This is a genomic window from Streptomyces sp. NPDC094034 (assembly GCF_040303865.1).
Taxonomy (GTDB): Bacteria; Actinomycetota; Actinomycetes; order Streptomycetales; family Streptomycetaceae; genus Streptomyces.
In genome coordinates, this window is record NZ_JBEOUD010000016.1 from 1 (window position 1) to 57671 (window position 57671).

34 protein-coding genes and 1 pseudogene (1 of these 35 running past the window's edge) are annotated in these 57671 nt (G+C 73.0%); 16 read left to right on the forward strand and 19 right to left on the reverse strand.

From position 1 onward, the window contains the following. The 3 genes and pseudogenes from ABTZ59_RS16570 to ABTZ59_RS16580 form a co-directional block, all read right to left on the reverse strand. Positions 1 to 4372: pseudogene (locus ABTZ59_RS16570) on the reverse strand (type I polyketide synthase); the annotation flags it as partial. A 71-nt stretch (positions 4373 to 4443) separates the two neighbouring features. Then, positions 4444 to 17460 carry a type I polyketide synthase gene (locus ABTZ59_RS16575; RefSeq protein WP_351397134.1) on the reverse strand — a complete coding sequence of 4339 codons (13017 nt, stop codon included), beginning with the start codon at positions 17458 to 17460 and terminating at the stop codon, positions 4444 to 4446. Between the two features lie 1842 nt (positions 17461 to 19302). Continuing rightward, entirely contained in the window at positions 19303 to 19503 is a 201-nt protein-coding gene (locus ABTZ59_RS16580) for a hypothetical protein (RefSeq protein ID WP_351397137.1), read from the reverse strand. Positions 19504 to 19646: 143 nt separating this feature from the next. Between ABTZ59_RS16580 and ABTZ59_RS16585 the strand changes: the two genes are divergently transcribed. Beyond that, a complete protein-coding gene (locus ABTZ59_RS16585; protein ID WP_351397140.1) occupies positions 19647 to 20216 on the forward strand; it encodes a GNAT family N-acetyltransferase in 570 nt (189 codons plus the stop codon). Between the two features lie 112 nt (positions 20217 to 20328). Here the strand turns inward: ABTZ59_RS16585 and ABTZ59_RS16590 are convergent, their stop codons facing one another. From ABTZ59_RS16590 to ABTZ59_RS16645, 12 genes are all read right to left on the reverse strand, one after another. Further along, entirely contained in the window at positions 20329 to 23997 is a 3669-nt protein-coding gene (locus tag ABTZ59_RS16590) for a CHAT domain-containing protein (protein WP_351397143.1), read from the reverse strand. Positions 23998 to 24448: 451 nt separating this feature from the next. Continuing rightward, on the reverse strand, positions 24449 to 26278 hold the full coding sequence (locus ABTZ59_RS16595; RefSeq protein ID WP_351397146.1) for an ABC transporter ATP-binding protein: 1830 nt from the start codon (positions 26276 to 26278) through the stop codon (positions 24449 to 24451). Next, positions 26275 to 28017: an ABC transporter ATP-binding protein/permease gene (locus ABTZ59_RS16600; protein WP_351397149.1), complete on the reverse strand. Its 1743-nt coding sequence runs from the start codon at positions 28015 to 28017 to the stop codon at positions 26275 to 26277. Before ABTZ59_RS16600 ends, ABTZ59_RS16595 begins: the two co-directional genes overlap by 4 nt. Next, a complete protein-coding gene (locus tag ABTZ59_RS16605) occupies positions 28014 to 29534 on the reverse strand; it encodes a nitroreductase (RefSeq protein WP_351397152.1) in 1521 nt (506 codons plus the stop codon). The genes ABTZ59_RS16600 and ABTZ59_RS16605 overlap by 4 nt, the downstream gene beginning before the upstream one ends. 12 nt (positions 29535 to 29546) lie before the next feature. After that, the gene (locus tag ABTZ59_RS16610) at positions 29547 to 30938 is read right to left on the reverse strand and encodes a YcaO-like family protein (protein ID WP_503002969.1); all 1392 of its coding nucleotides are present in this window, start codon (positions 30936 to 30938) and stop codon (positions 29547 to 29549) included. Beyond that, the gene (locus ABTZ59_RS16615) at positions 30929 to 32602 is read right to left on the reverse strand and encodes a CocE/NonD family hydrolase (RefSeq protein ID WP_351397157.1); all 1674 of its coding nucleotides are present in this window, start codon (positions 32600 to 32602) and stop codon (positions 30929 to 30931) included. The genes ABTZ59_RS16610 and ABTZ59_RS16615 overlap by 10 nt, the downstream gene beginning before the upstream one ends. After that, the gene (locus ABTZ59_RS16620) at positions 32599 to 33474 is read right to left on the reverse strand and encodes a hypothetical protein (RefSeq protein ID WP_351397160.1); all 876 of its coding nucleotides are present in this window, start codon (positions 33472 to 33474) and stop codon (positions 32599 to 32601) included. Before ABTZ59_RS16620 ends, ABTZ59_RS16615 begins: the two co-directional genes overlap by 4 nt. Before the next feature lie 117 nt (positions 33475 to 33591). Beyond that, a complete protein-coding gene (gene amiA / locus ABTZ59_RS16625) occupies positions 33592 to 33726 on the reverse strand; it encodes a streptamidine family RiPP (RefSeq protein WP_249949641.1) in 135 nt (44 codons plus the stop codon). A gap of 64 nt (positions 33727 to 33790) precedes the next feature. Then, positions 33791 to 34627: an ABC transporter ATP-binding protein gene (locus tag ABTZ59_RS16630; protein WP_351397165.1), complete on the reverse strand. Its 837-nt coding sequence runs from the start codon at positions 34625 to 34627 to the stop codon at positions 33791 to 33793. Positions 34628 to 34695: 68 nt separating this feature from the next. Beyond that, on the reverse strand, positions 34696 to 35751 hold the full coding sequence (locus ABTZ59_RS16635) for a FecCD family ABC transporter permease (protein ID WP_351397168.1): 1056 nt from the start codon (positions 35749 to 35751) through the stop codon (positions 34696 to 34698). Continuing rightward, positions 35748 to 36824, reverse strand: a complete 1077-nt coding sequence (locus tag ABTZ59_RS16640) for a FecCD family ABC transporter permease (protein ID WP_351397171.1) — start codon at positions 36822 to 36824, stop codon at positions 35748 to 35750. The genes ABTZ59_RS16635 and ABTZ59_RS16640 overlap by 4 nt, the downstream gene beginning before the upstream one ends. Beyond that, positions 36821 to 37807, reverse strand: coding sequence for an ABC transporter substrate-binding protein (locus tag ABTZ59_RS16645; protein ID WP_351397174.1), 987 nt, complete (start codon positions 37805 to 37807; stop codon positions 36821 to 36823). The genes ABTZ59_RS16640 and ABTZ59_RS16645 overlap by 4 nt, the downstream gene beginning before the upstream one ends. A 185-nt stretch (positions 37808 to 37992) precedes the next feature. Between ABTZ59_RS16645 and ABTZ59_RS16650 the strand changes: the two genes are divergently transcribed. Next, a complete protein-coding gene (locus ABTZ59_RS16650) occupies positions 37993 to 39246 on the forward strand; it encodes a hypothetical protein (protein WP_351397178.1) in 1254 nt (417 codons plus the stop codon). 94 nt (positions 39247 to 39340) lie between these two features. Here the strand turns inward: ABTZ59_RS16650 and ABTZ59_RS16655 are convergent, their stop codons facing one another. Both ABTZ59_RS16655 and ABTZ59_RS16660 read right to left on the reverse strand, forming a co-directional pair. Continuing rightward, a complete protein-coding gene (locus tag ABTZ59_RS16655; protein ID WP_351397181.1) occupies positions 39341 to 39940 on the reverse strand; it encodes a TetR/AcrR family transcriptional regulator in 600 nt (199 codons plus the stop codon). Next, positions 39927 to 40763, reverse strand: a complete 837-nt coding sequence (locus tag ABTZ59_RS16660; protein WP_351397184.1) for an alpha/beta fold hydrolase — start codon at positions 40761 to 40763, stop codon at positions 39927 to 39929. The genes ABTZ59_RS16655 and ABTZ59_RS16660 overlap by 14 nt, the downstream gene beginning before the upstream one ends. A 388-nt stretch (positions 40764 to 41151) precedes the next feature. Between ABTZ59_RS16660 and ABTZ59_RS16665 the strand changes: the two genes are divergently transcribed. The 13 genes from ABTZ59_RS16665 to ABTZ59_RS16725 all read left to right on the forward strand — a co-directional run bounded on the left by ABTZ59_RS16665 (position 41152) and on the right by ABTZ59_RS16725 (position 53963). Then, positions 41152 to 42099 carry a phosphate/phosphite/phosphonate ABC transporter substrate-binding protein gene (locus ABTZ59_RS16665; RefSeq protein ID WP_351397187.1) on the forward strand — a complete coding sequence of 316 codons (948 nt, stop codon included), beginning with the start codon at positions 41152 to 41154 and terminating at the stop codon, positions 42097 to 42099. Then, positions 42096 to 42962, forward strand: a complete 867-nt coding sequence (gene phnC, locus ABTZ59_RS16670; RefSeq protein WP_351397190.1) for a phosphonate ABC transporter ATP-binding protein — start codon at positions 42096 to 42098, stop codon at positions 42960 to 42962. The genes ABTZ59_RS16665 and phnC overlap by 4 nt, the downstream gene beginning before the upstream one ends. Next, the gene (phnE, locus tag ABTZ59_RS16675; protein WP_351397192.1) at positions 42959 to 44788 is read left to right on the forward strand and encodes a phosphonate ABC transporter, permease protein PhnE; all 1830 of its coding nucleotides are present in this window, start codon (positions 42959 to 42961) and stop codon (positions 44786 to 44788) included. The genes phnC and phnE overlap by 4 nt, the downstream gene beginning before the upstream one ends. A gap of 230 nt (positions 44789 to 45018) precedes the next feature. After that, entirely contained in the window at positions 45019 to 45744 is a 726-nt protein-coding gene (locus ABTZ59_RS16680; protein ID WP_351397195.1) for a GntR family transcriptional regulator, read from the forward strand. Positions 45745 to 45908: 164 nt separating this feature from the next. After that, entirely contained in the window at positions 45909 to 46349 is a 441-nt protein-coding gene (gene phnG, locus ABTZ59_RS16685; RefSeq protein ID WP_351397197.1) for a phosphonate C-P lyase system protein PhnG, read from the forward strand. Continuing rightward, the gene (phnH, locus tag ABTZ59_RS16690; protein ID WP_351397200.1) at positions 46346 to 46984 is read left to right on the forward strand and encodes a phosphonate C-P lyase system protein PhnH; all 639 of its coding nucleotides are present in this window, start codon (positions 46346 to 46348) and stop codon (positions 46982 to 46984) included. Before phnG ends, phnH begins: the two co-directional genes overlap by 4 nt. A 1-nt stretch (position 46985) precedes the next feature. After that, entirely contained in the window at positions 46986 to 48074 is a 1089-nt protein-coding gene (locus ABTZ59_RS16695) for a carbon-phosphorus lyase complex subunit PhnI (protein ID WP_351397203.1), read from the forward strand. Further along, positions 48071 to 49237, forward strand: coding sequence for a carbon-phosphorus lyase complex subunit PhnI (locus tag ABTZ59_RS16700; protein WP_351397206.1), 1167 nt, complete (start codon positions 48071 to 48073; stop codon positions 49235 to 49237). The genes ABTZ59_RS16695 and ABTZ59_RS16700 overlap by 4 nt, the downstream gene beginning before the upstream one ends. Next, a complete protein-coding gene (locus ABTZ59_RS16705; protein WP_351397209.1) occupies positions 49234 to 50232 on the forward strand; it encodes an alpha-D-ribose 1-methylphosphonate 5-phosphate C-P-lyase PhnJ in 999 nt (332 codons plus the stop codon). Before ABTZ59_RS16700 ends, ABTZ59_RS16705 begins: the two co-directional genes overlap by 4 nt. Then, on the forward strand, positions 50229 to 51092 hold the full coding sequence (locus ABTZ59_RS16710) for an ATP-binding cassette domain-containing protein (RefSeq protein ID WP_351397212.1): 864 nt from the start codon (positions 50229 to 50231) through the stop codon (positions 51090 to 51092). Before ABTZ59_RS16705 ends, ABTZ59_RS16710 begins: the two co-directional genes overlap by 4 nt. A gap of 5 nt (positions 51093 to 51097) precedes the next feature. Beyond that, positions 51098 to 51898 carry an ATP-binding cassette domain-containing protein gene (locus ABTZ59_RS16715; RefSeq protein ID WP_351397215.1) on the forward strand — a complete coding sequence of 267 codons (801 nt, stop codon included), beginning with the start codon at positions 51098 to 51100 and terminating at the stop codon, positions 51896 to 51898. Then, on the forward strand, positions 51895 to 53115 hold the full coding sequence (locus ABTZ59_RS16720; protein ID WP_351397219.1) for an alpha-D-ribose 1-methylphosphonate 5-triphosphate diphosphatase: 1221 nt from the start codon (positions 51895 to 51897) through the stop codon (positions 53113 to 53115). The genes ABTZ59_RS16715 and ABTZ59_RS16720 overlap by 4 nt, the downstream gene beginning before the upstream one ends. A gap of 2 nt (positions 53116 to 53117) precedes the next feature. Then, a complete protein-coding gene (locus ABTZ59_RS16725; protein WP_351397222.1) occupies positions 53118 to 53963 on the forward strand; it encodes an inositol monophosphatase family protein in 846 nt (281 codons plus the stop codon). 84 nt (positions 53964 to 54047) lie between these two features. Here the strand turns inward: ABTZ59_RS16725 and ABTZ59_RS16730 are convergent, their stop codons facing one another. After that, complete coding sequence (locus ABTZ59_RS16730) at positions 54048 to 54845, reverse strand: MIP/aquaporin family protein (RefSeq protein WP_351397225.1); 798 nt, start codon at positions 54843 to 54845, stop codon at positions 54048 to 54050. Positions 54846 to 55009: 164 nt separating this feature from the next. Then, on the reverse strand, positions 55010 to 57046 hold the full coding sequence (locus tag ABTZ59_RS16735) for a SpoIIE family protein phosphatase (RefSeq protein WP_351397228.1): 2037 nt from the start codon (positions 57044 to 57046) through the stop codon (positions 55010 to 55012). 311 nt (positions 57047 to 57357) lie between these two features. Here ABTZ59_RS16735 and ABTZ59_RS16740 point away from each other — a divergent pair, with 311 nt between their 5' ends. Further along, on the forward strand, positions 57358 to 57671 hold the 5' end (the start) of the coding sequence (locus ABTZ59_RS16740) for an SDR family NAD(P)-dependent oxidoreductase (protein ID WP_351397231.1). Its footprint extends 481 nt past the window's final position; 314 of the gene's 795 nt are visible here — the first part of the coding sequence; the start codon lies at positions 57358 to 57360; its stop codon lies off the right edge, out of view.

Sequence of the window (57671 nt, forward strand, 5' to 3'; positions counted from 1 at the left end):
CCGCCGCAGCCTCAAACCGGACCAACTCCGTCAGCTGCCGCTCCTGCTCCACCACACCCAAACCCGCAAGCCGCCCCGCAAGAGCCGACACACCCCGCTCCACCGCAGCAACCTCGAACACCGCACGCACCTGCGGCAGCTCACCCAACAACGCACTCGGCCGCCGCGACATGAACGTACCCGCGAACCGCTCCCAGTCGACATCAGCGACAACAACACTCCCATCACCACACTCCAGAGCCATACCGAGACCGGCGAGAGCCGCCTCGGGGGCCATCGTGGCCAGGCCCCTGCGCTGGAGATTCGCGTCCTGCCCGGCGTCCGCGACCATGCCGCCGCCGCCCCACGGGCCCCATGCGACGGCCGTGGCGGGCAGCCCCGCCGCCTTACGGTGGTCGGCGAGGGCGTCCAGGTAAGCGTTGGCGGCCGCGTACGCGCTCTGCCCACCGCTGCCCCACACACCGGCGATCGACGAGAACAGCACGAACGCGTCCAACGGCGTATCACCCAGCAGCTCGTGCAGGTGCCTCGCGCTGACGGCCTTGGCCGCCAGTACGTCGGCGAACTCGGCGAGGTCGGTCGGATCGAGGTCGGCGAGGGGTGTAGAGCGCTCGATGCCCGCCGCGTGCACGACCGCGGTGAGCGAGGGGACGTCGGCCAGCAGCGCGGCGACGGACTCCCGATCGGCCATGTCACAGGCGGCGAAGGTGACGCGCGCGCCCAGCGCGACGAGTTCGGCCTCCAGTTCCTCGGCGCCCTCGGCGGACCGGCCGCGACGGCTCACCAGCACGATGTGTTCGGCCCCGCGCGCGGCCAGCCAACGCGCCACGTGCGCACCGAGGGCGCCTGTACCACCGGTGACCAGGACCGTCCCGCGCGGCGACCAGCCCTCGCCTGAAACCTCGCCCAGCGGCGCGGGCACCAGCCTCCGGCCAAGAACCTCCCCACCACGCAAGGCGACCTGGTCCTCACCGTTCGTCCCGGCGAGGACGGAGGCGAAAAGGTCACCGGTTCCGTCGTCCAGCACCTCGGGCAGATCGACCAGGCCGCCCCAGCGGCCAGGGTGCTCCAGCGCGGCCACCCGGCCCAGACCCCACACCATCGACTGCTCGAACCCACCGACGACGTCACCCGCGCCAACCGACACCGCACCCGACGTCAGACACCACAACGACAACGACGCATCCGCGTCACCCAACGCCCGCAACAGACCGATCGTGGCCGCCACACCCACAGGCACAACCAACCCACCCGCGTCCGCGAGCCCCAACAACGACACCACACCACTCAAGGCAGGCAACCCGCCCAGCAGCTCCACCCAGTCGACCGTCTGCGGATCGACGTAAAGGACACGCGCATCCGCACCGTTACGGTTCAGCGCGTCACCCACCCACTCGGCACGCTCCTCACCAGCCGGCGCGACCACCAGCCAGACACCCTCCAACCGCCGACCCCCGGCCGCCACCGGCCGCCACTCCACCCGATACCGCCAGTCATCGGCGACAGACCGATCCCGCTGCTTCCTGCGCCACGCGGACAACCGGGGCAGTACGGCACTCAGCGGATCGTCGGGCGACACATCGAGCGTGCGGGCGAGATCAGCGGGATCGCCCTCCTCCACGGCCTCCCAGAACCGTGCCTCCACGGGCGACATCCGCTCAACGCCCTCATCGACCGACGGAGCGTCCAGCCAGTAGCGCTCCCGCTGGAACGCATACGTCGGCAGATCCACCCGCCGCGCACCACGACCAGCGAACAACACCTCCCAATCCACCCCGACACCACGCACATGCAACTGCCCCACGGCCGTCGTGACAGCCACGGCCTCCGACCGATCACCACGCAACATCGGCACAAACATCGCGTCGGGGGCGGACTCCTGACCCAACGCGGACAACGTCCCGCCCGGCCCGACCTCCACAAACGTCGCCACACCCTCGGACACGAGCGTGCCGACGGCGTCGGCGAACCGCACCGACTCCCGCACGTGCCGCACCCAATACCCCGGCGACGCAAGCTCCTCAGCGGTCGCCCGCGTACCGGTCAGCGTCGACACGATCGGAATGGACGGTGCCTCGAACGACACGCTTTCCAGCACCGCGCGGAACTCATCGAGCATCGGATCCATCAACGGCGAATGGAACGCGTGACTCACCCGCAGACGAGACACCTTCCGCCCCGCCTCACGCCACAGCTCCGCCACCATCTCCACGTCGGCGGCGACACCCGAAACCACCACCGAGTTGGGCCCGTTCACCGCAGCGACGCCCACAGTGTCGGGCAGATCCGCCACGACCTCCGCCTCGGACGCCTGCACCGCCACCATCGCACCGCCCCCGGGCAGCGCCTGCATCAACGCACCCCGAGCCGACACCACACGAGCGGCATCGGCCAACGACCACACACCCGCCACATGCGCCGCCGCCAGCTCACCAATCGAATGACCCGCCACCACATCCGGCCGGACACCCCACGACTCCAACAACCGGAACAACGCCACCTCAACCGCGAACAGCGCCGGCTGCGTCACCCCCGTCTCACTCAGCGCCTCGGCTTCCTCACCGAACAGCACCTCACGCACCACCGGATCGAACGCGCCCAGCACCCCGTCCAGCGCCTCAGCGAACACCGGGAACCGCTCAGCCAGTTCACGCCCCATACCCAGCCGCTGCGAACCCTGACCCGAGAACAGGAAACCCACCCGGTGCGGCCCCGCCTCCCCCACCACAACACCCGGACCACCACGCCCCTCGGCGAGAGAGGCCAGGGCCGACCGGAACTCGGCGGGCTCCGCGGCCACCACCACCGCACGGTGCTCGAACAGGGATCGTGTCGTGGCCAGCGAGAATCCGAAATTCACCGGGTCGAAGTCGGCGGAACCCTCCACGGCGGACAGGAGGCGTTCGGCCTGTGCGCGCAGCGCGTCGGAGGTCCGGGCGGACAGCAGCCATGGCGCGACAGAGCCGGCCGGCGGGCCGGCCTCCACCGTGGGCTCCGGATCGACGCCGGGCGCCTCCTCCAGGATGATGTGGGCGTTCGTGCCGCTGACGCCGAAGGAGGACACACCCGCGCGGCGCGGTTCGCCGGTCTCCGGCCACGGCTGCCCCTCGGTCAGCAGCGCCACGGTGCCCGACGACCAATCGACATGGCTGCTCGGCTCGTCGACATGCAGGGTCTTGGGCAGCACACCGTGCCGCATCGCCATGACCATCTTGATGATGCCGCCGACCCCGGCCGCCGCCTGGGCGTGGCCGATGTTCGACTTCAGCGACCCCAGCCACAGCGGCCGGTCTCCGGTCCGCTCCGCGCCGTAGGTCGCGATGAGCGCCTGTGCCTCGATCGGATCGCCGAGGGTGGTTCCGGTGCCGTGTGCCTCGACCGCGTCCACCTGGGACGGAGTGAGCCGCGCGCTCGCCAGCGCCTGGGTGATCACCGTCTGCTGGGAGGGTCCGTTCGGCGCGGTCAGGCCGTTGGAGGCGCCGTCCTGGTTCACCGCCGAACCGCGGATCACGGCCAGCACGGGGTGGCCGTTGCGGCGGGCGTCGGAGAGCCGCTCGACCAGCAGCATCCCGACCCCTTCGCCCCAGCCGGTGCCGTCGGCGCTGTCGGAGAACGCCTTGCAGCGGCCGTCCAGGGAGAGGGCGCGCTGTCTGCTGTACTCGACGAACGTGCGCGGCGTGGACATGAAAGTGGCGCCGCCCGCGAGTGCCAGTGAGCATTCCTCGCGGCGCAGCGCCACCATCGCCAGGTGCAGCGCCACTAAGGAGGACGAGCACGCCGTGTCGACCGTCACGGCGGGCCCGACGAGGCCGAGCGTGTAGGCGATCCGGCCGGACGCGATGCTGCCCGCGCTGCCGTTGGCGAGGAAGCCCTCGAACCCATCGGGCGCCTGCGGCATCCGTGCGGCGTAGTCGTTGTACATCACGCCCGCGAACACGCCGGTCTTGGTGTCCTTGGCCCGCAGCGGGTCGATGCCCGCGTGCTCGAACGCCTCCCACGATGTCTCAAGGAGCAGCCGCTGCTGCGGGTCCATCGCCAGTGCCTCGCGCGGGCTGACCCCGAAGAACGCCGGGTCGAAGCCCGCGGCGCCCTGGAGGAAACCGCCGTGTCGGGTGATCGACGTGCCCGCGTGCTCCGGATCGGGGTCGTAGAGCGCGTCGATGTCCCAGCCGCGGTCGGCGGGGAACTCCACCACGGCGTCACCGCCGTCGACCAGCAGCCGCCACAGGTCTTCCGGCGACTCGACACCACCGGGGTAGCGGCAGCTCATCCCGATGATCGCGATGGGCTCGTTCTCCCGCTCCTCGACCTCGTGCAGGCGTCGGCGTGTGGTGCGCAGGTCGGTGGTGGCCCGCTTGAGGTAGTCGCGGAGCCTGTCCTCGTTTTCCATCTGGCGTGTGCTCCTTACGGCGGTGCGGACGGGATCGACGCGGTCCGACCTGGTCACGAGGTCTCAAGTTCGTTGTCGAGGTAGCCGAAGAGTTCGTCGTCGGTGGCGGAGGCGAGGTCGGATTCGACGTCCTCGACCGGGTCACCGGCCCGCGCGTCGCCCCATCGGGCGAGCAGGGCGCGCAGCCGCAGGTCGACCTTTGTGGCGGTGCCGTCGTTGGTGAGGGTGAGGAGCGCGCTCTCCAGCCGGTCGAGCTGGTCGAGTACGCCGGTCTCCGGCTCGGGCTCGGTGCGCGGGAGCAGCGTGAGTACGTGCCGGCTGATCGCGGCGGCCGACGGGTGGTCGAACACAAGCGTCGAGGGCAACCGCAGCCCGGTGGCCGCGGTGATCCGGTTGCGCAGTTCCACCGAGGTCAGCGAGTCGAACCCGAGGTCCCGCAGGGCTCGACCGGGGTCGACCTGGGTGTCGGCCGAGTGCCCGAGTACCCCCGCGACCTGGGCGCAGACCAGGTCCAGCACTGTCTGTTCGCGATCCGCGGCGGACTGGCCGGCGATGGTGTCGGCGAACGTCGCGGTGGCTGCGGGGGTGGTCGCCGCCGTGACGCGGCGGGCGGGGGCGCGGACCAGGCCCCGCAGCATCGGCGGCAGTGTGCCGTCCGCCGCCTGCGCGCGCAGCGCGGCGGTGTCCAGCAGGACCGGCACAAGTGCGGCGCGGTCGTCCTCCACCGCGGCGTCGAACAGCGCGAGCGCGTCCTCGGTGGGCAGTTCGAGGATGCCGGAGCGGCCGAGCCGGGCCCGGTCGCCGGCGTCGAGCCCCGCTGTCATGCCGCTCGCGGCGGCCCATATGCCCCACGCCAGGGAGACGCCGGGCAGGCCGAGTGTGTGGCGGCGGCGCACGAGCGCGTCGAGCGCGGTGTTCGCCGCCGCGTAGCTCGCCTGGCCCGCGGTGCCGAGGGTTCCGGCCGCCGAGGAGAACACGACGAACGCGGACAGGTCGGCGTCCCTGGTCAGTTCGTCCAGGTGCAGCAGGCCGTCGACCTTCGGGCCGAATACGTGGTCGATCCGCTCGGGTGTCAGTGACTCAAGCACACCGTCGTCGACCACGCCCGCCGCGTGCACGACCGCGCCGAGCGGCTGGTCCAGCGAGGCCAGCAGCGCCGCCACCGAGTCGCGGTCGGCCATGTCGCAGGCCGCCACGGACACTTCGGCGCCCAGCGCCACCAGTTCGTCGTGCAGGCCCTCCGCGCCCTCGGTCGCCAGTCCCTTGCGCCCCGCCAGCACGAGGTTGCGGTAACCCAGGTCGGCGACCAGATGCCGGGCCACCAGCGCGCCGAGTGTGCCGAGGCCACCGGTCACCAGGACCGGGCGGTCCGGGTCGACCGGCGCGGGCACGGTCAGCACGGCCTTGCCGCTGTAAGGGGTCTTGCTGAGGTGGCGGAGCGCTTCGGGCGCGCGGCGGACGTCCCAGGCGCGCACCGGCAGCGGGCTCAGCGCGCCCGCCTCGAACAGCGCCAGTACCTCGGCCAGCGTCTCCCGCAGACGGTCGGGGCCCGGCCGCGTCGGGTCGAAGGTGGCGTACTCGACGCCGGGCGGCAGTTCGTCGGGTTCGCGGACGTCGGCCGTGCCCAGCTCGATGAACCGCCCGCCGTCGGGCAGCAGTTCAAGGGAGGCGTCGACGGTCTCCCGCGCAAGCGAGTTCAGCACGACGTTCACGCCGCGACCGCCGGTCTCGGTGGCGAACTTCGCCGCGAAGTCGGCGTCGTACGGGGACGCGAGGTGCGAGTCGGGCACGCCCGCCGCTCGTACGGTGTCCCACTCGACGGGGTCCGCGGTCGCGAACACCTCCGCGCCCCAGTGCCGGGCGAGTTGTACGGCCGCCATGCCGACGCCGCCCGCCGCGGCGTGGATCAGCACGGAGTCGCCCCGGCGCAGGCCCGCCAGGTCGTGCAGGACGTGGTAGGCCGTGAGGAACACCAGCGGCACCGACGCGGCGCGTGCGAAGGACCATCCGGCGGGCATCGGGGCGACCAGCCGGTGGTCGGTGACCGCGAGCGGCCCGAAGCCGTTGGTGACGAGGCCCAGTACGCGGTCGCCCGCCGCCAGGCCGGTCACCTCCGCGCCGACCTCGGTGACCACGCCCGCGACGTCACCGGCCGAGTCGGCCGCGCCGGCGTGGACACCGCGGGTGATCAGCGGATCCCGGTGGTTCAGGCCCGCCGCCCGGACGGCGATACGTACCTCGCCGGGGGCGAGGGGCGCGATGGCGTCGGGGTGCGGGACGAGGGCGAGGTCGTCCGGCGAACCGCCCGGCGCGCTGTCGAGCCGCCAGGGGCCGTCGGCGGGCGGGGTGAGCCGGCCGTCGGCGGTGGCACGGACGAGCCGGGGCGCCGTCACCTGGCCGGCCCGTACGGCCGACTGGGGCTCGCCCGAGGCCAGCGCGGCGGGCACGGCGCGTGCGGATTGCTCGGTGCCGTCGAGGTCGACCAGCGCGAACCGCCCGGGGTTCTCGGCGAACGCCGATCGCACCAGACCCCAGACGGCGGCCTGCGCCGGGTCGGGCGAGTCGGTGTCGACCGCGCCACGGGTCACGAACACCAGGCGGGCGTTGGCGGTCCGCTCGTCGGCGAGCCAGTCCTGGGCGAGGGCCAGTGCCCAGGACGCGGCCTCCCGCACCGCCTTCCCGTCCACCGCGCGTTCTTCGGATGCTTCACACGGCCGGGGGCAGGGGGCGAGCAGGTCGCTCACGCCGTCGAGGGCGCCGAAGTCGGACACGGTCGGCGCGTCGACACCGAGGTCGTTCGCGCCGAGCACGGCGAGTCCGGCCGGCCTGTCCCCGGTTCCGTCGACGGGTGTCCACTCCAGCGCGAGCAGGGCGTCGGCGGTCCGGGAGGCGGTCCGCCGTAGCTCCACCGGTCGCATCACCAGCGACTCGACGGTCGCCACGGGCCTGCCCGCGGGGTCCGTGATGGCCAGCGACATCTCGTCCTGTTCCGTGGGTGACCAGCGCACCCGCAGCGCCGAGGCGCCGACGGCGTGCAGCCGCACCCCCGTGAAGCTGAACGGCAGCCGGGGGCCGCCGCCGATCTCGTCCAGCGCGTGCAGCACGGGAGCGTGCAGCGCGGCGTCGAGCAGGGCGGGGTGCACGCTGAAGCCCTCGCCGCCGGTCCCGTCCGGCAGGGCGACCTCGACGTACACGTCGTCGCCGAGGCGCCAGGCCGCGCGCAGCGCGCGGAACACGGGCCCGTAGTCGTAGCCGAGTTCGGTGAAGCGCTCGTAGACGTGGTCGACGTCCATCGGCGTCGAGCCCTCCGGCGGCCAGGCCGCCGGCTCGGCCGCGGGCGCGTCGCCCGCCGTGAGCGTGCCGGTCGCGTGCTCGGTCCATGGCGCGTCCCGGTCGGCGTCCTCGTCACGCGAGTGCACCCGGATGCCCCGCCTGCCGTCGGTCTCGGTGCCGACCGCGACCCGCAGGGCGACGCCGCCGCGCTCGGGCAGGACCAGCGGGGCGTGCAGGGTCAGTTCCTCGACCGTGTCGAGCCCGCAGTGGCCCGCGGCGTGCAGGGCCAGGTCGAGGAAGCCCGTGCCGGGGAACAGCACCCGGTCGCCGACACCGTGGTCGGCGAGCCAGGGCTGGGTCCGGGTGGACAGTCTGCCGGTGAAGACGACGCCGTCGGAGTCGGGCAGCGCGACCGCGGCGCGCAGCAGCGGGTGGTCGCCCGCGGCGACACCGAGGGCGGTTGTGGCGCCGTCGCCCGCGGGCGCGACGGCCGCGGTCAGCCAGTACCGGTCGTGCTGGAAGGCGTAGGTGGGCAGGTCGACGTGGTTGCCACGGCCGCCGACTGCGGCGGCCAGGTCGCGCAGCGCGCCCCGGACGTGGAGTTGTGCGGCGGCGAGGGTCAGCGCGTCCGTTTCGGCCCGGTCGGTGCGTAGTGTCGGTAGGAACACGGCGTCGGGGGCGCTGTCCTGGCCCATCGCGGTGAGCACGCTGCCGGGCCCGACCTCCACCATGGTCGTCACGCCCTGCGCGACGAGTGCCGTGACACTGTCGGCGAACCGGACGGGTTGGCGTACGTGCCGCACCCAGTAGTCCGGCGAGGCCAGTTCGTCGGCGTCGACGGGCGCGCCGGTCAGTGTGGACACGATCGGCAGCGTGGGCGGGTTGGCGGTCGCGGCCGCCACGACGCGGCGGAAGTCCGCCAGCATCGGTTCCATCAGCGGCGAGTGGAAGGCGTGGCTGACCCGCAGCCTGGTCACCTTGCGCCCTTGTGCCTTGAGGCGGTCGGCGAGGTCGACCACTTCGAGTTCGCTGCCGGACAGGACGAGCGAGTCCGGGCCGTTGATGGCGGCGATGCCGACGTACTCGGAGCACTCCGGCGCGATCTCGTCCTCGGTGGCCTGTACGGCGACCATGACGCCACCGGCGGGCAGTTCCTGCATGAGCGCGCCGCGCGCGGCGACTATCCGGCAGGCGTCGGCGAGCGAGAACACGCCCGCCACATGCGCGGCGGCCAGTTCGCCGATCGAGTGGCCCGCGAGCGCGTCGGGCCGCAGCCCCCAGGACTCCCAGAGCCGGTACAGCGCGATCTCGACGGCGAACAGCGCGGGCTGGGTGTACTCGGTACGGTCCAGTACGGCCTGGTCGTCGCCGAAGACCACCTCGCGCAGCGGCACGGCGAGCAGCGGGTCGAGGTGGGCGAACACCTCGTCGAGCGCGTCGGCGAACACGGTGTGCGTCTCGTACAGGCCCCGGCCCATGCCGATGCGCTGGGAGCCCTGGCCGGAGAACAGTACGGCGAGCCTGCCGGCGTCCGGGACGCCCCGCACCACGGCCGGGTCGTCGGCGCCCTCGGCCAACGCGTCGAGTCCGGCGCGCAGTTCGGCCGTGCCGGCGCCGAGCACGACCGTACGGTGGTCGAGCGCGGCCCGCCCGGCGGCGAGCGTCGTGGCGATGTCCAGCGGCGACAGCTCGGGCCGCTCGTCCACGGTGGAGGACAGGCGGGTGGCCTGCTCGCGCAGCGCCGCGGTGTCGCGGGCGGACAGTGCCCAGGCCAGCATGCGGCCGTCGGGCTCCGCCACCGGGGGCGGGGTGGTGGGCTCGGCCTGTTCGAGGATGACGTGCCCGTTGGTGCCGCTGACGCCGAACGAGGAGACGGCGGCCCGCCTCGGCCTGCCGGTCTCCGGCCACGGCCGGTGGTCGGCCAGCAGTTCCACGGCGCCGGTCGTCCAGTCCACGTGCCGGGAGGGGCGGTCGAGGTGCAGGGTGCGCGGCAGTACGCCGTGCCGCATCGCCAGCACCATCTTGATGACGCCGGCGATGCCCGACGCGGCCTGGGTGTGGCCGATGTTCGACTTCAGCGCCCCCAGCAGCAGTGGCCGGTCGGCGGGGCGGCCTTGGCCGTAGGTGGCCAGCAGCGCCTGTGCCTCGATGGGGTCGCCGAGCCGGGTGCCCGTGCCGTGGCCCTCGACGGCGTCCACGTCCGAGGCGGACAGGCCCGCGTCCGCGAGGGCCGCGCGGATGACCCGCTGCTGTGCGGGCCCGTTCGGTGCCGTCAAACCGTTCGACGCGCCGTCCTGGTTGACCGCGGAACCCCGGACGACGGCGAGCACCTCATGGCCGTTGGCCCGTGCGTCGGAGAGCCGTTCCAGCAGGACCAGGCCCGTGCCCTCGCCCCAGCCGACGCCGTCGGCGGCGTCGGCGAAGGGCTTGCACCGGCCGTCGGGGGCCAGGCCGCCCTGGAGGCTGAACTCCGCGAAGGGCGTCGGCGTCACCATGATCGCCGTGCCGCCCGCCAGGGCCATCGAGCACTCCCCCTGCCGTAGCGCCCGCACCGCGAGGTTCAGCGCGACCAGCGAGGACGAGCACGCGGTGTCCACGGTGACGGCGGGTCCGCGCAGGCCGAGCGAGTAGGCGACCCGGCCCGACACGACGCTCAGCGCGTCACCGGTCGTCCGGTAGCCGTCCATCTCGGGCGTCGCCTGCTCCAGGGTGCCCGCGTAGCCCTGCGGCGAGGCGCCGATGAACACGCCGGTGAGACTGTCGCGCGCCGAGGACGGGGCGATGCCCGCGCGCTCGAAGGCCTCCCAGGCCAGTTCGAGCACCTGCCGCTGCTGGGGGTCCATCGCCAGTGCCTCGCGCGGCGAGATGCCGAAGAAGCCCGCGTCGAACCCGCCCGCGTCGTCGACGAAGGCGCCCTCCAGGGTACGGCTGTGGCCCTGGGCCTCCGCGTCGGCCGCGTACAGCCGGTCGGTGTCCCAGCCGCGGTCGTCCGGGAACGGTCCGATGGCGTCGTGCCCGGCCAGGATGAGCGACCACAGGTCCTCGGGGCCGCGTACGCCGCCGGGCAGGCGGCAGCTCATCGCCACCACCGCGATCGGCTCGTCGGTGTCACGGGTCGCGGTCCGGCCGGGCGCGGCGTTCTGCCGTTCGCCGAGCACCACGGAGTGCAGGTGGCGGGCCAGTGCCTCGGGCGTCGGGTGGTCGAACATGACGGTCGTGGGCAGCCGCACGCCGGTGGCGGTGTTGAGCCGCTTGCGTACCTCGATGGTGGTGAGGGAGTCGAAGCCCAGTTCGCGGAACGCGCGGTTCGGTGTGACGGCGTCGGGGCCGTCGTGGCCGAGTACCGCCCCCGCGTGGCCGCGGACCAGGTCGAGCAGCAGCCGGTGCTGGTCGGCCTCGGTGAGCCCGGCCAGCCGGTCGGCCAGCGCCCCGCCGGAGGCCGGCGCTTCTTCCTCGTCCTGCGCGGCCAGCGCGGCGACCTCGGGGATCTCGGTGATCAGCGGGCGCGAGCGGGCCGCCGTGAAACCGGGGGCGAAGCGGGCCCAGTCGATGTCGGCGACCGTCAGGGTCGTCTCGCCCGTCGCGAGGGCGGTGGCGAGCGCGCCGATGGCGAGTTCCGGTCGCATGGGGCGCATGCCTCTGCGGCGCAGTTGGTCGTCCAGGTCGCCCGCGCCCATCCCCTCGCCCGCCCACATGCCCCAGGAGACCGAGGTGACGGGGAGGCCGGCGGCGTGGCGGCGCTGTGCGAGGGCGTCGAGGTAGGCGTTGGCCGCGCCGTACGCCCCCAGCTCGCCGCTGCCCCATATCGCGGACCCGGAGGAGAACAGCACGAACGCGTCCAACTCGCGCCCGGCGCACAGCTCGTCGAGGTGGGCCGCGCCCACGGCCTTCGCGGCCAGGGCGTATGCGAGGTCCGAGGTGTCTGTCTCGGCCAGCGGGCGGGAGGGGACGGTGCCCGCCGCGTGGAAGACCGAGCGGACCGGTGTGCCGTCGGCGTCGAGCCGGGCGAACAGCTCGGCCAGCGCGTCCCGGTCGGCGGCGTCGCAGGCGGCGATGGTGATCCGGACGCCGAGCGCGGTCAGTTCGGCCTCCAGCTCGCGCGCACCGGGCGCGTCCGCGCCGCTGCGGCTGGTCAGCACGATGTGCTCGGCGCCGTTGTCCGCCAGCCAGCGGGCGACATGGCCACCGATGGCGCCGGTGCCTCCGGTGATCAGTACGGTGCCGTCGGCGCGCCAGGCGGATGCCTCCGCCGGTGCGGGCGCCGGGGTCATGCGTCGCACCGACACGCCGGAGGCCCGGATCGCCAGTTGGTCCTCGTCGCTCTGCCCGGCCAGGACGGCGGCGAGCCGCGTCGCGGTCCTGGCGTCGGGGGTCGCGGGGAGGTCGACGATGCCGCCCCAGCGGTCCGGGTGCTCCAGGCCGACGGCCAGCCCGAGGCCCCACATCTGGCTCTGCGCCGGGTTGGTGAGCGGGTCGGACCGGCCGACGGACACCGCGCCCGTCGTGGCCAGCCACAGCGGCGCGCCGATGCCGGCGTCGCCGAGCGCCCGTACCAGCTCCGGTGTGCGGGACAGTCCACTCGGGACGAGCGGCGACGCGGGGTCGGGCCGCTCGTCCAGTGCCAGCAGGGACAGCACGCCGCTGGGATCGACGCCCGCGGCGCGCAGCGACTGCGCCGAGCCGTCGATCTCCAGGACGTCGGCGCCGTGGGCGCGCAGCGCGTCGACGGCTGCCGCGCGCCAGGGGTGTCGCGCCTCGGAGGGCGTTGCGACCACGAACCAGGTGCCGGTCAGGGTGGGCGCGTCGGCGGCGCCGAGCGGGCGCCAAGTGACCCGGTAGCGCCATGAGTCGACGGCGGACCGCTCCAGTCTGCGGCGTCGCCAGTCGGCCAGGCTGGGCAGGACTTCGGTCAGCGGCGCGTCGGCGGGCACGTCCAGTGTCGCGGCGAGTTCGCCGCGCTCCACCGCGGTCCAGAACTCCTCCAGCGCGGGGTCGCCGCCCGCCGTCGGGCGGGCCGTCCCGGCGAGCCAGTAGCGGGTGCGCTGGAACGGATAGGTCGGCAGATCCACATGCCGCCCTGCGGGTACCGCCGCGCGCCAGTCGAAGGGCAGGCCCTCCACGTATGCCTCGGCGGCGGAGAGCAGGAAGCGGTCGAGGTCGCCGTCGTTGCGGCGCAGTGTGCCGATGACGACGGCCTCGCCACCGGTCGCGTCGAGCGTCTCGCGCACCCCGTAGGTGAGCACGGGGTGCGGGCTGCACTCGACGAACACACCGGCGCCCCAGTCGAGCAGGCCGCGGGTCGCGTCCTCGAACAGCACGGTGTCGCGCAGGTTCCGGTACCAGTAGTCGGCGTCCGCGTCCGTGCCGGTCAGCCACTGCCCGGTGACGGTGGACAGCATGGGCACCCGTGCGGGCATCGGCTCGATCCCGGCCCACACGGTCGCCAGCGCTTCCCTGATGGGCTCGACGTGCGGGGAGTGTGACGCGTAGTCGATGGGGACCCGGCGGGCCCGGGCGTCCTCGTCGCAGGACTCGATCAGTTCGTCCAGCGTGTCGATGTCGCCCGCCACGACCACCGAGCGGGGGCCGTTGACCGCGGCGATCGTGATCCGTCCGTTCCACCGTGCGATCCGCTGCTGTACGTCGTCGAGTGTCTCCGCCAGCGACACCAGTCCGCTGCGGCCCGCCAGCGCGCGCAGTGCCTTGCTCCGCAGCGCGACGATCTTGGCGGCGTCGGCCAGTGACAGCGCGCCCGCGACATGGGCGGCGGCGATCTCGCCCTGGCTGTGTCCCACCACCGCGTCCGGCTCGACGCCGTAGGAGCGCCACAGCGCGGCGAGCGAGACCATGACGGCGAACAGCGCGGGCTGCACGACGTCGTCCCGGTCCAGCTCGGCGCCGTCGGCCAGGACGTCCCACAGCGACCAGTCCACGTGCGGGGCGAGCGCGTCGGCGCACGCGTCGAGCGCGTCGCGGAACACCGGCGACGACTCGGCCAGCGCGGCGCCCATGCCCAGCCACTGCGAACCCTGCCCGGGGAAGACGAACGCCACCTTGCCCAAGGGGCGCGCGACACCGACCGCCGTGCGGGCGGACTCCGCGCCTCGGGCCACCTCCGTCAGTGTGTCGGCGCCGCCCGCCACCATCACGGCCCGGTGGTCGAACACCGAGCGGGACAGCAGGGCGTGCGCCACGTCGGCCGGCGCCTGCCCGCCGGCCAGGACGGTGGCGAGTTGGGCGGCGTGGGCGCGCAGAGCGTCCTGCGAGCGCGCGGAGAACACCAGCGGGACCGGCCGCGACGTCGACGGCGGGTCGGCCGGAAACTCGTCGGGGGCCTGCTCCAGCACGGCGTGGGCGTTGGTGCCACTGATACCGAACGAGGACACACCGGCCCGCCAGGGCCGCGCGACCTCCGGCCACGGCGTGGCCTCGGTGACCAGGGACACCGCGCCCGACGACCAGTCCACGTGCGGGGTGGGCTCGGTGATGTGCAGGCTCCTGGGCAGCTCGCCGTGGCGCAGCGCGAGCACCATCTTGATCAGGCCCGCGAGGCCGGACGCCGCCTGTGTGTGGCCGATGTTCGACTTCACCGAGCCGAGCAGGAGCGGCCGGTCGGCCGGGTGCTCCCGGCCGTACGTGGCGAGCAGCGCGTCAGCCTCGATCGGGTCGCCGAGCCGGGTGCCGGTGCCGTGCGCCTCGACGGCGTCGACCTCACTTGCCGGCACGCCCGCGTCGGCGAGCGCCTGCCGGATCACCTTGCGCTGCGCGGGGCCGCTGGGGGCGGTGAGGCCGTTGGACGCGCCGTCCTGGTTGATCGCGGTGCCCCTGATCAGCGCGAGCACGGGGTGCCCGTTGCGTCGCGCGTCGGACAGCCGTTCCAGCAGCACCATCGTGGCGCCTTCGGCGAGGCCGAACCCGTCCGCGCTCGCCGAGAACGCCTTGCACCGGCCGTCGGGGGCCAGCGCGCGCTGCCTGCTGAACTCCACGAACAGGCCCTGCGACGGCATCACGGTGACGCCGCCCGCCAGCGCGAGGGGGCACTCGCCGCGCCGCAGCGACTGCACGGCCAGATGCAGGGCGACCAGCGACGACGAGCACGCCGTGTCGACGGAGACGGCGGGCCCACCGAGCCCGAACGAGTAGGAGAGCCTGCCGGACGCGACGCTGCCGGTGTTGCCGGTGAGCAGATAGCCCTCCAGGTCCGCGGGCGCCTCGTCCAGCCTCGGCCCGTAATCCATGGTCATCGCGCCCACGAACACGCCGGCCCGGCTGCCTCTGAGCTCCGTCGGGTCGATGCCCGCCCGCTCCATCGCCTCCCAGGCGATCTCCATCAGCAGGCGCTGCTGCGGGTCCATCGCCAGCGCCTCGCGCGGCGAGATACCGAAGAACTCCGGGTCGAACTGGGTGACGTCGTGCAGGAATCCGGCCTCGCGCTGGTAGTAGCCGCCGGCCCGCTCGGCGTCTTCGTCATAGCGTCCGTCCAGGTCCCAGCCCCGGTCGGTGGGGAAGGCGGTGACACCGTCGCCGCCCGCGGACAGCAGCTCCCACAGCTCTTCGGGGCTGCGCACGCCGCCGGGCAGACGGCAGCTCATCGCCACCACCGCGATCGGCTCGTCGTCCCCGCCCGCCGCGGCGGGAGCGATCGGCTCGTCGATCTCGACCGGCCCGCCGAGCAGAACCCGGTTGATGAGGACGGCGAGGCCCCGGCATGTCGGGTTGTCGAACACCGCCGACACGGGCAGCTTCAGGCCGGTGGCCGCGTTCACCAGGTTGCGCAGCGCCACCGCGCCCGCCGAGTCGACGCCCAGCTCCAGCAGCGGCGCGTCGTCGTGGGCGGAGGACTCGACGTCCCCGCCGACGACGGCGGCGACCTGCGCGCGGACCAGGTCGAGCAGGAGGTCGACCCGGTCGGGGGCGTCCGCGAGCCGGTCGGCGAGCGACGGGGCGAGGACGGCCGCGGGAGCCGCGTACAGCGGATAGGCGGGCAGCGGCACCACGCGCGCGTCCCGGCCCGCGAACACCGCCCGCCAGTCGGGAAGCACTCCGTGCGCGTGCGCTTCGGCCAGCGCGGCGACCACCTGGTCGACACCGCCCCGTCCCCTGCGCAGTGTGCCGACGACCGCGGCCTCCACGCCTGCGTCCTCGGCGGTCTCCTGCACCGCTCTGGTGAGGACGGGGTGCGGGCTCGACTCCAGCAGCAGACGGTGCCCCGCGGCCAGCGCGGCGCGCGTGGCGCTCTCGAAGTCGGCGGTGCCGCGCATGTTGCGGCACCAGTGGTCCGCGGTGAGCGTGAGCGGATCGACCCTCGTGCCCGTGGTGGCCGTGTAGATCGGCACGTCCGTCGGGCGGGGTGTGATCGGGGCGAGGTCGGCGCGCACGATGTCGAGCACCGAGTCGACTTGGCGGCCGTGCGCCGCGAGGCGGATCGCGATACTCCTGGCCCTGACGCCGTCGGCGGCCAACTCGGCGAGCAGTTCCTCGGCCTCGGCCTCGGTCCCGGAGACCAGGACCGAGCCAGGGGCGTGCACGGCGGCGAGGTCGAGCTCGTCGTAGCGGGTCAGCCGCTCGCGCACCTCGTCGGCGGACGCCAGCACGGAGAGCATCACACCGCGTTCGAGCAGATGGACCTGCGCCTGGCTGAACAGGGCGACGGCCCGGGCGCCGTCCTCGATGGACAGCGCGCCCGCGACCGTCGCGGCCGGTATCTCGCCCATGCTGGAGCCGATCACGGCGGCGGGACGCACGCCCCAGGACCGCCACAGCGCGGACAGGGACACCATCATCGCCCAGAGCGCGGGCTGCCCCACGTCCGGCCGGTCCAGCGACGGCGTGCCGGCCGTGCCGCGCAGCACGTCCATCACGGGCCAGTCGACGAATGGTGTGAGGGCTTCCGCGCAGGCGCCCAGCTGCTCGGCGAAGACCGGCGACTCCGTCAGCAGTTCGTCGGCCATGCCCAGCCACTGCGGCCCGTGCCCGGGGAAGACAAGTACGGCGCTCTGCGGGGCGCTCTGCCCGGTCATGAGCCCCGGCACCGGTCGGCCCTCACTGACGGCGAGCAGTTCGTCGGCGAGCCGCGCGCGGTCCCCGCCGACGAACACGGCGCGCCGGCCGAGGGCGGGTCGGCCCGTGGCGCCGGGTAACCGGGATAAGGCGAGGGACAAGGCGACATCGGCGAGCGGGAGGGTCGGCTCGGCTTCGAGCAGCGTGTGCAGGTCGGCGGCCCGTGCCCGTAGCGCGTCCTCGCTGTGCGCGGACAGGGTGATCGGGACGGCGGGACCGTCCGGCGCGGCGCGGCCGGGCTCGGGACGGCCGGGCTCGGGACGGCCCGAGAGCAGCGCGGCCTCGACCAGAGCGGGAACGCCCTCGGGCCACTCGTCGTCGGCGCCGAGCCGGTAGGCGAAGGTCGCGGTCCGCGCGCTGTCCCCGCGCGCGAGGACGGCGAAGGCCCCGTCGGCACCGACCAGTGCGAGGTCGCACTCACCTGACCGCACGGCGGCGACGGCATCGGCGAGGGGGGCGTGCCCGGTCAGGCACGGGCCGGCGAGGCCGAGCACACGCGCCATCTCGCTCGCGTCGTCCCCGCCCGTGCCGTCGACGGCCAGGTAGACGCCGACGCCTGCCGGGTCGTCCGCTCCGATGCCCGCGTCTTCGCAGGCCAGCCACGCGGACTCCAGTTCGACCGCATGGTCCGCGGGCAGCGGGGCACCGGTCAGCTCGGCCAGTACGCCGGGGTCGCGCTCCGTCCGTACGGGCGCCGCGGGCGCGGCCCCGATGACGGCGACAGCGCCGGTGTCCACTCGTTCTGATTCGCACATGGCAGCCTCTGCTCTCGTCAGTCGTCCACCAGAATCGAAACGCTTTTCTTGGCGACGCCGCCGCCATAACGGCCGCAATTCAAGCCAGCACCTTGCGAATTGTCAACCAATGCATGGCCGGCTGCGTTGGCGGGTCGCGCACAAGCAGGAACGCCCCTCGGGGACACACAGGCGCAGCTCGGGACTCATTGACCCTCGGAATTTACCGGGCAAACTTCGGAAATTAACCCGGCCATCGGCACCTCCAGGGATGACCGAGGCGGGCCTTGCCCACGTGTCGACCTTCGTATATATCCGAGCCGGAATCCGATTGTATACGGCGGCGAAATCGGCTCGCCGACCCGATGTTCACAGGCCACACGGAACGTCCGAAATGCGGTCAGGCCAGTCGGCCAATGGCTTCGACTTAGTGAAATCCTTACGAACCCCGGGAGACCACGCGCCCACACCGAGAGCGCCAATGAACGCGCCCCGGGGCGCGAGAGCGGGCCGGCTGGACAGCGGTGTGCGCACGGCGACGACAAAACCCGGCCGGAACTCGATGCCTGGTCGGCCGAAAGCGAGCCTGACCACGAGCTGAATGGCGGAAACCCCGACAGCGATGGCCTGAATGAATCCGCGCATCCTGAAGTAGCGGCGCTCGGCCGCTGGTCAGAGTTGAGCCACACGCTTGGGCGAGTCGGCCTCAGCACCCGGCCGGACGACTGTCACGCCGCTCGTCACCCCACAGGCCCGGTGGTGGGGCATGGCGGCGAGGTGACCGGTGAGATCACGCCCGCGGGGCCGCTGAATAGCGCACGCAGGACGTGGAATCGCATTTCCAAAACACTCTGTTCATCCCGACGAAACGCAGGCCGGGGCCGAGATTCCCGAGCGGAGTACCGAAGGGAGGTCGGCGCACAGTGGGCTTAATCACAGCCCGGCCACGTATCCATGTGGCGACTCCGAAGCGGAACGCCTCGAATACCGGAACCCGCGCCACGAGCCGCTGGGCGTCCGGCCCCGAACGGAGGGCCGAGAGAAAGGAACCGCGGGAAGCCGGATTGAATACGCGGGTGGATTCACGCAAAGCCACAATGAATGCAATACTGCCGCGCCGCCGCGCTCCCGCGCCTGATCCAGGCTATCGGAATGGGCGTTGCCCGCACCAGGCTCTTCGCTTGTGGTTATGGGAAGCGAGATAACGCGTCACCGCCGGCGCAAGGAACCCGCCACGTGGAGCCACGAATGCGCCGACGCATATGCCAACGCGAATCATCGAACCCCCGCCACCTGGCATTGCCGCGCGCCGTCCGCGTCCGTGACACCTGACATCGTCGTGTTCGACGCACCGCACGCCGTGTCCGATTTATAGGCATCCACGAGCGCGCCGTGCCCGTTTGGCCACCCTCGCGCTCCGTTTGCTGCCCGCTTTGGGTCCGTTCCCGCTCGCCTCGGTTCATCTCACACATCGGGCACCCCCATACGGGCCCACGCCCCAACAGCCGCGACACCCGCGCAGGCGTCGTGGTCCCGTGGCAGGCCCGTGGGCGCGCCTGGTCCGGCGGCGGTACGGAATCCGGAAGGTTACGCGCCCCTACGCGCTCGTTACGTCGTTGTCACCCACGCCGAGGCGACGCGCGCCGTCGAGGGGGTGTCGATGGTGATACGCCCCGCTGTCGGCGCCCGCCGGGGGCCGCGAGGCGGTCTTTCCCGCGCAGTTACTCGACGCTCGCACCGGGATGCCTGGCGGTGAGCCGGCGGAGTTTACCCACGAGTTGCTCAAGCAGCAGGGAAGCGTCACATCGCTCTCCCTCGGCCCCGATGTCGCACGCCGAGCGCATGTCACCTTCGCATGCGGCGAGTTGGCCGGGACGGCTCGCGGAGGCAGAGCAGTGCTGTTGCGAGCGTGCCGGTCACGCGTGAGGCTTCCGCGGCGAGATCGCCCCGGCCTCGGGCGATCAGCGCGGAGTACTGGTCGACGGCATCGCGCGCGGCCTCGGCCGCCTCGCCGTGCATGCCGTACAGCGTCCGGAAGTTGGCCAAACGCTGGGCGCTCTGTGCGAGCGTCGCCGATGGAGCGCGGGTGCCCGGCGACCGAGCGAGCGCGGCATGCGTGGCCTCCTGCGTCTGCAGGGTCCGTTCGTACGCAAGCGGCCGCCATCTCGAAACCTGTGAGGATCACGACCGTGACCTACACCATCCGTGCATACACCCGCGCCGACGAGGGCTCCTGGCTCCGCTGCCGGGTGCTCTCCTTCCTGAACACCGCCTACTACGACGACGTCGATCGCACCAAGCCCGCCATCCCGGTTCCCGGCCTCGAACTGGTGGCAGTCGATCGGATGGACACCGTCGTGGGGATCATGGACACCATGGTCGTGGACACGCTGGCGACCATCGACACCGTCGCCGTCCACCCCGATCACCAGCATCGCGGACTCGGCCGTGCCCTCCTCCGTGAGACGCGTTCCCGGATCCGCGACATGGGGGTAACCACGCTCGACGCCTGGACCCGGGACGACCCGGCCACCCTGCGCTGGTACCGGGCGATGGGTTTCGAGGAAAGCGATCACTACCTCCATGTCTTCGCCCATGCCTACACCGCCACGGATGAGCCTGACCGCGCCGTCCTCGAACCGCGGCCCGGTCTGCGTCTCATGGCCGCGTTCATGCACGCGGAGCTCGCGGACGAGGCGCAATTGCGACGCGAGTTCAGCCGGGTGCACATCTGCCGCCGCTTCGCCATGACTCCCTGAAGGGTGGGACAGCGGCGGCCGGCCGTAGGGGAGCACCTCGCGCGCCCCCACGCGATCCCCGGTCCCACAGCCCCCTCACGGCGACGACTCGCTCCGCGCCGGTCAGCGGATCTCACCCCGCCGCCGACGCTGCCGCCGGGTTGCCCTGGTGGGTGAAGGCGGCCCAGTGGTGCGGGTGGTGAAGGTCGGGGCGGGTGGCCTGGCGGCGGAGCGGGCCGTCGAGGGCGGCTGGGAACTCACGGCGCGGGTTGAGCATCCACAACTGGGCGGCACGCAGGGCATCGGGCGGGGCCAGCCCGCGGGCGGTGAGGTGATGATGGAAGACCGCCATCATCACGGAGGTCGGCCCGTCACGCACCGCCCAGCGCGACCCCACGACATCGGCGGCACCGCCGGCGACCAGCGCGGTGGCGAGGGTCAGCGCCTCATCGTGAAGGCGCGTGCTCAGGTCGGTCTCGCAGGCGCTGAGCACGACCAACGGGCCCGCCGTGCCCGGTCGGATCCCGGCGGCGCCGTCCAGGATTCCGGCCACGGTGAGCCGCCCGACGCGCCGGGCGGCGCCGGGCGGGCACGCCAGCCTGAGCGCGGATTCGGTGGGGCGTGACGCGGCCACGGCGTGGCAGGACAAATGGACCACGGACGCCGGCGACCCACCGCCGGGCAGGACCGCGAGCAGTTCCTCCGGCGTGCCCGCGGCGTCCCGTACCTCACCGGTGCCGAGGAATTCGCCGTAACGGAGCGCCTCGGGGTAGCAGGCCGCACGCAGGGCGGTTGTCTCCACCTCGGCCCACGGCAGGGTCAGTTCCGGGTCGGATACGAGGACCTGCCGTCCTGTGGCGGGAGGCATCCGGCGCCGGGCGGCCGCGGCCAGGAACTGGGCGCCGGACGGGGCGTAGCTGAGTACGGCCTCCTGGCAGGCGTAGCGATGGCCGTGCTCGCCGATACCCCGGATGCGCGCCGCGTGCCACGGTACGACGCCGAGCGAGCCGCAGGGCACCAGCACGATCCGCGGTGGCACGGCCAGTGGCCACTGGGCCGCCCGCACCGGGCGTACGGCGGCGAGCACCGGTTCCATCACCGCCCGCCAGGCCCACTCGCACAGCGTGCTCAGCGCGTCCTGCCAGCGCCCCTCGCAAGCGGCGCGCCACGACGCGTCCGCGTCCGGGTCGGCGAGCGCCCGGGAGCGTTCCGCCGCGGTGTCGAGGTACCGCTCCAACGGTGGGCTGCCCGGGGCCATCAGCTCGGGCAGGGGAAGCGTGGTCGGACCGGCCCCCGGCCGCAGGATCAGGGCGCGTCCGGGGAACGAACCGTCGGGCAGGGGCATGCCGGGTACCAGATAGACCAACGCGTCGGTGCCTGTGGCAGCGAGGCCGGCGGTCAACTCGGACACCTCCGCCGCGCCCACCAACTGCCGGATGCCCGGGCTTTCCTGAGCGTCGGCGCGGGCGCCCAGCGCGGTCAGCGCCTTGCGCCGCAGACCGCTGGGTATCGGCGGATCGGACGAATCAGCGGCCGGGGGCGATGCGTCCTCGGCCGGCGGGGGCGGCGGTATGTCGTCGGTCCTGGGCGAAAGCAGGTCCTTCGGAACGTGAGCGCGCCACTGGCGGGCCAGTTCGGGGTGGCCGGCGGCGTCGAGGAGTTCGGGGATGCCTCGGGAGGCGGCAGCGGCCTGAAGCACCAGGGCTCGCCCCTTCTCCAGATCGGCCACCGCGTCGGCCGGCCGCTGGATACGGAAGGCGACGAACGCCAGCCGGCGCGACAGTACGGCACCTCTGATGCTCGCCGACAGCCCGTGGTCGGCGCCGGACTGGAGCAGGACGTCGGCGGCCAGTTCGCCCAGCGCCTCGCGGGTCACCTCCACGAACGCCCGTCGGTCCGCGTCGACCTGCGGACCGCCCCGCGCCGCGCGCATGATGTGGGCCTCTGCCAGCTTCGTCAGCACGTCCACGCGGTGCGCTCTGCCACGCCCCCCGGCGAGCAGCGCGCGGGCCCGGGTCAGCTCGGTGATGGCCTCGTCCAGCAGCGCCGGGGGTTCCTCGCCGCTCACCACGGCGTAGAGTTGCCGCAGCCCGAGCGTGGCGCGCCGGTCGTACTCCTGATCGTGGTACATCTCCGGTTCATCAAGATCCCGGCGGAACTCGGCGATCGCGCGATTCAGCAGATCTGACCCGGCGCTTTCCGGCTCAGGGGTGTACTCCCCCGTCCTGGCCGCCGCGAGCCCCGGTCCGGTGGATTGCCGTGCGTGCGCGCTCAGTTGGTCGAGTCGGCTCAACCGTTCCGCCAACTCCTCGCGCCAACTGCTCTCCGGCGGTAGGGCGGCGTACCGGCCGCGCAGCTCTTCGCTCAGGCGTGGCAGCGCCTCGTGGTCTTCGGTCCGCTCCGCGCGGTCCAGCTCGCGATCGGCGGCGGAGAGCGCGAGCCTCAGGACGAACGGCGCGTCGGGTGGCACCGAGCCATCGCGTTCCAGGGCCGCGCGCAGGTGCCGCAGGGTGGCCAGGGAGACATCCGCGTCGTGGAAGCTGCCTCCGAACGTGGCGGCCGTTTCCAGGACCTCGCTCAGATCCGCTTGCAGGGCCAGGGCCCACCAGGAACCCGCGGGGGTCGCGTCGACCGCCTCCCTCAGCAGGGCGGCGGCGTCCTCCAGATAGCCCAGATCACCGGTCCAGTGGGCCAACAGCCGGTCGAAGCCGGCCGCCAAGCGCCGCTCGCGAATGCCGATATGGGCGACGAGGTCCCGCCCTTGGCTGTTGAGATGCGGGAGCAGACCCGGCTCCACGGTGAGGCCGACCGGCCAGTCCTCGAAGCGGTCGTCGCCGTCGCCGTCCCGTTCCGGCGTGGGCCGCTCCACAGTGGTGAAGTCGACCGGTCCTGGCGTCAGGGACTGCAACGCGACCAGGAGGTAGGCGTGGAGCCTGGCGACCCGGCCGCGCTCGGGTGCCTCCGGCCGCAACGCGCGGAGGGCGCTCAGTGCCAGGTCAGCGGCGCGGCGGACCCCATGGGCGCCGCCGCCCTTGCCGGCAGCCGCCTGACGCAGCAGGAGTTCGGCTTCCGGGTCCAGGCCCAGTTCGTCGGGCGAGTCGCCGTCGTGCCCGGACTCCAACGTGACAACCAGCCAGACGAGTACGCGGGTGAACCGCGGCGCGCTGCGTGCGCCGGCCAGGGCCACCAGGCCGCGAACGGCATCGAGCAGAGCGTTCTCGGGGGCTTGGACGCCGGGGGACGCATCGGGTTCATCCGGTTCATCGTGCTTCTGAGCGTGGTCGGGCAAGGCCGTACCCGTCGTCGAAGCCCAAGGGACGAGCATCTGCTCGATGTCCCGTTTTATGTCGGCGGTCCGCTGGTGGAGTTCCTGGTCGAGCGGGGCCTCGGCGAGGCGGTCGACCACCTCCTTGGCCTCGGTGAGTTCCCGACGCAACGTCTCCGTCACCACCCCTTCATCGGCCACCGCGAGCAGCGCGTCCAGAAGAGCCGTACGGGTGCCGTCGGAGCGGGGCAGGGTCCAGGGCGCGAGCAGGAAGACCAGCATCATGCGTGCCTCCACCACGAGCAGATCGGTGAGCGGCCCGTTACGGTCCGCCCACCGCAGGCGCCGTAGCGCCTCTGCCCGTTGCTCGGAATCGAACGACGGGCTCTGGCGCCTGTTCAGACACCACCCGCCGAGCAGGATGCCCACGTGCACGAAGACGAGGGAGACATTCTCTCCGCTCTGCGCCAACTCGACCTCGAAGGCGGTCAGTCGGTCGATCGCCGATCTCAACTCCTTGTCAGCGGGGCTCGACACCCCCGAGTCACCCAGGTCCTGTCCGGTCGATCTTCGCGGATAAGCCCGCGGCGTCTGGTGCCGTGCATCGCGAGGCGGAGGATCGCCCATGTACTGGACGTACTTGGGCGACTCCGACAACGCGGCGAGGTGCGGTGCCAGGCGTCGCGGGCCCGCGAAGATCGACCGGACAGGACCTAGCAGTCGTCGCGCCTGGAGAACGGCGTCGGTCGCCTGCTTCCACAGCTCCGCCACCCTGCCATCGGTGGCGCCCCGTCCAGCCTCGCCGACCATCGACTCCCCCGTCGTCGTGCCCGCCTCGTCCCCGTATCGCCGAGGATTTCGGTGGTTGCGGCCATGCGAATCAAGCAGTATACGCGCGCAGTCGCCCCCTCTCCGAATGATCCGGAGATCCCCGGCCGCCGGTGGAGGCCGGCCTCCGTGCCCGTGACGCCGCCAACCCCACCGACATCTACGGCGCGGGCTTCGAGGTGACCACCGACCCGTGAGCCGGATCGCGGGTGAACAGGCGCGCGAACGCGCCGCCTGACAGCGTCAGTTCGTCCCATGTTCCCTCCTCCACGATCCGTCCTTCCTCAAGTACCGCGATACGGTCGGCCCTGCGGACGGTGGCCGGGCGGTGCGCGATCACGAGGGTCGTGCGGTCGGCGGAGACCCGGGCGAGGGCCCCGGCGAGTTCCGCGTCTCCCCGGTGGTCGAGATGTGCCGTGGTCTCGTCGAGGACCAGCACCCGGGGGTCGCTCAACAGCGCTCTGGCCAGGGCCACCCGGGCCCGTTGTCCGCCTGACAGGGTGGCCCCCCGTTCGCCGACCACCGTGCCGAGCCCGTTGGGGAGGGCGTCGACAATGGAATCGACGCCGCAGACACGGATCACGGTGCGCAGTTGCTCCGGGGTCGCGTCGGGGGCTCCAAGACGCAGATTCTCGGCGAGCGTGCCGTGGAAGAGCGGGGCCTCCTGTCCGACGACGGCGATCGCGGCACGCAGTTCCCGTTCGGACAGATCCCTGAGGTCGGCGGGTTTCGCATCGGCTTCCGGCACCAGCTCGACACACCCCTTCTCGGGGTCCCAGTAGCGAGCCAGCAGGTGTGCGCAGGTCGTCTTGCCCGCGCCCGACGCTCCGACGAGGGCCACGGTCTGCCCCGTCCGGACCGTCAGGTCCAGGCCGTCCAGAACGGGTTCGGTGCCGTACCCGAACCGGACGCCGCGCAGCCGTATCCCGAGCGGGCCGGCCGGCAGCGGGCGGGCGGTCGCCGGTTCCGGCGCGCCTGCCGGTGCCTGGAGCACCGCACGGACCCGAACGGCCGCGGCACGCAGACTACCCGCCTGGCCCAGTGACGCCGCGGAGTCGGCGACCGGTGCCAGGGCCCCCAGGGCCAGCGCCATCGCGGCCGGGGCCCAGGCCCCGCCGAGCCGGCCCGCGGCGACCACGTGCGCCGTCGCGGCGACCACCCCGATCAGCGCGCCGACGACCAGCAGATCGCGGATCGCCCCCGCGCCGGCTTCCCAGGACTGCTCGGCACGCTGTTCCCGGGCCAGCCGACGACCGTAGGACCGCAGCCGGGCCCGCCTGCGGTCCAGGGCTCCGGCCATCAGCAGTTCGCGCAGGCCGTCGACGGTCTCGACGGTCTCCGCGGAGAGTTCGGCCAGCGCTGCTCGGGTGCGGGCCCCTCGCGCGGCACGGCCGCGTCCGTCCAGCACGGGCGCCCAGACAAGCAGCAGCGCGACGGGCAGTATGGCGGCGAGCAGCCAGGGTTCGAGAGTGCCGAGCACCACCGCCGCCGAACCGAACACCAGGCCGGAGGCGAGGAGTTGGGCGATGGCGTGGGCGTAGAAGAACTCCAGCGCCTCCACGTCCCCGAGCGCGGTCGCGGCGAGGTCGCCGCTGCGGCGCCCCGCGATCCGGGCGGGCGCGCTGCGGGCCAGCCCGTCGAAGATCCGTACCCGCAGTTCGGCGAGGACCCGGTAGGCGAGGTCGTGCGAGAGGTCCATCTCCCGCCAGGTGGACACTCCTCTGACCAGGACGAGCACGATAAGTGCGGTGACCGTGGCGGCGGACGGCGGGCGGTGCTCGATCACCGCCGTGCCCACGGCGTACGCGCCGAGGGTGACCAGGGCGGCCAGCGCCGCCTGGTCGATCAGGGCGGCCAGGCAGGTACGCACCGCCATGGCGCGGTGCGCGCCGAGAACGGGCAGCAGGGAGCGCAGGGCACCCGACCGCTCTTCCCCGTGCCCGGCCGGGACTTCGCGGGGTTCGTCCGGTCGCTGGTGAGTTGGCTTCATGCGGCCTGTTCCTCCGAAGCTGTGCTGTTGCCCGCGGCGACGAGCGCGGCGTACACGCCACCGCCCGCCAGCAGGCTCTGGTGATCGCCGGCCTCTTCGACGCGGCCGGCGTCGAGGACGACGATGTGGTCGGCGTGGCGTACGGCGTCGAGCCGGTGGGCGACGACCAGGCAGGTGCGACCTCGGCTCGCCGCCGGCAGTTCCCGCACGATCCGGGCCTCGCCGCGTTCGTCCACCGCGCTGGTCGCCTCGTCCAGGACCAGGACCGGTGCGTCGGCGAGCAACGCCCGGGCGAGCGCGAGCCGTTGGCGCTGTCCGCCGGAGAGCGTGGCACCGCGCTCGCCCACGAGAGTGGCGTAGCCGTCCGGCAGGCGGGCGATCTCGTCGTGGATGCCCGCCGTGCGTGCCGCTTCGCGCAGTTCGGCGCCCGTCGCCGAGGGCCGGGCCAGGCGCAGGTTGTCCGCGATCGTGCCGTGGAACAGGTACGTCTCCTGTGACACCACCGCGACGCCCCGGCGCAGTGAGTCGAGCGCGTACGCGGTGGTGTCCGTCCCGCCGACGGTGATCCGGCCGCTGTCGGGGTCGCGGTGACGCAGCAGCAGGCTCAGAAGAGTCGATTTTCCGGCTCCGGAGGGCCCCACGATGGCCGTGGTGCGTCCGGCGGCGGCGGTGAAGGTGACCGCGCTCAGGGCGGGCAGATCCGCGCCGGGGTGGGTGAAGCTCACATCCTGGAAGCTTATTTCGGGGGCCTTGTCCCACTCCGCGGCAGTCGTGCCGCGGTCGGCCACCGCGCCCTCGGCGGTGCGCAGCGCGGCGATGCCGTCGGCCGCCGAGACCCCGAGATAGCCCGCGTGCCATTCGCGGGAGAGATCACGGACCGGGCGGAAGCACTCCGATGCCAGCATCAGCAGGAGGTACGTTCCGACGTCGCTGGTGCGCCCGGTGGTCGCGGAGGCGCACGCGACCAGGACCGCCGCCGCGGTTCCGCCCTGGACCGCCAGATCGGTGAGACCGGTGTCGACCAGCGAGACGCGCAGCTTGGCCACGGTGGCGCGGTGCAGCGCCGCCGAACGCCGCTCCAGCCGTTCCCGGGTGCGGCCGACTGCTCCGGTGGCCCGCAGCGTCGCCATGCCCTGCGACGCTTCCAGGTAATCGGCCGCCAGTGCCTCGTAGGTGTCCCAGTGTTCCTTGCCACGACGCGCCAGGAGCCGGTCCCACCCGCGCGGCCCGAACAGCGCGAGCAGCAGGGCGGGCCCGAGGGCCAGCACGGCGCCCGGCTCCACCCGGGCGACGACGGCGAGCAACAGGAGTGGCACGGTGCAGGTGATGACCAACTGCGGGAGATAGCGCGACACATAGGCGTCCACGCCCTCGACGCCGTCGACGACGGTCGCACGGACCGCTCCCGCCCGGGCGCCGGTGAACGCGGTCGGCCCCAGCTGCCCGAGGCGTTTCAGCAGGTCGTCGCGGAGCCGGACGCGGACGTTCGCTCCCGCCTCCACCGCTGTCAGCCGTTGTGTCCTGCCCAGCGCGGCGCGCGCCAGGACGACGGCGAACACCGCGCCGAGCAGCGAGGGGAGTCCGCTCAGATCGCCCCGGGCGATCCGGGAGAGCACGACGGCGAGCAGTACGGCCTGTGCGAGGTGGGTGAGCGTGACCAGGGCGAGCAGGGCGGTCGCGCCCGCCAGTGGCCGGGCCGCGCCACGCGCGGCCCGCAGGAGTTCCGGGTGCAGCATCATGGGCGTTCTTCCTCGCGGGGCGAAGTGGTCGGGGCGGGCGGGCCGCCGAGGGCGAGACCGTGCACGATCCAGTCGCGTTCGGGGGCCTCGCCGAGCGCGGCGCCGAGGTCGGCCTGTTGCCAGGAGCCGATGGGCCGTGACGGGAGTCCCTCCGCCGCGGCGTGGGCGTGAGCCATTCCGGCGGCGTATCCGGCGGCGAGGTGGTCGAGTCCGACCCTGGCGGCGGGGGCGTCGGAGGGGCAGCCGTGGGCCAGCAGTACGGCGCCCGCCTCGGCGATCCAGCCCTGCCCGGCAGCCCAGTGGGCGAGGGTGGGCCGTGTCTCTCCGGTCGCCAGAACACGCAGGGCCGAAGCGGCACGCACGGTCGGTCCGGGGCGCAGGGCCGAAGCGGCACGCACGGCCGGTCCGGGGCGCACGGCCGGTCCGGTATGGGCGCCGGGCAGCGTCCGCGAGAGGGGCGGGGCGGCGAGGGTGAGCAGCCCGGGCGTGGGGCCACCGACGGCCGCACTCCAGGACAGTCCACCCGGCCACGCGTCGACGGCCGTGGTGAGGATCCGGGCCAGCAGGTCCTCGGAAGGCGGCTGTGTGAGATCCGCCGGGTCGGCGCTCCGGCGCTCCGACAGCACGCTGTCCGTGACGGGCGCGGGGCGCCGGGCGGTATGCCAGCAGGCCCCGGTCCGCTCACCGGCGCCGAGGATCTCCAGCAGACAGCGGGTTTCGGCGAGTGCGACGGGCGGCGTGAGGTCCGCGCCGGGCAGGGGGACGGGAGCGTCCGCGAGCGGGAGCCGGGCCCAGACGGACAGCGGGTCGTCGTGGTGGCCGGCCTCTCGGAGGGTGAAGCGGACGGCGGCGAGTGGCTGTTCCGGTTCGGCGCCGGGCCAGAGGGTCTTCCACTCGCCCGGGCGCGGAAGTCCGGCGGCCGCGCAGAGGGTGGCACCGTCCGCGTCCAGGCAGACCGTCGGAGCGGTCCCTTCCGCTGCCAGGACCAGTGCGGCGGCGGCATGGCCGGCGTCCAGAAGGAGCAGGGGCCACGCCCGGTGGCCGTAGTGGGTGACGGTGTTCCCGGCGGTGACCGTCAGTACGGCGATCGCTCCCGGCGGCGCGTCGGCCGGGGCCGGGCCGCGGCGGTGGACCCGGTGGGTGTGCGGCGCGTAGACATACCGTCCGGGCGGCAGCGAGCAGCCCGCACCGAGCAGCAGATGGACCCGGACCGGGTGCAGGGCGCCCGCCGAGGGTACGGGTCGACGCCGGCCCGCCCGGCCGTCCGGCACCGCGAGCGACAGCCGCAACAGGCGGTCCAGGTCCACCCGTTCGCCGCCCTGGGCCATCTGTCCGGGGCCGCCGCGTCCCCCGGGGCCGCCCGGCTCGCCCGGCCGCCCGAGGGGGAACGACTCACCGGCCCAGGGGAAGGGGCGGTGCGGCGCGCGGGCCGCCCGGGCGGGCACGTGGGCGGATCTGGCGTGGGCGAGGGCATGCCTCAGTGCCTGGTCGGCGGCGGATACGGGAGTGCGGGTCATGAACGGGTGCCTTCACATGTGTGGTGGCGGAGCAAGCGTGAAGTCCGCGGGCACGGCCGGTGGCCTGGCCCGCCACCCTCGGCCGAGCGCGGCCTCGGCGAAGCGGGGGGAGCCGAAGTAGCCGAAGGCGGCCGGGGCGTTGGGGATCAGACCGGAAACCAGGACGCGGGCCACGCGCAGCGAGGTCTCGGCGACGTCCTCGGTGGTCAGGTCGAAGGTGATCACACGGTGTCCCCCGGCGGCGAGGGCGGCGTCCAGCGCCTCCCGGCTGCCGCGGGCGACCTCGGTGACGGAGACGGTGCCGAGGGCGGGTTCGGTGAAGCGGCGCGCCAGAGGGGCCATCCGGTCGTCCAGCCAGACCTGCACATGGGCGCCGAGGTCGCGTACGGCGGCGAACTGCGGCCCGCAGTCGTCGAGATAGCGCCGGTCGGCCCGGTGGTCGAGGTAGAGTCCGCGGGCGAGCATGCTGGCCTCCACGGCCTGGAACACCCAGCCGTCGGCGTCCACCGCGCCCTGGGTGAACACCCAGGTGTGCACGGCCTCCAGGACCGCCTTGCGGGCCGCTTCCGCCGGGTCGTAGCGGCAGGCGAATCCGGCCGCGTGGATGCCCCGCCGGGGATCACGCACCAGGGCCGCCACGCAGGGGGCGAACTCGGAGGGCATCTCCACGATGTGGACCTCCAGGTCCGCGCCCGCCAGATCCTCGGTGAGGCCGGGCACGGTCGCCGGGTCGATGCCACGGGTGGGGCCGTCGAGGTGCCACCACAGCTCCAGGGCGTCACGCTCCACGACTTCGAGGAGCCCGCGCTCGACGGCGTCGTCGAACCCCTGCCCGGTGGCTATCCCCGCGTAGTTGAGGTGATGGGTGCGCGGGAGCGAACGCAGCTCGCCCTGACGCCAGTTGAGGTGGGTCAGCGCCACGGGCGCCCAGCACTCCCGCCCGTCCTCCATGCCCGGCGTCCACAGCGCGGGGGTTTCCGGCCGGAGCGCGGCGTACGGGAATCCCCGGCGTTCGTACTGCCAGGAGGCGTACGAGGGCAGTTGTCCCGGCCCGTACAGTCGGGCCCCCTCGGCCGCCAGTTGGCCGGCGGTGGCCCGCCGGGGAGCGTTCGGGTGGCCCGGCGGCGGGAGGCGGTTGCCGCAGTAGCGCTCCACGGCCTCGGCGATGGCGGCGATCCGCGCGCCGTCGGGGTCGCCGAACGTGGTGCCGAGCGAGACCCGGTCGGCCGGCCAGGCGCCGAGACGGCGGGCGTCCGCGACATTGGCGGTCATGGCGATGTAACGGGGCGGTGCGCCGTCCGGGTGCTCGACGGGTGCCACATCACGGATCAGCCCGCAGACGGGATCGACAAGGGCCTCGATCGGCAGAACGGTGTTCAACGGCGGGACGCTGCTCAACGGCATATCTCCGGTACGGGCTCGACGTAGTGACGTCGGGCGGTGACAGGCAGGACGAGGGCGCCGCCCCCGGTCAGTACGGTCCTGCGGGACGGTGCGAGCCGGGTTGCCGTCACCGGGTTCTCGCCGGTGTGCGGGTTGCGCGCGTGGGCGGGGAAGTGGTGTCCGGCGATCTCGACCCGGAGTCTGGTTCCGGCGTCGAGCCGGCGGCCCAGGGTGCCGAGCGGCACGGTGATGTCCGCGGTTTCGTCCGGCGGGTCGGTGCGCCGGACGATGCCGAAGGCGAGTGGTTCCGCGCGGCCGGACGGGTCGAGAGCGGTGACCCGGACCGCCCAGTCGGCGCACGGCCCGTCGGTGACGGCTCTGACTCTTGCCTCCGCGTGCCCGGCCAGATCGAGCGGGCGCGGCAGCGGGGGCGAGAGCAGCACACAGCGGTCGGCGCGGTCGCCGTCCACCGGGATCATGAGATCGTCGGAGCGCACGGGCCGGGCCGGGTCGGCCGTGAAATCCGCGCCGTGCAGCAGCCGCAGGCCCGTGGGCGTACCGAAGGCCCAGACCGTGGGCCGGGTGGATTCCGCGTCCCCGATCCCACCCGGCGCCGTCCCTCCGCCCGGTGCGTGCTGTGCCGTCCGCGGCGGAGGTGTCGTGCGGTCCGTCCCCGGCCGCCCGGCGCCCGTGAGCACCTGCCGCCCGAGCGCGTCCGCCGTTTCGGGAGACCGCCCGTCGTCCGATCCCGGTGCGCGGTACCACCGGCCGCTGTCACCCAGGGCGATGACGCCGTGCCGGGTGTGCTCAAGCCGGCCCGCGAGGGCCGCCTTCGCCCACCGTACGTACAGCGCACCGAGGTTGATCCGGCCGGGCGCGGCCGGTGCCGCCCCGGCGGTGAGACGGTGGCCCCACGGTCCGAGCAGCAGTCGGGACGGGCCGCCCCAGCCCCGCCACAGCGCCAGGGTGTCCTCGGCGAACGGGTCGCGGATGCCGCCGACCGCGAGAAGAGGCAGCCGGGCGGCCGCCCCGTCCAGGACGAGCCTTCCGCGTCGGCGATCGTCCCATATCCGGGTCCATGAGGGGAGTTCACGCTCCAGCCGGTCGCCCAATCCGGCGACCGGGAGGTGTTCCAGCAGCCGGGGATCCCTGGCCAGGGCTGTCTCCAGCGCTTCGGGGTCGGAGTCGGGCCGGTCGCCGTGCGCCGCCCACCATCCGGCCCGGGCCCGCAGCCGCTCGGGTCCGGTGGCCTCGCGAGCCGTCTCGGCGAGGCCGAGGGCGGGCACGGCGGCGATCACGGCGTCCGGCGTACCGTCACCGTCCCCGTCATGGGCCAGGGCGGTGACGAGCGCGCAGTAGGCGGCGTACGACGCGCCCGCGGCGACCACCCGGCCGTCGCTCCATGTGTGGCCGCGTACCCAGGACAGGGTCGCCGCGCCGTCCTCCTCCTCATGGTTGTGGTACGGATGCCACTCCCCTTCCGAGCCGTGCCGGCCCCGTACGTCCTGGGCGACGGCGGCGAAGCCGCGCGCCGCCCAGCCGTGCAGCTCGGCGCGGTGGGCGGTACGGCCGTAGGGGGTCCTGATCACCACGGCGGGATGGGGCCCGGATGATCGCGGCAGGCACAGGTCGGTGGCCAGCCGGACGCCGTCAGGAGCGATGACGTGGTGCGTCCGGGCGGTCATGGCCGACTGCCCGCCGGCTTGGCGGAGGCAGGCAACGGGGCGACCGCGGGCACGGGCAGGACGGGATGGTCGGTGACCGTCAGATCCCTCAGGTCCACCCGTCGCAGTCTGCGGCGAGCGGGCGGTGCGGCGGCCCGATACCGCTCTCCGGCCGCCCAGGCGACGAGGTCGGCGGTGAGCAGTGAGGCGATGAGCGCGGCGGATGCCTCGGTGGGGTGCGGGCCGGTGTCGGGGGTGCGATGGCCGGCCCAGTAGGCGGCGAGTTCGCGGTGGGCGGGGGTCGCGGCGAGCCTGCGCAGACGTATGTGGGCGGAGGTGATGTCCCCGGGGGCCGAGGCGATCGGTTCGATCCACATGTGGGCGCCCTCGCGGTGGCAGCGCAGCCAGCCGACGCGCACCGCGGGCAGCCGGTCGGCCTCGTCCCACAGCCCTTCGGGAACGGGCGAGTCGAGGCACCAGACCACCGCGGTCGGGACGTCGGGCCCATGGCCGTCCACGAGTTCGCTCACCTGTTCCGGTTCCGCGGTGCGGAGATCGGCGCCCTCGGCGGCGGCGAAGCGTGCGAGCGGCGCGGTGAGGCTTGTGTCGCCCAGGAGGAGCACCGTGTGTCCGCGCAGTGGACCCGGCCGGGGGTCCGCGGTCGCCGGAACGGCGTAGCCGGCCTGCTCGAACGCCTCGACGAGCGGGGCGAGTTCGTCGTTCGCCCCGGTTCGTTCCCCGCTCGTCCCCGTGACCAGCCGGTGCGTCAGTGCCTCGGCGTCGGCATGGCCGGTGTCGATGCGCAGGAACTCCCCGTCCGCGGTACGCAGCGCCAGTCCGGCACCTGGAACGTTGACGATCCCGGTGCCGGGAGCGAGTCGACTGGGGGGCACGGAAACCTCCGGGTAGTGGTCGTTGTCAGGGCCGGGAACGGGACGGGCCCGCCCGTATCACAGCCGGGCGGGCCCGTCGCACGCTCTCACCACCTGCTGTTGCCAGCAGGAGTCGTGCTACTTCTCAGCCGCGGTGTCCGCCTCGACGGCGTCGTCGAAGGGGTTCTCGACGAGGGCGTTCGAGTGGGTGGCGGAGAGGTGGGCGAGCTGGCCCTGGTCGGCGATCGGGCTGAACACCTTGTCGCGCTCCATGAGTTGATGCCTCCATGTGATTCGGGTTGATGGTCGCGGCTGTTGTTCGGCCGCACCAGCGACACTAATGAATATGATTTTCATTCCGCAATAGTTTTCGATGTTCGACAGGGTGATCTGGGTAACAGACCGGCCAGCCGCCCTCGGCGTCCCGGTCCACCCGGCCCTGGACACCCAGCACTTCGGCCAGCAGTCCGGGGGTGACCACCTCGTGCGGTGTGCCGTCGGCGGCCACCCGGCCGTCGCGCAACGCCACGATCCGCTCCGCGAAACGGGCCGCGTGGTTGAGGTCATGAAGCACCATCACCACCGTCAAGCCACGCTCCGCGCGCAGCCGCACCACCGTTTGCAGCACTTCCAGCTGGTGCCGCAGGTCCAGATAGGTGGTCGGCTCGTCGAGGAAGAGCACCCGGGTGTCCTGCGCCAACGCCATGGCCAGCCGCACGCGTTGCCGCTCACCCCCGGACAACGCGTCCACCCGACGGTCCGCCCACGCCGTGACACCCACATCCGCGAGCGCCCGGGCACTCACCTCGTCGTCCCCGTCGCGGAGCATGCCGAGCGGCCCCCGGGCGGCGTACCGCCCCTGCCGCACCAACTGGCGTACGGTCAGCCCCGGTACGGCCGGGGCGGATTGATGCAGCAGCGCGACCCGGCGGGCGGCGGCCCTTCTGGTCAGTCCGGACGCCTCGTCCCCCGCCAGCAGTACGCGGCCCCCGCTCGGGGCGAGCAGCCCGGCGGCCAGCTTGAGGAAGGTGCTCTTGCCGCAGCCGTTCAGCCCGATCAGGGCCACCAACTCCCCTGCTCCGATGCGCAGATCGACGCCGCGCAGGACTTCGCGCCCCGGATACCCGAACCGAAGGCCCTCCGCCCGGACGGCACCGGAATCCCCAGTGATCATGTCGCCTTCCCTCCCGTCCTCTCTCCCACCCGCACCGCGCGTCCCTCCTGGGTCGGCGCGTCGGCCGTTCATCGCTCATCCGTACGCCGGCGGGCCACGATCAACAGCAGCCCCGCGCCGACACATGTGGTGAGCGCGCCCGCCGGGACGATGAAGCGGTCCGAGTCGAGTGCCCCGGCCAGGGACCGGGACAGCAACTGCGCGCCGGCGTCGGCCCCGCACACCACGACCGCCCCGAGCAGCCCCGCGCCCGGGAGCGCGACGCGCAGTTCGGCGCCGAAGACCGCGAGCGCCAGATGCGGCACGAGCAGCCCGACGAAACCGAGCGCGCCCACCGCGGAGACGGCACCAGCCGTCAGCGCCACCGCGCACACCAGGGCCGCCGCCCGGCCCCGGCCGGTGTCGAGCCCTGCCGCCGCGGCCTGTTCGTCGCCGCAGCGCAGCAGTGTCAGCGGTCCGGCGAGCAGCCAGGCCACCGCCGCCCACACCAGGGCCCAGGGCCACAGCAGGTGCCAGTGCTGCCAGACCCGCCCCTCCGTGGAGCCGACCAGCCACTGGACGACACTGCCCAGCTCGCCGGGCGCCACCAGCAGCACCATGGCGGTGCACCCGGCGAGCACCGCCGACACGAGTACGCCGTACACCGCGGTCTGCTCCGGATCGCCCCGCTCCCGTCCGGCGAGCAGCCAGAGCAGTCCCGCTCCGGCGAAGCCGCCGAGACACGCCGCCACGACCACCGCCGCCGGGGACTCCCAGCCGGCGAGGCCGAGCCCGGTGGCGGTCACGGCGCCGAGCACCGCGCCCGGGGTGACGCCGGTGACCTCGGGCCCGGCAAGCGGATTGCGCAGCGCCGACTGGAGCACCAGCCCGGCCAGCCCGAGACTCGCGCCCGCGACCAGCGCCACCAGCAGCCGGGGCAGCCTGAGCTGGAGCACGATGTGCCGGGCCATCGGGTCGCCGCCGCCGAGCAGGACGTCCCCGACATCGGCGAGCGAGACGGCACGCCCGGCGACCAGATCGGCGCAGCCGACCACGACGACGAGCAGCGCGAGGACGGTGATCCTGGCGCGCCCGGCCCGTACCGCGCGGTGGACCGGCGCCGTAACGGCCCCTGGCGCACTCATCGCTCCGCCTTCCGTATGAGGGCGGGCGGGGCCTCCCGTACCGGATCGGCCTCCGCCGCGTACCGCGCGACGGGTTCCGCGCGGCCCCCGGTCCGGGCACGTCGCCGCCCCGTCTTCAGCAGGGCCACTCCGACGGGCACCCCGACCAGCGCGGTCCACGCGCCCACCGGCGTCTCGACGGGCGCGAGGGCCAGTCGCGCCGGCTGGTCGGCGCAGAGCACCACGACGGCGCCGCACGCCGCCGACCAGACGAGCCGGCGCCCCGCGTCACCGTCCGGCCGCAGCCGTCCGGCCAGCTGGGGCGCGAGGAAGCCGACCCAGGCCACCGGTCCGCAGACCGCCACGAGCGGCGCGATCAGTACGACGGCGATGGCCAGCGCGGCCACCCTGGCACGTCCGACCCGTACACCCAGCGCGCGGGCGTCGTCGTCCCCCAGCCGCAGCACCCCGAGCACCGGCACGCACAGCACGAGCGCCGGTAGCGCCAGGACGAGCCACGGCCAGAGCCCCGTGACGTCCTCCCAGGTCCGGGCGGACAGACTGCCCAGCAGATAGCGGTAGATGAGCTGGAGGTCGAGCTGGTCGGCGAGCACCATGAGCACCAACAGGCCCGCCTGGAGTGCCGCCGCGACAGCGGCTCCGGTCAGCAGCACCGCCGAGGGGCTCCGTCCGAGGCCCGCGGCGAGAAGGGTCAGCAGCCCGCCGAGCGCCGCCCCGCCCAGAGCCAGGAACGGTTCCACGGCGAGCGGCACGGACACGGCGAGCACCAGCGGAGCCGCCACACCGAGCGCGGCGCCCGAGGACACGCCGAGCATCTCGGGGACGGCGAGCGGGTTGCGCAACGCCTCCTGGAGCACCAGCCCCGCGGCGCCCAGACAGGCCCCGGCGACCACCGCCAGCACCAGCCGCGGCAACCGCAGTTGGCCGACGATGACGCCCTCCGGACCGTCTCCTCCCAGCACTTGCGCGATCCTCGGCGGTGCCACGTACGGCGTTCCCAGGCACAGGGCACACACAGCGCTCGCCAGGGCCGCCGTCAGCAGACAGACGAGCGCGACCGGCCGGCGTGTCACCGGAGCGCGGCCGTCGCCTCGTCAAGGACCAGGCCCAGGGAGCGGGTTCCGCGCCCCTTGGCCCACACCTCGGAGTCGACCTCGATGACCTTGCCGTTCTTGACGGCGGGAATCCGCGACCAGAGCGGGTTCTTGGCGAGCTTGTCGGACAGCTTGCCGTCGGGGGTACCGAACGAGAGGGTCTCGACAAACAGCACGTCGACGTCGCGGGCGAGGATTTCCTCCATGCTGTACGTACCGTCCACGCCACGGCTCTTCCACGGATAGTGGGAGAACTTCGGGAAGAGCCCGGCCGCGACATCGGTCTCCGGAGTCGCGACGCCGAAGTTCTCGTCACTGCCGAAGATGATCAAGGCGGTCTTGTCGCTGCTGTCCTTCTCCACCTCGGCGAGGCGGGTACGGAACGTACGCTCCGCCTTCTCCCCTTCCTCGGTGCGCCCGGTCAGGGAGGCCAGGTTCCGGAGGTAGCCGACGCTGTCCTGCCAGGAGCCCGGCTGAACCGGCCAGAAGGTGGTGGCGCCCTTCAGCGCGGGCGCGAGCTTGCCGTGGGTGTCCTCCAGACCGATCACCAGGTCCGGCTTGTAGGAGAGGATCGCCTCGACCTCGGGGCTCAGGAAGCCGCCCGGCACGACGGGTATCCTCGCCGCCTTCTCCTTGCCCAGGAACCTCGGATGCGCCGGCAACACGGAGTTGGTGGCAGCCGGGGTCATGCCCAGCTCGACGAGGATGTCGTCGCAGAGCGCCACCAGACAGACGACCTTCTCCGGGGGCTTCGTCAGGGAGACGGTGACGCCCTTGGCGTCGGTGATCGTGGTCGCGGTCTCGATGGGCCGCACGTCGACGCTCGTGCGTGAGGTGTCACTCTTGTCGGCCTTGCCCGCGGAGTCGTCACCGCCCGAGGCCCCGGAGCCGCAACCGACAAGCAGACTCCCCAGTACGGCGGTCGCGACCCATCGGCGGGCTCTCAGCACTGTGCGTGGCATGGGATTGGTTCCTCTGTTCCGTCGTCCCGGGGCGTGTCAGGCGTCTCGGCAGGGGCCCGGTGCTCCCCACTTCGGACCAAGACGCAGTCATGATAATCATTATCAATAACTGATCCACCACCGCCTCGGGTCGCCGCCCCGCACCAGCCGCCCCGATACCGGCCACCTCGACACAGGAGACCGCCATGCCCCTGCCCCCACGCCTGTTGGTCGCCGACCACGTAGCCGGCCGAATAACCCTGCTGGACCTCCCCGATGGCACGGAACGAACGGCGATGAGCGGGCGGCACCTCGCCGAGCACGCCGGGTTCCTCGCACTGCGCGGCGAGCGGACCGCGTTCGTCGACGACCGGGCCGGCGAGTTGCTTGTCCTCGATCCCTACGGCCCCGACGCGGGACGCCCCTTGCTGGAGACCGCGGTGCCGGTCGCCACGCCGGCCGAACACCTGTCGGCCGACCCGACCGGGCGGTACCTCGCCGTCACCACCGGTCTCGGGCGCAACGGGGAGGCGTGGACCGACCTGCTGACGGCCGTCGACCTCGGTGCCCCCGGACGCGCCGACGCCGTGCGCGTACGGACACGCGCCGGCGAGCCGGGAGTCACCGTCATCGGCGGCCAGGGGCCGCTTGTTGTCCTGCGCCACCGGGAACCGGGCGAACTGGCGGTCTACCGGCACCGCGACCTGATGGCCGCCGCCCCCGCCTGCCCACCCGCGGCAGCCGTTCAGCGCCTCCCCCTCCCGGACGACGACGGACACGGGGACGCGCTGGACCCGCGCACCGGCCGGCTGTTCGCCGCGGCGGGCTCAGGCGTACACAGCGCCCGGCGGGAAGGCGACCGGCTCGTCGCCGAACCGCCGCTGCCCTGGGCGGCCGACGGCCGGAAAGGCGGACGGGGTTTCTATCTGCGGCTGGATCCCGTCCGGCGGACCCTGTGGTCCTGCGTGCGGGGCGGGCCCGCCGATCCCGGGCAGTGGCCCGACTGGACCAACGACGCCTGGTGGCACCACCTGGACACGAACGACACCGGCCGGTTGGACCTCGGCCCCGGCCTCGTCTTCCGGCTGGCGGTGACCGCCGGTCATATCGCCTACGCCCGTGTGCACCCCGACGGCGACGAACTCGTCCTGCTCGCGGCACCGACCGCTCCCGGCGAGCGCCCGTATGTCACCGCACGGCTCCCGCTGCCGGAGATGAGCGGGGCCCCTCGTCGCGGCGGTACACCGTGGGACGGCGTCCAGCGGCGGGCGATCGCGGGCTCGCCGGGAGGCCCACTGGTCGCCGTCTCCCGGGGCGGGCACGGCGAGATCCACCTCTTCGACGCGGAGCGAGCGGTCCAGCTGACCACACTCACCGTCCCGACACCGCTCGACGAGGGGGGCCACCTCGCCCTCCTGGTCCCCGGCGACGGAGCCCACATCGACACGGTCGGCCGGTGAACCGTTCCGCACCGCCACGGAACGACCCGTTGTGGACCGTTCGTTGACGGCGGCGATCCGCTCGGGGTACGCGAACGGGCCGAGCGCCGCCGCGTCAGCCGCCGATACGGAAGGCGGTGGCGAGGCCCGAGGTGAACGTGGTGACGAGGTGGTCGTGGGAGGCGTCGACGCTGTCCGGGAGGCCGAAGGCGCCGGCCGTCTCCAAGGCGGCGAAGCCGTGCGCCGCCGCACGCAGGCAGCGGGTGGCGTGCACCAGATCGGCGTCGGCCAGGCCGTAACCGCGCAGCGCGGCGAAGATCACCTTCACGACCTCGGCGCCGAGTTCACTCGCCTGCGGGCCCGCGCCCTGCGGCAGCAGCGCGTAGCGGCCGGGGTGCGCGCGGGCGTAGTCGCGGTACGCGTGCAGCACGGCGGCGACCGCGTCGTCGCCGCTGCGCCCCAGCGCCGCGTCCCGCAGTCGCTCCGCCAGCTCCCCGAACACCCGCTTCACCAGCATCAGCCGCAGCTCGGGCAGCCCCTTGACATGCTTGTAGAGGGAGGGCACGGCGACCCCGGTACGGGCGGCGACGGCGGCGAGGGTGAGCGCGGCCGGGCCCTGTTCGTCGACCGTGGCGAGCGCCGCGTCCACCACCGCGGCCGGGCTCAGCCCCGCCCTGATCCCGGACTTGCCCGCCCCCGTCCTACTGCGCGGCACCGGCGACGCCTGCCAGGAAGGGCAGCACCGCGTCGGCGGTGGCCCGGGGGTTCTCGGCGGCCGGGTAGTGGCCCGCGCCTTCGACCATCACGACATCCCCGTCGGACCGTTCGGCGATCCAGTCCGCCTCGGCACGCGGGTCCGGCTTGAAGTCCGGGTCCTTGCTGCCCATCACGATCCGCACCGGCGGCCCGCCCGCGGCGAGTTCGCCCAGCCGTCGTTCGCTCGCGTCGTGCCCGCCCGCGGCCATGGCGCGCAGCGCGGCCATCCGCCCCGGTTCGCGCAGCTGCCCGAGCAACCGGGCGCGGGCCGCGGCGAAGTCGTCCGGCCTCGCACTGGCGAACAGCGTTGCCCAGAAGGCCGTCCAGGCGCGCGGGAAGCGCCCGACGACGGCGATGGCCAGCCGGGCCACGGCGCCCTGCTTCTTCGGGTCGCGTACGAACGGTCCTGTGAGGACGAGGCCCGCGAAGGCCGATGCCTCGTCGGCCGCCGCGATCACGGCGGCGCCGGCGGAATAGGAGTTGGCCACCACGACGGCCGGCCCGCCGTCCAGGTGCCGGACCAGGGCGCGCAGATCAGCGGCGACCGCGGTGGTGGAGTAGTCGGCGAACCCGGCGTCGGACTCGCCGGCGCCGCGCAGGTCGGCGGTGACGACCCGGTAGCCACGCTCGGCGAGGACCGGGGCGAGGAAACGGTAGGTGGTGCGGTTGTCGCCCATCCCGGGCAGGCAGACCACCAGCGGGCCGTCGCCCCCGGTGTCGTCGTAGGCGATCCGGCCGCCGTCGACGGAGAGGTACTCGGTGTTGTGCGCGGTGCCGACCATGATGCGAACCCCCTTGGTTCTGTTCAGTAGCCAGTAAGCTAACAACATTAGCCACGTACCGCAATAGGCCCCGTCCCGGCGTCGCGAGCCGGACATCACGTCCAGGTGAAAGAACCGCGCGCCGACGCGAAAGACGGCATCGGCCCGGCCTTGGCAGAGTCATCAGCGCGTCAACCGGCCCGGCCGGCCGTCGTGGTGCTCCGCCGTTCACGAAGCTCCCGGCGGGTACCGGCGGCCCGCTGTGTTGTCCAGTCAAATCTCGCGTTGTCTTCCGCAGCGTTCAGTCGGCCGTAACCGGAAGACGCCCACCGACACACCTCCCCTGAGGAATCTTGCGACCACACCGGCGGAATCCCGCCGCCTTCGCTGCCGTAAGGAACGATCCTCCATGCCCCGCCACCTGCGTCTCCCCGTGATCGCCGCGGCCGCCCTGCTGCCGTTCGTCCTCAGTGCCTGCGGTACCAGCGCCGCCGACAACGGCGCGTCCTCCGCCTCGGGGCGGGACCCCGGCAACCTCGTCATCGCCGCCATCCCGTCGGAGAACTCCACCACACTGGCCGAGCAGTACCAGCCCATCGTCAAGCTGCTGGAGGCCGAGACCGGCAAGAAGGTCCAGCTCCAGAAGGCCACCAGCTACGCCGCCGTGATCGAGGCCCAGCGGGCCCACAAGGCCGACATCGCCTTCTACGGCCCGCTCTCCTATGTCGTCGCCAAGGACAGCGGGGTGAGCCTGGACCTCGTCGGGACGCAGGTCGCCACCAAGGGCGCCGACGCGGGCTACAAGTCGTACGGCTTCACCCTGAACAGCACCAAGGACATCAACAGCCTGGCCGACTTCAAGGGCCACAAGGTCTGCTTCGTCGACCCCACCTCGACCTCCGGCTATCTGTACCCGGTCGCCGGGCTGGCGAAGGCGGGCGTCACTTCGTCCGACTACAGCAAGGTGATGGCCGGCGGACACGACGCGTCGGTGCTCGCCGTGGCGGGCGGCGACTGCGAGGCGGGCTTCGCGTTCGACGCCATGGTGGACAGCGAGCTCATCAAGCAGGGGAAGATCAAGAAGGGCCGGCTCAAGGTCCTCTGGAAGTCCGCCGAGATCCCCGGCTCACCCGTGGCGGTCTCCTCCGACCTGACGGCGGAGCTCCGCGAGAAGATCACCGACACCTTCCTGGACAAGGCGAACGCCGACTACATGAAGTCCAAGGGGTACTGCACGGGCGACGCCTGCATGGTCGGCGGCAACTGGGGCTTCGCGATCGCCAAGGACTCCGACTACGACAGCGTCCGTGACGTGTGTGACGTGACCAAGGACTCCCAGTGCAAGGCGGGCTCGTGACGACCACCGCTCTCAGGCCGCAGGTCGCGGCGGGCGGTGCCGCCGAGCCGGTGATCCGGCTGGACGGACTCTCCAGACGGTTCGGCACCGGCTCCGACGCGCTGCTCGCCCTGGACGAGGTGTCCTTCGAGGTGCGGCAGGGCGAGGTGGTGGCACTGCTGGGGCTCTCGGGCTCCGGCAAGTCCACCCTGCTCAGCCATCTGGACGGGCTCCTGGCCCCGACCTCGGGCACCGGCACCGTCCTGGGCACCGATCTGGCCACCGCGAGCCCGGCCGGCCTGCGTGCCCTGCGCCGGCGGATCGGCTTCGTCTTCCAGCAGTTCCATCTGGTGGGCCGGCTGAGCGTGCTGGAGAACGTCTGCACGGGCGCCCTCGGCTCACTGCGCGGTCCCCGCCTCGGTCTGTTCAGCTACCCGCGAGCCGTCCGCGAACGGGCACTGGACCACCTGGCCGAGGTGGGGCTGACCGCGCACGCCTTCCAGCGTGCCGACACTCTCTCCGGCGGACAGCAGCAACGCGTCGCGGTGGCACGCGCGTTGATGCAGCGGCCCGCGCTGCTGCTCGCCGATGAGCCGGTGGCCTCGCTCGACCCGGAATCCTCCGGGCAGATCATGCGGCTGCTCGGCGACATCGCCGTACGCAACGGTCTCACCGTGCTGTGCAGCCTGCACCAGGTCGATCTGGCGCTCTCCTGGGCCGACCGGATCATCGGGCTGCGGGCCGGCCGGGTGGTGATGGACGTCGCCACCCGGGGCATCGAGCGGGCCGAGGTGATGCGGCTCTACTCGGAGGTCGGCGCGGGCGCGCCCGGTGCGCACCGCGGTGAAGTCGGTACGGCGGGCCCCTCCATGGAGGCGGAGTGACCGCGTCCGCGTCCGCCGTCGACCGGCGGCCGCATACCGCCCCTCTCGCCCCCGGTCCCGGCGGAGGGAAGGACCGCAGACGCTCCCTGACCCGTCCCACCGCGGGCGGCCTCAGCGCCGGCCTGGCCCTGCTGGTCTGCGTAGGTGGCGGGATCTGGTCCTTCCTCGCCCTGCGGATCAACGTCGCCACGCTGGCGGACAGCGCGGGCAACGCGGCGGACTTCGCCGGCCGCATGCTCCCCCTGGACTTCCCCCCGCCCGGCGAACTGTTCTCCCTCGTCTGGCAGACGCTGGCCATCGTGGTCTGCGCCACCGTCCTCTCGGTGATCCTCAGTCTGCCGCTGGCCCTGCTGGCGGCGCGCAACACCACCGTCAACGGTCCCGTGCGGGGCGTCTCCCGCACGGTGATCGTGCTCTGCCGCGCCGTCCCCGAAGTCGTCTTCGCCATCGCCGCCTTCCGGATCTTCGGACTGGGCGGTATGACGGGCGTGTTGGCCCTCGGTATTCACTCCGTCGGCATGGTCGGCAAGCTCTACGCGGACGCCGTGGAACAGATCGACGAAGGCCCGCGTACCGCGCTGCGGGCGGCGGGGGCGACCCGCCCGCAGCAGATCGCCGGTGCGGTCCTGCCACAGGTGCTGCCGTCCCTGGTGGCCACCGCGCTGCACCGGCTGGACATCAATCTGCGGATATCCGCCGTGCTGGGCTTCGTGGGGGTCAATGGCCTCGGTTATGCCCTGGCCAGCGCGATCGGCACGCTCGACTATCCACGGGCGATGGCCCTGGCACTGGTCCTGCTGCTGCTCTGCTTCGCCGCCGAGTCGGTCTCCGGCGCGATCCGGCGCACGCTGCTGCACGATGTCACCGCGGGCCGGACCCGCAAACGGTTCCGCCCGACGACCGGGAAGGTGACCGCGAAGGTGGCTGGGACGGGAGCCGGACCAGCGGCGGGGACGATGGCCGGGACGGCCTCCGCCGACCCCCGTGCACCCGGCCGCGCGCCCCGGCCCGGATCCCCGGCGGCCCCGGCGGCCCCTGCGGTCCGCAGGATCAGCCCGCATTGGGACGCCCGCCGAGTCCGCCGTCTTGTCTGGCTGCTCCTCACCGCGGCGCTCGTCGTGGCCTCGGCGGCGCGCCTGGACATCTCCTGGCACACCTTGTGGCGCGGAGCCGGTTCCTTCTTCCCCACGCTCGGCGACTTCCTGCCGCCCGGCACCGGCGGCATCACCGGCCAGCTCGTCGCCGACCTGTGGACAACCCTGCAGATCGCCCTGGCCGGCACCTTGATCGGACTCGTGCTCGCGCTGCCCCTGGGCGCCCTGGCGGCCCGTAACGTCGTCCGCTCGGTGCGTGTGTCGCGGTGCTTCCGTACCCTGATCCTGCTGATTCGGGGCATCCCCGAACTCATTCTGGCGGTCGTCTTCGTGGTGGTCACAGGACTCGGAGGGGTGGCCGGCGCGCTTGCCCTCGGCATTGGCTCGGTCGGGCTGCTGGGCAAACTCGTGGCCGACTCCCTGGAGGAGATCGACCCGGGACCCGCCCGGGCGCTGATCGCCTGCGGGGCCCGCCGCCACCAGGTCTTCTTCGGCGCGATCCTGCCCAGGGCCTGGCCCGCCGTCGTCGGCCATCTGCTGTATCAGCTGGACGTCAATATCCGCTCGGCGACCCTGCTGGGCATCGTCGGCGCCGGCGGCATCGGCTACGACCTGCTCAACGCCGCCCGGGTGCTCCAGTTCCCGGTGGTGACGACCGTGGTGCTCATGGTGCTCGCGGCAGTGCTTCTCGTCGAGGGGCTGGCGATGTGGGTGCGGAAGGTCTACGCCTGACCGCCTCGCCCTCCCCGCCCTCGCTCCGCGGCCGGGCCGGCCCGGCTGCGGAGCGCACCTGGCTCCCGGGCCGTCCGACCGAGCGAGGCTTTTCACGCGATTCATCCTGAAATACGACACTCCCATGCACGTATGGGCGCACAACAACTGTTTCCAGCGTTCACCCGGGCGAAGGGGAGTAGTGAATTCCGGCCGGTTGTACGGACAACTCGGCCGCGCAGGGTGAGGACGTGGCCAATCGAAGCCGATACGCCGAAATAGCCGAAGTGCTCGCATCGGAGATCGCGGACCAGCCGACCGGTACCAGGATCGCCAGCGAGCACGAGATCGCCGCACGTTTCAAGGTCAGCAGAGCCGCCGCCCGGGCCGCGGTGCAGGAACTGGAAGGCCGCTTCCTGGTCCGCCGGGTCCGGGGCGCCGGAACGTTCGTCAACCGCCGCATCGACTACGTCCTCTCCCAGCGCAGGGCGCCCTCGATGCATCAGACCGTCCGAGAGGCCGGCGCGGAACTGCGCACCGTGGTGCGTGACGTCCGCAGGATCGCCCTCACCGGCGAGCCGGCCGCGCGCCTGGAGCGGGAAGCGGGCAGTGAGGCCCATCTGCTCACCCGGCAGTCCTACATCAACGGGCTCCTCAACGGCTGGTCCCAGGAGTGGATCCCGGCCGACCTGCTGACCGAACTGAACGTGGCGGTGCACGCGGTGGAGTCCCTCGACACGATCCTGCGCCAGATGTGCGGAGTCGCACCGGTCCGCGCCTGGTGCCGGGTGAGCAGTGTGCTGCCCGACCCGGAGGTGGCCGAGGGTCTGGAGACCGATCACAACCGGCCGGTGTGGCTGGTGGAGAGCATCAGCCGGGACGCCACCACCGGCAAAGCGGTGATGTGCAGTTCCACCTGGTCCCGGCAGGACAGCACCCGGCTCATCGTCGAGCTCGACGGGTCGGTCGGTCCGTGACCCCGGGGCGGCCCGCGCCGCCCCGGCACCACGCGGGCAGGGCCCGAGCCGCCCACCGTCACGGCCCGGAGCACCCACGGCCACAGCCGACCGAAATATCCCTGAATCACTACATACGTAGACCCGTGAACACCTCGGACAACACCTCGAAACAAGGAGAGAGCGTGTCCCTCACGCCCACGCGTGAACGGCGCTGCGAGCTGCTGGCCGCCGCCGCACGCGAGGAGATAGTCCCGCTGGCCGAGCGCCTGTTCGCCGACGCCGGCCGACCCGAACCGACCGTTTTGAAGGCCCCCGAAACCGGCATGGTCGTCCTCCAGGTGCGCGAGCCCGTCGAGGAGACCCGTTTCTACCTCGGGGAGGTGCTTGTCACCGAGTGCTCCGTCGAGGTCTCCGGAGTACCCGGCTGGTGCATGCGGCCCGGCGACGACCGAATCGCCGCGCTGGCCGGCGCCCTGCTGGACGCGCTCGCGGCGGCCGGTGACCCGGCGACCGACGAGATCGACGCCCTGTGCGCCGCCGTCGCCGAGCGGCTGGCGGCCGAGGACTCCGCCGAGTGGGCCGACGTCACATCGACCACCGTCAACTTCGAGGAACTGGCATGACCGAGACCATGTCCGCCGCGGCCCGGCCGGCGCCCGGAGCCTGGGTGCGCGCGCTGCGCCGCACCCCCCAGGACTCCCGGAACGACTTCACCGTCCTGCTGGACGTCCTCGCCCGACCGGGCAGGGTCCGGCAGTTGACGGTTCCGGGCGGCGCGCCGCCCGCCGCCGTCGCCGCCTGCGGTCTGCTCGATGTGGAGGTCGCCTCGCATGTCCTGACCGCCCCCGGCGCGGCCGGGTGGGCCGACGCGGTCCATGAGGCCACCGGCGCCCCGCGCGTCGGACTGTCCGCCGCCCGCGCCGTGGTCGCCCTGCGTCCGCTCACCACTGAGGACATCGCGGCCCTGGCGGTGGGCACTCCACTCGACCCGGAGACCGGCGCCCGGGTGTTCGCGCAGGTGGAAGCCGTGGGCGGGGAAGGTCCGCACGACGTCGATCTGCTGCTGGCCGGTCCGGGTGTCCCGGACGGCGAGGAGCGCCGGCTCGCGGTGCGCGGTCTTTCCGCACCGGTTGTGGTGGCGCTCGCGGAGGCCAACGCCGACTTTCCCCGGGGCGTCGATGTGTTCCTGGTCGCGGCCGACGGCCAGGTGGCCGCGCTGCCCCGTACCACCCGGCTTCGGCCGGCCGAGGAGAACTGAGATGGGATACGCCGGAGTCCGCGGCGGTCAGGAGGCCATAGTCGCCGCCGAGCGCCTCGCCCACCGGGCCCGGTTCGGTGGCCGCAGCCGCTGGCTGGAACTGGACCAGATCACCGGGCGGCTGCCGCTGGCGGTGGACCGGGTGATGGGCGAGGGCGGTCTGTGGGCACCCGAGTTGGCGGCCCGCGCGGTCCGCCAGGGCCAGGGTGACCTGCTGGAGGCCGCGCAACTGCTGCGGGCCCACCGCTCGACCCTGCCCCGACTCGGCTACAGCCTGCCGGTGGACCCCGACTCGCTGCGGCCGGTGCGCCGGATCGTGCCGTCCCACCGCAACCCGCCCGGAGGCCAGATCCTCGGCATCACCACCGACCACGCCCCCCGCGTCCTGGACCTCACCCCTGAGGACGACGCGGAGGGCGGCGCGGAGAACACCGCGGGCCGGCCCGCCCCCGCACGGCCCTCCGGGGCCGCGCCCGCCGTCCGTCCCACACCCTTCCGGGACGAACTCGGCGCGACCGGCCTCCTGGCCGACCGGCGCGACCCTGCGGACCCGGAGCCGTATGACATCACCCGTGCCCCGGCCCGTCCGGGTACTCCCCGCTCCGCCCGGCTCGGTGCCATGGCACGGGCGGAGACCGGTTCCCTGACCCATCTGTGGTACACGGCGTCCCGCTCGCCCGGCAACCACGGGCCGCAGATCCCCCTCGAACTGCGGCGCGGCGCGCTGCCCCTGTTGGTCACCCACCCGCACACCGGCCGGCCCGTCACGGTGACCCGGGCCCGGGTCACCGAGGCCCGCGTGGTCCGCCCCGACGACCGGCCCCGCCCCGACGGCAGCCGGTTCGACGCCGGGTACGGGCTCTGCTTCGGCGACAACGATCCCAAGGCGCTGGCGATGGCGGCCCTCGACCTCCTGGTGCACCGCGACGCGGCCACCGACCGACTGGAGCAGAAAGTGCTGATCGCCCTGGACGGGCCGGAAGCCTCCGGTTTCCTCGAACACCTCAAACTGCCGCACTACGTGGACTTCCGCTCCACGATGGAACGCGTCCAAGCCGTCCGTGCCGAGGCGGACGGGGGCGCCCGATGACCGTCGCCCCCACGGCCACCCCGGGCGGACCGCTCCGGCTGGAACTGGCACAGATCAACGAGCGTCTGCCACTCGCGGTGGACCGGGCGATGGGCGAAAGCGGCCTGTGGGCACCCGAGTTGGCCGCCCGCGCCGTGCGGCAGGCCCAGGGGGACCCGGTGGAGGCCGCCCAACTGCTCCGCGCCCACCGCACAGCCCTGCCGCGGCTCGCCGTGTCACACCCTGTGCACACCGCCGAATTGCGGGTGGTGCGACGGATCAGCTCCGCCTTCCGCAGCCCGCCGGGTGGCCAGGTCCTCGGCCGAACCCTGGACTACGTGGGGCGATTGCTCGACCTCCTGCCGGAGGACGAGGGACGCGAGCGGGCCGCCCAGGCGGCCGAGGCCACCCCGCACACCGGCGAAGTCCCGGCCTCCCCAGCCGGGCCTGCCCACGGTCACGACCACGCCACTCCCGGCGAAGCCCACACCCACACCCACCCGCACACCGACACCGGCGACTCCCCCGCACCCCCCGGCCCGGCGGACCGCACCCCCGGCCATGTCCTCGCGGTCTTCCGCGAGATGGGCATCGTGACGGCCCCGGGCGAGGCCGGTGATCCCGATCCGTACGACGTCACCCGGCGCCCCGTGCGTCCGGGCGCACCACGGTCCGCCTGGCTCCAGACGATGGCACGCGCCGACACCGGCTCGCTGATGCACCTGTGGTACGGCTCCGACTGGCGTCCTGACGGCCACGAGACGCCCGGTGAACTGCGCCATGGCGCCCTCCCGGTCCGCGTCACCCACCCGTACACCGGACAGGCCGTCACGGCGGGCGAGGTGCGGGTCAGCGAGGTCCAGACCTTCCATAGCCTGCCCCGGGCCGGGGCGCTGCCCACCCACCTCGATGTCGGCTACGGCCTCTGCTTCGGCCACAACGAACGCAAGGCCATCTCCATGGCCGGTCTCGACCTGCTGCTCGCCCATCACGAGGGCATCACCGACCTTCAGTACGACGTCCTGCTCACGCTGGACGGCCTCGATTCCACCGGTTACCTCCAGCACCTCAAGCTGCCGCACTCCGTCGAGTACCGCTCGGTCCTGGAACGCGCCCGGGCCGCTCGCGCGGAGGCCCGTCACCGCGCGGGAGCGGACGCCCCTCACCCCGGAGAACCCGTATGACCATCACCGCATCCACCGAACCCGGCGCCCCACAGGGGCTGACCACCCGGCTCGCCGGGCCCGCACCGCGCCCCGGCATCTTCGACGAACTCTCCAAGCGGGAGATCCGCCGCGCCATTCTCAGCGGCATCGCCATTCCCGGCTATCAAGTCCCCTTCGGGTCACGGGAGATGCCGGTGGCCCGCGGCTGGGGCTCCGGTGGTCTTCAGGCCACCCTCGCCCTGGTCGGCGAGGATTCCCGGCTCAAGGTCATCGACCAGGGCGAGGACGCCGGTGTCAACGCCTCCAACCTGCGTCGTCTGGTGATCGACCACGTGGGCTGCGAGGAGGAGACCGACACCCGCGCCGCCGACATCATCCAGTCCCGCCACCGCGTCCCGGAGCAGACGCTCACCGACGGCCAGGTGCTGGTCCTCCAGGTGCCCGGCGCCGAGCCCCTGGCCGGCATCGTCAAGGAGATGGACGAGCAGCGCCGCATGCACGCCGAGGCGGACTACGCCAAGATGTGGGTCCGGCTCTATGAGGACATCGTCCACAACGGCCTGATCACCGCCGCGTCCGGATACCCGGTGCTGGTGGAGGGCCGCTACATCATGACGCCCAGCCCCATCCCGCGCTGGGATGTCCCCAAGCTCGACAACTCGGACGCGATCACCGTGCTGTCCGCGGGCCGTGAGAAGCGGCTGTTCGCCGTCCCCCCGCACACCCGGGTGGTGCCGCTCACCTTCGACGACCGGCCCTTCCAGGTCGAGTTCACCCCCGGGGCTTCGTGCCGCGTGTGCGGCTCGGACGACACCTACCTCGTTCAGGAGCCGGGCCGGGACGGCACGTTCAGCACGTGGGTGTGCTCGGACACCGACTTCTGCCGTCGGCGTCGCGCCGGCGACGCCCCCGACCCGATCCCCGGCGGGCCCCGGCCCTCCTCGGGGGACACGCCCGCCGCCGTACCGGCCGGGAAGCGCGATCAGCCGCGAGAAATGGAAGAGAGCGCATGAGCACCACGCACACCGTCGCCCCGCCGGCCTGGGCCCTCAAGGTCGAGGGCCTTGGCCGTGTCTACGGCGACCCGGGACCCGCGTCCCTGCCCGGCACCGGCCCCGAGCACGGCACCGCGGTCTCGCCCGCCACCGGCGCCGTCGTCGCGGCCTGGGACGTCTCCTTCGAGGTGGCCCCTGGCGAAGCCCTGGGCATCATCGGCGAGTCGGGCTCCGGCAAATCGACCGTGATGCGCTGCGTGGCCGGCGACGAGACCGCCACGGCCGGCGCCATCGCCCTGCGCGGTGTCGCCGACGGCACTGTCAACGTGTGCGACCTGGACGCCGCGGCCCGACGCAAGCTCCGCCTGAGGGACATCGCCGCCGTGTACCAGGACCCGGCAGCCGGGCTCAACCTGGATGTCACGGCGGGCGGCAACATCGCCGACCCGCTCACCGCGATCGGCCACCGCAACTACGGCGAGATCCGGGAGCGCGCCGCCGCCCTCCTCCAGCGCGTCGAGGTTCCGCTGAGCCGCATGGACGACCTGGTGCGCACCTTCTCCGGCGGTATGCGCCAACGCGTCCAGATCGCCAGGGCGCTCGCCAACGAACCTCCCGTACTGCTGCTGGACGAGCCCACCACCGGCCTGGACGCCTCCGTCGCCGCCGGAGTGCTCGACCTGCTCCGGGGCCTGCTTGAGGAGACCGGTGTCGCCGCCGTCGTGGTCTCCCACGACTTCGGCGTGATCGACATGCTCACCCGCCGGGTCCTGGTCATGCAGCACGGCCGGGTGGTCGAGGCCGGACTGACCGACCAGCTCCTGGAGGACCCCCAACACCCCTACAGCCAGCAGCTCGTCGCGGCGGCCCGAGGATGATCACAGTGACCGAGTCCCAGTCCCCCGCCGCCCACACGCCCGTGCCACAGGACGCCGTGCTGTCGGTGCGCGGCCTGAGCAAGGAATTCCGTCTGCACACCATCGACGGCCGGGTGGTGGGCGCCCTGCACGGCGTCGACCTGGACGTGCGGGCAGGCGAGCACGTGGCCCTGGCCGGCACCTCCGGCGCGGGCAAGTCCACCCTGCTGCGCTGCGTCTATCGCACGTATCTCTCGGGCGGCGGCCATATCTGGTTCCGCACCGCGTCCGGCCCTCTGGTGGACGTCGCCGCCCTGCCCGACGCCGAAGCGGCCCATCTGCGCGGCCGGGAGATCGGTTACGTCTCCCAGTTCCTGCGCCCCCAGCCGCGCCGCTCCGTGATCGACATCGTCACCTCGGCCGGTACGGCACGCGGCATGGACCGGGACGCCGCCAGGGACGCCGCGGTGGCGGCCCTGCGCCAGGTCAATATCGCCGAGCATCTCTGGGACATGCACGCCACCGTTCTGTCCGGCGGGCAGAAGCAGCGCGTCAACATCGCGGCCGGCACCATCGCCCCGCCCCGGCTGCTGCTTCTTGACGAGCCGGTCTCCGCCCTGGACCCGGCCAACCGCGGCGCCGTCCTGGACCTGATCGGCCGACTGGAAGACACCGGCACCGCCGTTCTGTCCGTATTCCACGACCTGGACGCCATCGAACGCCTCGCCACACGGGTGGTGGTGCTCGGCGGCGGCCGGGTGCTCGGCGCCGGAACGCCCACCGACATCCTGCACGATCCAAGCCTGCCTCTGGAGGTGGCCCGATGAGCCGCTATGTCTTCGCCCACGCCCGTGCCGTACTGCCCGACCGTACCGTGGACGACGCCCTCGTCGTCGTGGAGGACGGCAGGATCGTCGAGGCCGGTCCGCTGACCCCGGGCGCCGTCCCGGCCGGCGCCCGCGACCTGCGCGGCGCGCTGCTGCTGCCGGGCATCGTGGACACGCACAGCGACGCCTTGGAGAAGGAGCAACGCCCGCGCCCCACCGTGGAGTTCGCGCCCGCCTTCGCGGTCTCCAGCTTCGAGGGCCGGGTGCGGGCCGCCGGGGTCACCACCATGCACCACGCGGTCAGCTACCAGACCAATGTCCTCAAGGACCGCACCATCGACCGCTCCCTTGCCCTGGCGGAGGCCGTCCGGGACCGCGCCGCCACCGGCCACGCCCTGGTCGACCACCGTCTGCTGCACCGTCTGGACGCCCGGGACGCCGACGCCCTGGAAGTCCTCAGTGGCGCCTTGGCCGGCCTGTCCGTGGGCGACGCCGCGCCCCTCGTCTCGTACGAGGACCACACCCCGGGCCAGGGCCAGTTCCGCGATCTGGACTCCTACCGCACGGCGGTCCAGCGGCAGGAGGGTCTTTCCGCCGAGGAGGCCGACGCCTTCATCCGGCTGAGCATCGACGAGCGGGCGGACGGCCTGCCGCAGCGCGCCCGCACCCTCGCCCACCTCGGCGAAGAGGCACGGGCCGGACGCATCCGTCTGCTGGCACACGATGTCGAGAGCGCCGACCAGCTCGCCGAGGTCCGGGCCGCGGGAGCCGCGGTCGCCGAGTTCCCCACCACCACCGAGGCGGCCCGCGCCGCCAAGGAGGCCGGGATGCCGGTGGTGGCCGGGGCGCCCAACGTGCTGCGCGGCGGCTCGCACAGCGGCAATGTCGGGGCCGAGGAACTGATCGCCGAGGGCCTGGTGGACAATCTGTCCAGCGACTACATGCCCACTACCCTGCTTGCCGCCGTCCTGCGCCTCGCCGGACGCTCGGTGGTACCGCTGCACCGCGCGGTGGCCCTGGTCACCTCGGGCGCGGCCCGTACCGCCGGACTGTCCGACCGGGGCGCTCTCACCCCGGGACTGCGCGCCGACCTGATCGTGGTCACCACCGACGGCAGCCAGCAGACGGTACGGATGTCCCTGCTCGCGGAGGAATCCCGGGACGCCGACGGCGCCCCGGTCTCCGTGGCCACACTCCTCGACGCACACGGACGGTAACCATGAACGACACCACCGCGGCCCGCCGCGATCCCGCCCTGGCCGCCGCCGCGCAGGCCGCCGAGGAGGCGTACCGCGCTGCCCGCGCCGCCCACAGTGCTCAGGAACTGGCCGAGCCCGTCGCCATGGGGGCCGACGGCACGCCCACCATGCGCATCGACCGGATCGTCGAGGACGCGGTGATCGCCGCGCTGGAGCCCCACCGGGTCAACGTCCTCTCCGAGGAGAGCGGCTGGATCGACAACGGCAGTGAGATCTCCCTGGTGATCGACCCGCTGGACGGTTCGGCCAACGGCGCGGCCGGCGTCCCGCTGACCGCCTTCGCCGGCGCGGTCGCGGTGGCCGGGGAGTTCACCGAGGCGTACACCGTGTGGCTGGACACCGGCCGCGGCTGGTGGGCGCACCGTGACCACCCGGTGCCCTATCGCACCTCGGGCCGCAGGCGGTTGGCCGGCGCCGCGCTGTCGATGCTGCGCCCGCACACGGCGAAGCCCGGCCCGGCGGCGGCCTGGTGGGCCGCCGCCTCCGAGGCGGCCCGGGTGCGCATCCTGTCGACCACCTGTCTGGAGGCCGCCCTGGTCGCCGAGGGCGCCATCGACGCCTTCGCCGACGCCTGCTCCGACACCCACCGGCTGGTCGACCTGGCGGCGGCGGCCGTCATGGTGCCGCGGGCCGGAGGCGTGGTGCTGGATGTGAGTGGCCGCCCCGTCGTCTTCGACACCGATCTGACCCGCCGCTGGTCGGGAGTGGTCGCGGCCACCCCCGACCTCGGTGCGGAACTGGTCGAAGTGCTGGCGGGCGCGGCCGACGGAGCGACGAGCGGTGCGCCGCTCGGGACGAACGGCTGAGGGCGGTCCGACGGCGGCCGCGTGATCGGCTCCGCTTGTCTCCTGACCGTGGCCGGGCTCGCCCTCCGACGGCCCCGGAGGTCATCACAGCCGTGAGCCGTCCGCGTGCGTGCCGCAGAGCCTGTGGGTCAGCACCGGCCGACGGGCGAGGAGTTCACGCAACGCGGTGGCCAGGCGGGCGCCGGCCATCGGAGCGAGGAGATAGATCCACAGAAAGTCCAGATGACCCGAGACAACCGCCGGCCCGAACTGGCGGGCGGGGTTGATGCAACCCCCGGTGATCGGCCCGAGCAAGGCGATACCCAGGCCGACGAGGAGGCCGATCACAGCGGGCATCAGGGGAGCCAGTCTCGGTACGGACAGAAACCAGCCGACAAGCAGCACGATGACGGCCATGGAAGCCGCCTCCGCCGGGAAGACGGCCCAGCTCGACCAGCCCGGGGCCGGGCTCAGCGAAGCGTCGTACACGGGAGGGTTGTCGGTCACCCGGCCCCACACGGCGCGGGCGGCCAGCACACCGAGAAGCGACCCGGCCAGTTGGGCCAGGATGTACGGCGCCACCGACACACCGGGAAAGACCCGGAAGCGCCACATGGTCAGGGTGATCGCGGGGTTGATATGGCCTCCGGAGACCCTGCCGAGCGGACTGACGATCAGCCCGCAGAGAAGCACCCCCACCGCCACGCCGACGACGAGCAGTCGCACTTCGAACGACGGGATCGCCGAGGAGATGGGCGAGGGCCCCACCACCCATCGCACGATGGTGGTGACTCCGAACAGCAGGAGCAGGGTCAGAAGGAGTTCCAGGAGGCTGTTGCGGAGAATCACCGACGGTGTGATCGCCCTCGCGGGGGCGCCGGACGCGGCGGGATCGGTGGCCATCCGGCCTCCTGTCGGGCTCGTCGTGTGCGGGGCACCGCACCGGGGTGGACGTCCGGGTGCGGGGTGACGTACCGAGGTGGACGTCCGGCCTCCGCGGGGCCACAGCGCCGACGGCCGCTGCCGACCTTGGTTCCTGTACCGATGGGAGACGGCTTCCTCCCGGCTCACACGCCGGTCAGGACACCCGTACGGGCGCGGGTGCGGGCCAGCAGGAGCGCGATGTCGTCGTCGGAGCGCTGCCCGTTCGTCATACGGTCTGTCACCTCCACGCAGAGGTCCTCCAGCGTGGTCCTCGGGAGGGTGAGGGCGGCCCGCAGCCGGTCCAGCCCTCGGTCGATGCTCTCCTCGCGCGTTTCGACCAGCCCGTCGGTGTACAGCGCGATCACACTGCCCTCGGCGACGTCCATCTCGACCGACTCGTAGCACCCCAGTCCGACGCCGAGGGGCGCACCGGTCGGCACATCGGCGAACTCGACGCCGCCCTCGGGCGAGACGACCGCCGGCGGCAGGTGCCCCGCGCTCGCCATGGTGCACCGCCCGGATGCCGGGTTGTACACCGCGTAGACGCAGGTGGCCCCCACACTGGTGGTGATCAGCCCCTCGTCGAGCTGGTCGCGTTCCAGTTCGTCGACGAGTTCGTCCAGGCGCGCGAGCAACGCGTCGGGCGACAAGTCCAGATTGGTGAGCGTGTGGACCGCGGTACGGATGCGACCCATGGTCGCCGCCGCGTGGATGCCGTGGCCGATGACATCGCCGACCACCAGCCCGACGCGGTCACCGGAGAGCGGGAACACGTCGTACCAGTCGCCGCCGACACCACTGCGGGGGTCCGCCGGCAGATAGCGTGACGCCACCTCGACCGCGACACCGCCGTGCAGCCTGTGGGGCAGTAGATCACGTTGCAGGGCGAGCGCGGCCGTGTGCTCGCGGCGGTAGCGTGACGCGTGGTCGAGGCTGACCGCGGTGCGCGCCGCCAGGTCCTGTGCCAGCGTCAGGTCGGCTTGGGCGAACGGCACCGGGTTCGTCGTGCGCACGAAGACCGCGACGCCGAGCAGCGTCCCGCAGACCCGCAGAGGAACGACCATCAGTGAGTGCATCCCCGTCGCGTGGATCACCCGGGCCCGATCGGGGTCCCTGTCGAGCCAGCCTCCGGGGGATGTGTCGAGGAGCGGCTCGAAGTGGGCCGCGCCGGAGAGGAGGACGGTCGTGAAGGGGGACCGCGGGGGGACATAGACCGGTTCGCCACGCAGCCACAGGGATTCGGGCAGATGGGGGCGGACGGACGCGGCTGCCGCTCGGTAGAAGGCGGGGATCCTGTTGTCGGTCGCTTTGAGGCGGTCAAGGGGCTCGTCGTCAGGGGTGAAGGTGTCGGCCAGGTCGACTGTGACGTAGTCCGCGACGGCGGGCACCGCCGCGTCCGCCATCTCCTGGGCGGTGGTCATGACGTCCAGCGTGGTGCCGATCCGCGTACTCGCCTCAAGGAGCAGATTCCGCCGCTGCCACACCGCCGTCTCGCTGACGTCCACGGCGATCAGGCACACGCCCGGCGCCCGGGTGTCCGGGGCGTCGAGGCGGAGGAGCGAGAGCGACAGCACCCTCTCCCCGCGCCCGGTCGCGTCGGGCACCACCCATTCGAGATTGCTCGACGGTGACGCGCCGTCAAGGACTCGGCGCAGAGCGGCCTCCAGCGATTCGGGGCGGCCCGGGACGAGCAGTTCCTCGACCCGGCGCCCGAGGCGAGGCCCGTCGACCAGGAGGCCCATGCCGTCGATCGCGTCGTTGTGCCAGTAGCAACGCAGTTCCCGGTCCCAGACGATCACGCCCTGCGGAGCCTGCCCATACAGTGTGCGCAGCATCGCCGGGTCCGGCCAGGCCCCGGACGGTTCGACGGGACCGGCCTCCCATACCTGCCAGTCGCCCCGCGAGTCCCCGACGGGCAGCGGGGAGACGTGGAGATCGACCACGCAGCCGCCGCCGTCACGTCGCCTGAGCTCGACCGGCCCCGACCACCCGGCCCAGGCTCCTTCGGTACCGGGAGGGACCGGTACGTCCGCGCCGGAGAGCAATCCGCCGACCGGCCGGCTCACCACCTCTTCGGCGGGAGTGCCCCACAGGCGTTCGGCGGCCTCGGTCCAGAGCGCCACGGTCCCATCGGGTCTGATCACGGCCACCAGCTCGGCCCGATCACTCGCCTTCCGCACTTCCTCGGTCCCCTCTGGTCATCGCCCGACGCCGCGCCTCCGGCATCGGCGCCTGTCCGCGCGCCCCCGGCCTCCGCCCGCCGTCGCCCACATGACACCGGCGGTACCGCTGAAAGGGTCGAACTTGCCACTTTTCATCCCAAAGGTACCGCGCCCCGGCGGCCGCACAGCGAGTCCCCCGAGCAAATTTCTGGACTTGCTAGTCCATTTTTATCGGCCTACGGTCTCCCCTGTCCGCACACCGACACGGGCGCCGACGCCGCCACCGCTCCCCGCCCAGGCGTCTCATCCCCATGAAAGGAATCAGAACGATGGATCTTCAACTCGTTGGCAAGCGGGCTCTAGTCACCGGATCGAGCAGTGGCCTCGGCGAGGCGATCGCCCGGCGCCTGGCCGCCGAAGGCGCCGCTGTCGTGGTGCATGGACGGGACAGGGCACGGACCGAGGCGGTGGCGAAGTCCATCCGCGAGGACGGCGGTGTCGCCGGTGTCGCCATCGGCGACCTCGCCACGGATGCCGGTGCCGAGGAAGTCCGGGCCGCGGCGGTCGAGGACGGCCCCATCGACATTCTCGTCAACAACGTCGGCGTCTACGATCCGGCGGCGCGGTGGGGCGACACCCCGCC

Bases quoted from the DNA above. Each gene is read 5' to 3' on its own strand.
- ABTZ59_RS16595 (WP_351397146.1), bottom strand. From the start codon at position 26,278: ATGAAGCCAACTCACCAGCGACCGGACGAACCCCGCGAAGTCCCGGCC.
- ABTZ59_RS16600 (WP_351397149.1), bottom strand. From the start codon at position 28,017: ATGATGCTGCACCCGGAACTCCTGCGGGCCGCGCGTGGCGCGGCCCGG.
- ABTZ59_RS16605 (WP_351397152.1), bottom strand. From the start codon at position 29,534: ATGACCCGCACTCCCGTATCCGCCGCCGACCAGGCACTGAGGCATGCC.
- ABTZ59_RS16610 (WP_503002969.1), bottom strand. From the start codon at position 30,938: ATGCCGTTGAGCAGCGTCCCGCCGTTGAACACCGTTCTGCCGATCGAG.
- ABTZ59_RS16615 (WP_351397157.1), bottom strand. From the start codon at position 32,602: ATGACCGCCCGGACGCACCACGTCATCGCTCCTGACGGCGTCCGGCTG.
- amiA (WP_249949641.1), bottom strand. From the start codon at position 33,726: ATGGAGCGCGACAAGGTGTTCAGCCCGATCGCCGACCAGGGCCAGCTC.
- ABTZ59_RS16630 (WP_351397165.1), bottom strand. From the start codon at position 34,627: ATGATCACTGGGGATTCCGGTGCCGTCCGGGCGGAGGGCCTTCGGTTC.
- ABTZ59_RS16635 (WP_351397168.1), bottom strand. From the start codon at position 35,751: ATGAGTGCGCCAGGGGCCGTTACGGCGCCGGTCCACCGCGCGGTACGG.
- ABTZ59_RS16645 (WP_351397174.1), bottom strand. From the start codon at position 37,807: ATGCCACGCACAGTGCTGAGAGCCCGCCGATGGGTCGCGACCGCCGTA.
- ABTZ59_RS16650 (WP_351397178.1), top strand. From the start codon at position 37,993: ATGCCCCTGCCCCCACGCCTGTTGGTCGCCGACCACGTAGCCGGCCGA.
- ABTZ59_RS16660 (WP_351397184.1), bottom strand. From the start codon at position 40,763: ATGGTCGGCACCGCGCACAACACCGAGTACCTCTCCGTCGACGGCGGC.
- ABTZ59_RS16665 (WP_351397187.1), top strand. From the start codon at position 41,152: ATGCCCCGCCACCTGCGTCTCCCCGTGATCGCCGCGGCCGCCCTGCTG.
- phnH (WP_351397200.1), top strand. From the start codon at position 46,346: ATGACCGAGACCATGTCCGCCGCGGCCCGGCCGGCGCCCGGAGCCTGG.
- ABTZ59_RS16695 (WP_351397203.1), top strand. From the start codon at position 46,986: ATGGGATACGCCGGAGTCCGCGGCGGTCAGGAGGCCATAGTCGCCGCC.
- ABTZ59_RS16700 (WP_351397206.1), top strand. From the start codon at position 48,071: ATGACCGTCGCCCCCACGGCCACCCCGGGCGGACCGCTCCGGCTGGAA.
- ABTZ59_RS16705 (WP_351397209.1), top strand. From the start codon at position 49,234: ATGACCATCACCGCATCCACCGAACCCGGCGCCCCACAGGGGCTGACC.
- ABTZ59_RS16710 (WP_351397212.1), top strand. From the start codon at position 50,229: ATGAGCACCACGCACACCGTCGCCCCGCCGGCCTGGGCCCTCAAGGTC.
- ABTZ59_RS16720 (WP_351397219.1), top strand. From the start codon at position 51,895: ATGAGCCGCTATGTCTTCGCCCACGCCCGTGCCGTACTGCCCGACCGT.
- ABTZ59_RS16725 (WP_351397222.1), top strand. From the start codon at position 53,118: ATGAACGACACCACCGCGGCCCGCCGCGATCCCGCCCTGGCCGCCGCC.
- ABTZ59_RS16730 (WP_351397225.1), bottom strand. From the start codon at position 54,845: ATGGCCACCGATCCCGCCGCGTCCGGCGCCCCCGCGAGGGCGATCACA.